Below are 56,347 nucleotides of genomic sequence, written 5' to 3'. Positions count from 1 at the left end.
CATTGTGGTCGATGATCGCCAGGAAGTTGACGCTGCTCCAGTTCTGGACCCAGGCAAGGGCCTGAACTTCCTCGATCGTCTTGCCGATGATGGCCGTCGGCAGCGACGGGTCGAGAAGCTGCAGCTTCGTCAGCGTGGCCAGAGCCGGCGCCGTGAAGTACAGCAGGAAGATGAAAAGCAGCGACCATGCGACCGACTTGCGGGCGGAGCGCACGGAAGGCGTGGTGAAGTAGCGCATCAGGATGTGCGGCAGCGATGCCGTACCTGCCATCATGCAGATCGCCAGCGTGATGAAGCGCCATTCGGCCAACGCACCCGTCGGTTCGACATGCGGTGTGACCAGCGCCTTCATGCCCGCAACGCCCTCAGGCGGTGCCGTCAGCCCATACTGAGCCTCGAGCTCCGTGATGGTCTGGACCGCTTCGCCATAGGAGAAGTGCGGAATGATGCCGAAGCCCTGGACGTTCGACATCCAGATGACCGGCACCAGATAGGCGATGATCAGCACGATGTACTGCGCGACCTGCGTCCATGTGACGGCGCGCATACCGCCGAGCATGGAGCAGACCAGGATGCCGAAGAGGCCGAACCAGACACCCCAGGAGAACGGAATGTGCAGTGCGCGCGCAGCGATCGTGCCGGTTGCGGTGATCTGCGCCGTCACATAGGTGAAGGATGCGGCGACCAGGATGACGACGGCCAAAATGCGCGCGAAGTTGCCGCCGTAGCGCGTGCCGATGTAGTCCGGCACCGTGTAGCAGCCGAACTTGCGCAAGTAGGGCGCCATCAGCGAGTTCACGAGGATGTAGCCGCCGGTCCAGCCGACGACGAAGGCGAGATAGCTGTAGCCGCCGAAATAGATGCCGCCGGCCATCGCCACGAAGGATGCACCGGACATCCAGTCGGCAGCAGTCGCCATGCCGTTGTAGACGGCGGGCACCTGACGACCGGCGACGTAGTAGGCTTCCACTTCCATCGTGCGCGACATCCAGCCGATGGCCGCGTAAATGAAGATGGTGAAGGCGACGAAGAGAATGCCGATCGTATCGGCGCCGACGCCCATCTGTTCAAGGACGGCCATCAGCAGGATGAAGACGAGAAATCCGCCTGTGTAGAGGCCGTAGACCCGGCCGAGATTGTCGAGAAAACTCCCGTTCATTGCGTCATTCCCCCCTTAATCGCCGACGCCGAATTCGTCGTCGATCTGGTCCTGCCGCCAGTTCTGGAAGAACACGAGCAGGACGAACGCAATGAGCGAACCTTGGCAGATCATGTAGAAGCCAAGCGGAAAGCCCATAAACGTGATTTCATTGAGTGGCCGCACCATCAGCGGGACCACGATGGAAAAGATGAACCAGAGAATCAAAATGACGACCGTCAGATTCCTGGTCTTTGCCCAGTAGCGATCTCTCACGTCCTGGGGGATTTCCCTATTGTCAGCGGACATGGTGTCCTCCTCCCTCAAATTGTGTTAGCGACCTCTCCGCCAACAGCCCGATTGCCGCCTCCCGGCGATGGAATCGCAATCGTGACGGCAAAGTGTCGGTCAAGTGTCCGGCGAATGGAATTGAGACATTGGTCGTACCCACAGGGAGGTGAGGACTTGGCAATACTGGAAAAAGCACAAGAGGCCGGCCGCGTTCTGGCGGGCATGTTCGGCTTCAATGCGCGCGCACGGAAGCTGGACGACGTCGACACGTTCGAGCACTTCGTCTCGGCGCGCTCGGCCTTCGTCGCGCAGAAGAAGCTCTACGGCTACCTGAAGACTCGTATGGGAACGCGCTATCCCTCGATGTTCGAGGACGACCAGTTCATCGCCTCGATCAACATCGCAAAGGCACACATCTTCGCGGCCTGTCTCTCCGACATGACGATCTTCGCCGTCGCCGATGTCGGGGCGCAGGGCCGACTGTCGCGCGAACAGAAGAACATGCTCGCACGTCGGTGCTACGAGGCGGGTCTGCGCGGCAATGCCGAACAACTCGCCCACGCCGGCGCCGAGCAGGACTGGCGCACCGCGTTCGGTGCCCGGATCGGTGGCATTCATTGGGACAATGTCGCCGCCGGCGCGGACGTGTTCGACACCAGCCCCGCAACGCTCGTGGAATGGGCGCCGATCGCCCCCCAGCTCAAGGCCTATGACCGCGAAATCGTCGAGAATTCGCTGAAGTTCGCATGGATCGAGATCCGGCGCGACTACCGCAGGATGATCGACCGCGACGCCGTCGCCGCCGATTTCCGCAACCGGACATGAAAAAAGGGCGCCGCGGCGCCCCTTCGTCGTCCTGCATACTGCCGATCAGCGCTTGGCGATCGGCACGTAATCGCGTTCAGCATGACCGGTATAGAGCTGGCGCGGGCGACCGATCTTCTGGTTCGGGTCCTCGATCATCTCCTTCCACTGCGCGACCCAGCCGACCGTGCGCGCGAGCGCGAACAGAACGGTGAACATGGTCGTGGGGAAGCCGAGCGCCTTCAGCGTGATGCCCGAATAGAAGTCGATGTTCGGGTAGAGCTTCTTCTCGATGAAATATTCGTCGGTGAGCGCGATGCGCTCGAGTTCCATCGCAACGTCCAGAAGCGGATCGTCCTTGATGCCGAGTTCGCCGAGAACTTCATGCGTGGTCTTCTGCATGATCTTGGCGCGCGGATCGTAGTTCTTGTAGACCCGATGGCCGAAGCCCATCAGGCGGAACGGGTCGTTCTTGTCCTTGGCGCGGGCGATGAATTCGGGGATCTTGTCGACCGAGCCGATCTCCGAGAGCATGTTGAGCGCTGCCTCATTGGCGCCGCCATGTGCAGGGCCCCATAGGCACGCGATGCCGGCCGCGATGCAGGCGAACGGATTGGCGCCCGACGAGCCGGCGAGGCGCACGGTCGAGGTCGACGCGTTCTGCTCGTGGTCGGCGTGCAGGATGAAGATGCGCTCCATGGCGCGCGCCAGCACCGGGTTGACCTTGTAGTCCTCGCACGGCACGGCGAAGCACATGTGCAGGAAGTTGGCGGCGAAGGAGAGCTCGTTCTTCGGATAAACGAAGGGCTGGCCGATATGGTACTTGAACGCCATCGCGGCGATCGTCGGCATCTTCGCGATCAGCCGGATCGAGGCGACCATGCGGTGATGCGGGTCCGAGATGTCGGTCGAGTCGTGATAGAAGGCCGACAGCGCGCCGACGACGCCGCACATGACGGCCATCGGGTGGGCGTCGCGGCGAAAGCCGGTGAAAAAGCGCGAAAGCTGCTCGTGCACCATCGTGTGGTGCGTGACGCGATAGTCGAAATCCTCCTTCTGCGCCTTGGTCGGCAGTTCGCCGTAGAGCAGGAGGTAGCAGGTTTCGAGAAAATCGCCGTGCTCGGCGAGCTGGTCGATAGGGTAGCCGCGGTGGAGCAGGATGCCCTCGTCGCCGTCGATATAGGTGATCTCCGATTCGCAGCTCGCGGTCGAGGTGAAGCCGGGATCGTAGGTGAAGGCACCGGTGTTCTTGTAGAGCGTCGCGATGTCGATGACGTCCGGACCGACAGAGCCTTTCCGCACCTTGAATTCGTGGGAATCGCCACCGAATTCGAGTTTCGCCGTCCCTTCAGTCATATCAACACCTCATTCATGCGGAAGACTTTCTTTGGCAGTGCATCATTGTCATGAAACATAACCGACGACCCGCCGTGCGCGCTCTAGCTAGCGCATTTGCATTGCCGTGCCAAGTTCACCGACAGTTGCATGCTGCGCTGCGAAAAGCTCTTCACTTTTCGGCCTGATCGCGAAGCCGACCGAGACTTTCCTCGCGGCCCAGAACGGCCAGAACGTCGAAAACGCCGGGCGAAACGGAGCGGCCGGTCAAGGCTGCGCGCAGGGGTTGTGCCGCCTTGCCCAGCTTCAATCCGGTCTCCTCCGCATAATTGCGAACCGCTGCTTCCGTTTCGGATGCGCTCCAGTCGCCGACGGCTTCCAGGCGGGGAAGGAGGTCGCGAACGACGTCGCGGCCGCCATCGGCGAGAATCTGCTCGGCCTTCTCCTCCATCGGCAGGGGCCGCGCGGCGAACAGGAAAGCCGCGCCGTCCTTCAGCTCGACAAGCGTCTTGGCGCGATCCTTGAGGCCGGACATCGCCGCCAGAAGCTGCGCGCGACGCTCCGGCGTCAGCGCCGCAATCATTTCGGCCCCACCGGCAAGATAGGGCAGCGTCGCCTCGAATGCGCCGAGAAGCTCGGCATCGTCGCTCTGGCGCATATGGACGCCGTTGAGGGCCTCCAGCTTAGCGAAGTCGAAGCGGGCCGCGCCCTTGTTGACGTCCTCGATTTCGAACCATTCGATCATCTGGTCGAGCGTCATGATCTCGTCGTCGCCATGGCTCCAGCCGAGGCGGACGAGATAGTTTCGCAGCGCCGCCGGCAAGTAGCCCATCTCGCGATAGGCCTCGACGCCGAGCGCGCCGTGCCGCTTGGACAGCTTGGCGCCATCCGCGCCGTGGATCAGCGGGATGTGGGCCATGACCGGAACGTCCCAGCCCATCGCCTGGTAGATGATGGTCTGGCGCGCAGCGTTGGTCAGGTGATCGTCGCCGCGAATGATGTGGGTGACGCCCATGTCGTGGTCGTCGACCACGACGGCGTGCATGTAGGTTGGGTTGCCGTCCGAGCGCAGGATGATGAAATCGTCGAGGTCCTTGTTGGGGAAGCGAACCTCGCCCTGAACCTTGTCGGCGACGATGGTGAACCCGTCCTGCGGCGCCTTGATGCGCACGACAGGCTTGACGTCCTCGGGCGCCTCGGACGGATCGCGGTCGCGCCAGCGCCCGTCATAGCGCGGCGGCTTGCCCTCGGCACGCGCCTTCTCGCGCATCTCGGTCAATTCCTCGGGCGAGGCATAGCAGTAATACGCCTTGCCGCTCTTCACCAACTCCTCGCCGATCGCGCGATGGCGCGCGGCGCGCTCGAACTGCGAGACCGGCTCGCCGTCCCAGTCGAGGCCGAGCCACTTCAGCCCGTCGAGGATCGCGACCGTCGCCGCGTCCGTCGAGCGCTCGCGGTCGGTGTCCTCGATGCGCAGCAGCATCTCGCCGCCCGTGTGCTTGGAATAGAGCCAGTTGAAAAGCGCGGTGCGCGCGCCGCCGATGTGCAGATAGCCGGTCGGCGAGGGGGCAAAGCGGGTGACGACCTTGGAGGACATGATTGCTCCTGGAGAACTTGGGGAGGCGCACGGCTCGGCCGCGTCGCGGGCGCTGTGGCCATTCGTGGTGGCTCATGTAGCATAGGCGGCTCGAGGCGCAAGCGGGCGGGCAGGGGATATGGCCGGGGATACGCGTCAGGACGAGGAATGGCGCGCCTTCGTTCCGCCCGGCGAGGCGGACGAAGCGGACATTGTGCCCGTTCGGGCCGAAGCCGGCGCGCGCCTCGACACCAGGCCATCACCGCGCCACATGGGTTCGTCCCACACGCTTCCCTCGCGCGACGCGGCCGCCCGCGCCGTGGCCGACGAGCGCGATCGCGGAACAGGCTTCGTCTTCATCCCTGTCGCGATGGCGCTTGGCGTCATCGTCTACGGAGCGCTGCCTTTCGAGCCGCCCCTCGTCCTCCTCGCTGCGATCCTTGGCGCGCTGGTCGTCGTGGGGCATCTTGCGCGGGGCCGGCCCGCATTTTCCTTCGCCGTTTTCGCAACACTGGCCACCATCGTCGGGGCGGGGGTTGCCGGTGTGGAAACTTGGCGAGCCGACACGGCGATGATGGGGTCGGAAATCGGGACACAAATCACGGGACGGGTGGTGCGGATCGAGCATCAGGCAACCGGCCGCACTCGCCTGACCGTCGACGTGATCTCGACCGCCCGGCCGGAACTGCGCTATGCGCCCGAGCGCGTTCGCCTGTCCGCGCGAAACGTGCCACCCGAACTGCAGCTCGGCATGACAATCGTCGGCATCGCACGGCTGATGCCGCCATCCGGGCCGGTGCGCCCTGGCGGCTACGACTTCGCCTACAACAGCTATTACGATGGCATCGGGGCGATCGGCTTTTTCCTGCGCGATCCCGTGCTCGCCTCGTCGTCCTCGCAACCTGACTGGCGCGAGAGGTCGAAAGTGCGCCTCGAATCCGTCCGCCTCGCCATCGCCGCGCGGGTGCGCGCCGTCCTCGAAGGTGCCGAGGCCGAAATCGCAGCAACCTTGATCGCAGGCGTTCGCGCGGGCATACCCGAGACGATCAACGAGGACCTTCGGAAAACAGGTCTCGCGCACATACTGTCCATTTCCGGCCTGCACATGGCGCTCGTCGCGGGCACCGTTCTTGTCACCATTCGCGGTGGCTTCGCGCTCTTTCCGGTCTTCGCCTCGCGTCGGCCGGTGAAGAAGTACGCGGCAACCATCGCGCTGATCGCGGCGACGCTCTATCTCGGCATATCCGGCGGTGAAGTCGCCGCGCAGCGCAGCTACATCATGCTTGCGGTGATGCTCGTCGCGATCCTGTTCGACCGCGCCGCGCTGACGATGCGCAATCTGGCGATCTCGGCCATCATCGTCATCGCGATTTCGCCGCACGAAGTCGTCGGCCCCAGCTTCCAGATGTCCTTCGCCGCGACCGCGGCATTGATCGGCGCCTATGGCTGGTGGAGCGAGCGGCGGCGAACGCCCACCGCCGTTCAGCCCCAACGCGGCGCAATGGGCCGAATCGGGATAGGAGCGCTCAAATTCATGCTCGGCCTCGCGGCGACGTCCGTGGTCGCCGGCCTCGCCACGACACTCTACGGCGCCTATCACTTCCACCGCGTCTCACCGCATGCGCTCTGGGTGAACCTGACTGCGATGCCGATCGTCTCGGCCATCGTCATGCCGTTTGCGGTGCTCTCCGCGATCTTGATGCCGCTGGGCCTCGAGGCCTTGCCGCTCCGGATCATGGGTGCAGGCCTGTCGGCCGTCCTCGAGATCGCCGCCTGGTTTGCGGCGCGCTCGCCGATCGATGCCGTCGGCTCGCTGCCCGTCGCTGCCGTCGCGGTGCTCACGGTCGGTCTCGTCGCCATGACCGCGCTCTCGGGGAAGTTGCGCCTGATCGCCCTGCCATTCCTGATCCTCGGAACCGGCCTCATCGCAAACCGCGACCTGCCGGATGTCCTTGTCTCGGAGGATGGACGGCTCGTCGCCATCGCCGGCCAGGGGCGGACGCTTCACGTCAATCGATCCCGGCCGAACGGCTTCACGATCCAGAACTGGCTGCATGGAATGGATGCGGACCGCTTCCAATCGCCTGCCGATGCGGCGACGCTGGCCGAAGCGATTGACAGGGCCTCGACCGTGCCGGGCTTTTCCTGCGCGGACAAGACATGCGTCGCGCAGGACGAGCAAGGGCGTCTAGTGGCGCATGTACCGGACGCGATCGCCGCCTTCGCATTCTGTACCAGCGCCGCGCTGATCGTGATCGATGATGCGACTGCAGGCCATGTCTGTCGGACGGGTGAGGCGGCGATCGTGACGAAGAAGGACCTGGCACGGCGGGGCAGTGCGGAAATCCGATTGGGCAACGCAGGTGCCCTGCCAAACATCATCCATGCCATTCGCGAGCCCTACCGGCCGTGGCACAGCCACCGCCAATTCTCCCGCGAGGCGCGCGGGATGCCGCCCTATCGCCGCGATTGACCCCGCCGTCGCTCAGTACTTGCGGAGCAGCCCGACCAGCTTGCCCTGAACCTTGACGCGCTCGGAACCGTAGATCTTCGTCTCGTAGGCGGGATTGGCCGCTTCGAGCGCGATCGACGCGCCCTTGCGGCGGAAGCGCTTCAAGGTCGCCTCCTGATCGTCCACCAGCGCGACGACGATCTCGCCCGGCGTCGCGGACTGCCCCGCCCGGATGATCACCGTGTCGCCATCGAGGATACCGGCCTCGATCATCGAATCGCCATGGACGTCGAGCGCGTAATGCTCGCCGCCCGCCAGCATCTCCGGCGGCACGGCGACCGCGCGGGTCGCATGCTGGATCGCGTCGATGGGGACGCCGGCGGCGATCCGGCCCATGACGGGAATCTCGACCGGCGCTCGTGTCACCGGAACCGGCTGCGCCTTCTCCGTCCTTACCGCCGGCTTTTCCGACAGGCTGCCCTGGATGACGCTCGGCTGGAAACGCCGCGGCTGCTGGGAGATCGATTCGGGCAGCTTGATCACCTCGAGCGCGCGTGCCCGGTTTGGCAGGCGACGCAGGAAGCCGCGCTCCTCGAGCGCCGTGATGAGACGATGGATGCCCGACTTGGAAGCCAGACCGAGCGCCTCCTTCATCTCGTCGAAGGAGGGCGGCACGCCGCTCTCCTTCAGCCGCTGATGGATGAAGAGCAGGAGTTCGTGTTGCTTGCGCGTGAGCATGGCAGTCCTTACAAGGAGAATCGCCGAAAAACAAAACCAGAACAAACTTAACCGTTCTTCATGTGTTCTGCAACAGGCGCGTGAAAGTCGAGCAATCTGGACAAAACATGGCCCATACCGACCGAATTCTCTTTTGCCTCGGCGCGCTTTGCGGCGCCTGCGGTGTCGCACTTTCGGCGGTCGCCGCGCACCGAGAGGGCACGCTCGGCACCGCGGCCGACATGCTGTTGTTCCATGCACCGGCGCTGATGGTGCTGGCGGGTCTTCAGTTCGGCCGGCTCCAGCTTGCCGGCACCTGGATTCTCGCGGTCGGGCTCGCGCTCTTCTGCGGGGACATTGCTGCCCGCGCATTTCTCGGCGACCGGCTGTTCCCGATGGCCGCACCTGCCGGCGGCATGCTGTTGATCGGCGGCTGGGCCGTCGTCGCAGCTTCTGCGCTGTTCAGCCGGCGCGGATCAACCTGATCGCGTCGTCGCGCCCGAAGAGATAGAGCAGCGTGCGGATCGCCCGCCCGCGCGGCGTGGCGAGGTCGGGGTCGCGCTGGAGGAAGAGCCGCGCATCGTCACGCGCGACCGACAACAGGTCGGCGTGGTGTTCCAGGCGAGCAAGCTGGAAGCCGGGCGTGCCAGACTGGCGCGTGCCGAGGAGTTCGCCTTCGCCGCGCAGTTTCAGATCTTCCTCGGCGATGCGGAAGCCGTCTTCCGTGTCGCGCATGACGGTCAGCCGCTGCTTGGCGACCTCGCCGAGCGGCGACTGGTAGAGGAGCACGCAGCTCGACGCCGCCTGTCCGCGCCCGACCCGGCCGCGCAACTGGTGAAGCTGGGCGAGGCCGAAACGCTCGGCATGCTCGATGACGATGATCGTCGCGTCGGGCACGTCGACGCCGACTTCGATGACGGTCGTTCCCACGAGGATACGCGTGCGGCCGGCCTTGAAATCGGCCATCGCCTCGTCCTTTGCTACGCCCGACATTCGACCGTGGACGAGCCCGACGTCGGGGCCGAAAATGTCTGCCAACGCCTTGTGCCGGTCAGCGGCGGACATGACGTCCATGCCTTCGGCTTCCTCGACCAGCGGGCAGATCCAGTAGATCTTCTGGCCTTCGTCGACGGCGCGGCGCATCCGGGCGATCAAGTCCGAAAGACGTTCGAGCGGCAGGGTGACGGTCTGGATCGGCTGGCGGCCAGCCGGCTTCTCGTCGAGGCGCGAGACGTCCATGTCACCGAAGGCTGTGAGGACGAGCGTGCGCGGGATCGGCGTCGCGGTCATGACGAGAATGTCGGGCGCCGCGCCCTTGGCGCCGATGGCGAGACGCTGGTGGACGCCGAACCGATGCTGCTCGTCGATGACGGCGAAGGCGAGGCCGTGGAAACTGACGCTCTCCTGGAAGATCGCGTGCGTGCCGATGACGATGTCGATCGTCCCGTCGGCGATGGCGGCAAGTGTTTCCGCGCGCTCGCGGCCCTTCTCGCGGCCGGTGAGGATGGCGGCGCGGAGCCCGGCTTTCTCGGCCAGCGGCGCGATCGTCGCAAAATGCTGGCGCGCAAGGATTTCCGTCGGCGCCATCAGCGCGGACTGGCCGCCGGCCTCGGCAATCCGCGCCATGGAAAGCAACGCGACGACGGTCTTGCCCGAGCCGACATCGCCCTGGAGAAGCCGTAGCATGCGATCCGGCTTGGCGAGGTCGCCTTCGATCTCGGCGATCGAGCGCTGTTGCGCGCCGGTGAGCGCATAGGGCAGGGCGTCGCGGATCGCCGCGCCCTTGGCGCCATCGCCGAGGCGAGCCTGGCCCGCGACACGCTTCATGCGCAGACGCACCAGCGCGAGCGCGATCTGGCCAGCGAGAAGCTCGTCATAGGCGAGCCGCCGCCATGCCGGACTTGCGACATCGCAATCGGCAGGCGCTTCGGGCTGGTGGAGATGGAGAAGCGCTACGCGAAAATCGGGAAAGTCGTGGCGGCCAAGCACGGTCTCGTCCTGCCACTCGGGAAGTATCGGCATCCGCTCCAGCGCCGAGGCAACCGCCTTGCGCACCAGCTTGGCCGAAAGCCCGGCCGTCATTGGATAGACCGGCTCGATCGCGGGCAGGGCTCCGGCGTCCGCCTTGGCGACGATGTGGTCCGGGTGAACCATCGACGGGCGGCCGTTGAACCATTCGACCTTGCCGGAGACGACGATCTCGCCGCCGACCGGCATCAGCTTTTCAAGCCACTGGCCCTTGGCATGGAAGAAGGTGAGCGCGATCTCGCCGGTCTCGTCAAAGGCGAAGACGCGGTAGGGCATCGCGCCACGGCCACGTGGTGGCGCCTGGTGGCGATCGACGGTGAGGTCGAGCGTCACTATCGACCCTTCGCCCGAAAGCGCGACGCCTGGGCGGCGCGTGCGGTCGATCACCGAATGGGGTGGCACGAAGAGAAGGTCGGCCGCGCGCACGTCGCGGCCCGTCGTGTCGGCCGAGAGGATACGGCGCATCAACTCGGCCGTCTTCTCGCCGACGCCGGCGAGCGAGGTGACGGGCGCAAAGAGGGGATCGAGTTCGGTCGGACGCATGGCGCGCGATACTATCGACGCAACTTCGCGGCCGAAAGGCTGACATCGCGTTTCCCAGACGCTATATGCGCGGTCCAACCCGATAGGCCCTTCATGTCCGCAAATTCCGCTGATCTTCTCGATATCCGCAAGCGCAAGGCGCGTTTTCGCGCCTGGCATCGCGGGATGCGCGAGGCCGACCTCGTCATCGGTGGCTTTGCCGATCGCGAACTCGGCAAATTCGACGAAGGGCAGCTCGAACTCTTCGAGTCCCTGCTCGGCGAATCCGATGGCGACATCGTCAAGTGGATCACCGGCGAAATGCCGGTTCCGCCGCATCAGGACAACGAAATCGTCCGCCGCATGATCACCGACGCCCGCAGCCTCGCCACCTGACATGACGCTTCTCAATCCCATTCACATCTCCGCCAGGCGCACCGGTGAACCGACAGTCGTCGACGGCGTCGCCGATGGCTACGAGGCCTTTGCGCTCGCGGCGATCGCGGCTGCGCAGGATGGCCCGGTCGTCTTCGTCGCGCGCGACGGGCAGAAGATCCCGGCGCTCGCCGACATCCTGCAGTTCGTCGCGCCCGGCCTGCCGGTGCTCGAACTGCCGGCCTGGGATTGCCTCCCCTATGACCGCGTTTCGCCCGGCAGCGACGCGGTCGCGCGTCGTCTGGACGCCATGGCGTCGGTCGCCGCGCTTCGCAAAAAACCGCACCGCGCCATCGTCCTCGTCAGCGCCAATGCGGTGCTGCAGAAGATGCCGCCGCTCGATTTCGTCGCCGGCCAGACGCTGAGCGCGAAGCCCGGCAACCAGATCGACATGAACGACCTCGTCGCAAGGCTGGAGACGAGCGGATTCGAACGCGTGGCGACGGTGCGCGACGTCGGCCAATATGCGGTACGCGGCGGCATTCTCGACCTTCTGGCGCCCGGCGCGGAGGAAGCGCTGCGGCTCGACTTCTTCGGCGACACGCTGGAATCGATCCGCGCCTTCGACCCGGCCTCGCAGCGCACGACCGGCCAGCGGCGCGAATTGCGGCTGCAGCCGATGAGTGAGATTGCGCTGACACCCGACACGATCAGCCGCTTTCGCCGCAACTACATCGAACTCTTCGGCGCGCCTTCGCGCGACGATGCGCTCTACGCCTCGATCAGCGAGGGCAGGCGCTTTGCCGGCATGGAGCACTGGCTGCCGCTCTTCTTCGAGACGGTCGAGACCATATTCGACTATCTGCCGGACGCGCCGGTGGTCTTCGACCATCTCTCGCGCGAGGCGATCGGCGAGCGACACACGCTGATCCGCGACTATTACGATGCGCGCAAGCGCCAGTCGTCCGGCAGCGTCGGCGAAGCGGTACCGTACAAGCCGCTGCCGCCGGACGCGCTCTACCTTTCAGCCGATGCCGTCAAGGGGGCAGGCGAGGGCCGCGACGTCCTCGAATTCACGCCCTTCGCCGCACCGGAAGTCGACCGCCGCCGCATCATCCACGCAGGTGCCGAGGCCGGCCGGTCCTTCGCCGAGGAACGCGCGGACCCGTCGATCAACGTCTTCGACCGCGCCGCGCGCTACATCGCGGACCTGCGTGCCAAGAAGCGCAAGGTCGTCGTAGCAGGCTGGTCGGAAGGTTCGTCCGATCGTCTGGCGCAGATCCTCGGCGAGCACGAACTCGAAGGCGTCGCCCGCGTCACCTCGCTGGCCGACCTCGAAAAGCTCGGGACCGACAAGATCGGCCTTGCGATCCTGCCGCTCGAAAGCGGCTTCCAGACCGAGAAGCTGGTCGTCGTCGCCGAGCAGGACATTCTCGGCGATCGGCTCGTGCGCCGTTCGAAGAAGCGCAAGAAGGCGTCTGATTTCATTGCCGAAGTCGCCGCCCTCAATGCCGGCGACATCGTCGTCCATGCCGACCACGGCATCGGCCGCTTCGTCGGCTTGCAGACGATTACGGCCGCCGGCGCGCCGCATGACTGCCTGGAACTGCGCTATGCCGGCGACGATCGGCTGTTCCTGCCGGTCGAGAACATCGAGCTTCTGTCGCGCTATGGTGCCGAGGGCTCCGAGGCCACGCTCGACAAGCTCGGTGGCGGGGCGTGGCAGGCGCGCAAGGCGAAGCTGAAGAAGCGCCTGCTCGAAATGGCGGGGCACCTGATCCGCATCGCGGCGGAGCGCACCTTGCGCCCCGCGCCGGTGATGGCGCCGCCGGACGGCGTCTACGGCGAGTTCGCCGCGCGCTTTCCTTATGACGAGACCGACGACCAGCAGAACGCCATCGACGCGGTGCTGGACGATCTGGCGCGGGGCCGCCCTATGGACCGGCTGATCTGCGGCGATGTCGGCTTCGGCAAGACCGAGGTGGCGCTGCGCGCGGCCTTCATCGCCGCGCTCGAAGGCTTCCAGGTCGCCGTGGTCGTGCCGACGACGCTTCTCGCCCGCCAGCATTTCAAGACGTTCTCGCAGCGCTTTGCCGGGCTTCCGGTCAAGGTCCGGCAGGCCTCGCGACTGGTCGGCTCGAAGGAACTCGCAGAGACCAAAAAGGGCATCTCGGACGGCACGATCGACATCGTCGTCGGCACCCATGCACTGCTGGGCTCCGGCGTGAGCTTCAAGAATCTCGGCCTGCTGATCGTCGACGAAGAGCAGCATTTCGGCGTCAAGCACAAGGAGCGGCTGAAGGAGCTGAAAAGCGACGTGCACGTGCTGACGCTTTCCGCGACGCCGATCCCACGCACGCTGCAACTGGCGCTGACGGGCGTGCGCGAACTCTCGCTCATCACCACGCCGCCGGTCGACCGCATGGCGGTGCGCACGTTCATCGCGCCTTTCGACCCGCTGGTCATCCGCGAGACGCTTTTGCGCGAGCGCTATCGTGGCGGCCAGAGCTTCTACGTCGTGCCGCGTATCTCCGACCTCGGCGAGATCAAGCAGTTTCTCGACGAGCAGGTGCCTGAACTGAAGGTTGCCACCGCGCATGGCCAGATGGCGGCGGGCGAACTCGACGACATCATGAACGCCTTCTACGACGGCCAGTACGACGTGCTCCTGTCGACCACGATCGTCGAATCCGGCCTCGACATCCCCACCGCCAACACGCTCGTCGTCCACCGCGCCGACATGTTCGGCCTCGCGCAGCTCTACCAGATCCGCGGTCGCGTCGGTCGCTCGAAGTCACGCGCGTATGCGCTTTTGACGCTGCCGGCCAACAAGATGCTGACCCAACAGGCCGACCGCCGCCTGAAGGTCTTGCAATCGCTCGACACGCTCGGCGCCGGCTTCCAGCTCGCCAGCCACGATCTCGACATTCGCGGCGCCGGCAACCTTCTCGGCGAGGAGCAGTCCGGCCATATCAAGGAAGTCGGCTTCGAGCTCTACCAGCAGATGCTGGAGGAGGCCGTGGCTGAGACGAAGGGCGACGTTGATGCGGGCTCTGGCGAGTGGTCGCCGCAGATCGCGGTCGGCACGGCCGTCATGATCCCGGAAAGCTACGTGCCGGACCTGCAACTGCGCATGGCGCTCTATCGCCGTCTGGCGGACCTCGACACGCCGCAGGAGATCGACGGCTTCGGCGCCGAACTGATCGACCGCTTCGGCCCGCTGCCGCAGGAAGTCGAGCACCTGATGAAGATCGTCTTCATCAAGGGCCTTTGCAAGCGCGCCAATGTCGAGAAGCTGGACGCAGGGCCGAAGGGCGTCGTCATCCAGTTCCGCAACAAGAGCTTTCCGGAACCGGCTGGACTCGTTCGCTATATCGGCGAGCAGGGGGCGGCGGCGAAGATCCGCCCGGACCATTCGATCGTGCTCGTGCGCGACTGGGCGACACCGGCAAAGCGCCTGCAGGGCTCGGCGGTGATCATGACCCAACTGGCGAAGATCGCGGACAAAGCCGCTTAGGCGGCAGATCCGAGTTCACCGCGCGCCTTGGCAGCCGAAATCTGGCGGATCGCATCGGCAAGGACGGCCGGGTCCTGCGCGCCCATGACCGCGTAGCGGCCTTCGAGGAGGTAGCAGGGAACGCCGGTGACGCCCATCTGCTGGGCGGTCTCGATTTCGCCGCGGGTCTCGGCGATGTCGGAATCGCTCGCAAGCAGCGCCTCGACGACTGCCGCATCCATGCCCGCCTCGCGCGCGATGTCGATGAGGACAGCGCGGTCGCCGACATTGCGGCCTTCCTCGAAATAAGCCTGCATCAGCCGCTTCTTGACCTCGGTCTGCCGGTTACCTTCGGCGGACGCCGCCCAGCGGATGAGCCGGTGCGCGTCGAGCGTGTTCGGCGAAACCTTGATCGCATCGAAGGCGAAGTCGATGCCGGCCGAGCGGCCAGCCTCGGCGACGCGCGCATGAATTTCGCGAAGCTTCTCCTCGCTGCCGAACTTCGCCAGCATGTATTGCCTGCGGTCGCGCCCTTCCGGCGGAATGGTGGCGTCGAGTTGGTAAGGCCGCCAGCGCACGTCGACCGGCACCTCTTGGGCCTGAGCCATCGCCGCATCGAGCCGCTTCAGGCCGATATAGCACCAGGGGCAGACGACGTCGGAAACGACGTCGATCGAGATCGGGACCGTGTGCTGCATGAGCTAGTTCCTATTGCGCGCGCCACCATGCAGGCAGGTGGATGCCGTAGAGCGGAACCTTATCAGGGCGCTCGATCCGCGACCAGCGCGCGACCCAAAGCTCTGGCTGGTGATAGAGCGGGACGACATAGGCGCCGTTGAGAAGAACCCGGTCATAGGCGCGCACCGCGTCAACGAAGCTCTCGCGCGTCGTGGCGGTCAGGAGGTTGCCGATCATCGCATCGACGGCAGGCTCGGCGACGCCGGCATAGTTCATCGTGCCCTGCGGCTCCTTCGCCCGACTTCCCCAACGCCCGACCTGCTCCACGCCGGGAGAGAGCGACGAGGTGTAGGTGTGGAGGATGACGTCGTAGTCGTATGTCAGGAGCCGCTGCTGATACTGCGCATCATCGACCGAGCGCATGGTCAGTTCGATGCCGATGGCGCGCAGCGTGCGCTGCCAGGCGGACGCGATCTCCTCGCCATTGCGCCCGCGCAGCATGATTTCGAAGGCGAGGGGGCGGCCGTTCGGACCGACCATGCGGCCGTCCTGCATCGTGTGACCGGCCGCCTTCAGCGCCTCGAATCCCCTTCGAAGGAAATCACGGTCCCGGCCGCTTCCATTGGTCTTCGCCGGCTGATGCTCCCCGGCAAGAATCTGCGGCTCGATTGTCTCGGCGAATTCGCCGAGCAGTGCGAGTTCGGCCTCGCTCGCGTGACGGTCGAGGGAGGAGAGTTCGGAGCGGGCATAGTAGGAGCCGGTGCGCTCATAGGCATTCGACAGGAGCGTGCGGTTGACCCATTCGAAATCGAAAAGGCCCGCCAGCGCACGTCGCACGGCGACATCCTGGAAGACCGGCCGGCGCGTGTTCATGACGAAGCCCTGCATGCCGGACGGCAGCCCGGTCTCGAATTCGTCCTGCACGACGCCGCCCGAAGCGACCGCGGGGAAGTCGTAGCCCGTCGCCCAGCGCTGCGCATTGGTCTCGAGCTGGATGTCGACGAGACCCTTCTTGAACGCCTCGAACATGGTGTTCGTGTCGCGGTAGTAGGTGATGCGGATCTCGTCGTAATTGTCGAGACCGCGCTTCGAGGGATGATCTTTCGCCCAATAATCCTCGTCGCGCTTCAGGACGATGCGCTCGCCCGGACGAACTTCGGCGATCTCGTAAGGGCCGCTGCCGATCATCGGCGTCAGTGTCGAGCGGTCGAAGGTCTCGCGGTCGATGGCATGTTCGGGCAGCACCGGCATCAGACCGAGGATCAGCGGCAGTTCGCGGTCGGGCTCGACGAATTCGAATCGCACCGTGTCGCCCTCGACGATCGTCTCGGCGATCTTGCGCGCCGTCGTCGCGTAGCGCGGATAGCCTTTTTCGGCGAGAAGCTCGACGGTGAAGGCGACGTCCTGCGCCGTGACCGGCTCCCCGTCGGAAAATCGCGCATCGGGGTCGATGGTGAATTCGACGAAGGAGCGCGCATCGTCCGTCTCGACCGTCTTCGCGATCAGCGGATAGAGCGAGAAAGCCTCGTCATAGGAGCGCTGCATGAGCGTTTCGAAGACATTGTTGCCCAGTTCGAGGTCGAGGATGCCGCGCGCACCCGAGCCTTGCACGATGAACGGATTGAGGCTGTCGAACGACCCCTGCACGGCGTAGTCGATCCGCCCGCCCTTTCGGGCGTCGGGATCGGCATAGGGCAGGTGGGCATAGGCTTCGGCGAGCGCCGGTTCGCCATGCATGGCGATGGCATGTTGCGGCTCGGCCATTGCATGCGCGAGCGGCAGCGCCATGACCGCGGCCGCGGCTGCCAAGCCCAGAAGTCCTCGCATCTTAGCCTCTCCGAAAATCGCGCGATGATTCGCGAAAGCCTAGTCGATACGCGGCCTCGTTTGAACCGACCCAGCGCCTCACGCGACGATCTGCGCTAGCTTCTGGGCAAAAAGGCGGTGGCTCTGGATTTCGGCCGGCATAAGGTGTAGACGCCCCCGGCAGTCATGCTCTCGCCGCATTTGGTCAACACGACGCCAATCGATGGGCCACGGCCGGTGCCGACACTCAGATCTTACGCGAAAGGATCGCTTCGGATGACGACCCTTACCACCGCATCTACGATTTCCACGATTGCCGCTGGCCTGGTGGGGCTGGCACTTTCGACATCGGGCGCCAGCGCCCAGCAGCAGCCTGAATTGCCGCAGGGCTGGTTCAAGGCCTGCAGCCAGCAGGAAGAGACCAACATCTGCAACGTGCAGAACATCATGGTCTCCGAATCCGGCCAGTTGCTGACCGGCGTCAGCCTGATCCAGATCGAAGGCGGCCAAGCCCGCCGCGTCTTCCAGGTCACCGTTCCGCCCGGCCGTCTTCTGCCCCCCGGCATCGGCATGCAGATCGACGGTGGCGAGACCCAGAAGCTCGACTACGTGATCTGTCTGCCCGACCGCTGCATCGCGGAAGGCCAGTTGACAGACAATCTTGTCGCCTCCTTCAAGCGCGGCTCGAACCTGCGCCTGACGTCGGTGAACTTCCAGAACCAGCCGAATCCGATCCAGGTTTCGCTGTCCGGCTTCACCCAGGCCTTCGACGGAGCACCGCTGCAGCAGTCCGACATCGAGGACCGCCAGCGCCAGCTTCAGGACTTCGTCAGCCGCAACACGGAAGATTTCAACCGTCGCCTGCGCGAAGAGCAGGAACGTGCCAAGCAGGGCGGCACCGCCGCTCCGGCCGCCGGTGCGGCAACCGAAACCGACTAGGCGTCGGGTTCAGGCGAACGAATCGAAACGGGCGGCCATCGGGCCGCCCGTTTTTCGTTTCAGTGGCTTGCGCGGGGCTTCGGCTCGTACCGCCCCTCGCTCAGCGCTCCGAAATACTCGCGAAGCTGCGGGTGGCGTACCGGCTCGCCGGTTTCGTCCGGCAGGAGGTTCTGCTCCGAAACATAGGCTACGTATTCCGTCTGCGCGTTTTCGGCGAGCAGGTGATAAAAGGGCTGATCCTTTCGCGGACGCATGTCGGCGGGAATGGCGCGATACCATTCCTCGGTGTTGGCGAACTCGGGATCGACGTCGAATATCACACCGCGGAACGGGAAGATGCGGTGGCGAACGACTTGGCCAATGGCGAACTTTGCGTTTCTTGTCTCGGGCATGTGTCTGACCTCACATGTCTACTTGGCGCAGGCGACGGGCAAATTCAATCCCGCCCGGGTTGACGCCCGGCCGATCGCTGCGTAAGCGCGGCCATCCGCACCGATTGCAGGCCCCATGTCGGAAATCGTCGCACTCGTTCTGCCCTTCTTCGGCATGATCTTCATCGGCGCCTTCGTCGCGCGGCTGACCAGGCAGCCGGTCGAGGCGCTGGGATGGATGAATTTTTTCATCATCTATCTCGCGCTGCCCGCCTTGTTCATCCAGCTTCTATCGCGCACCCCGCTCGAGGATCTGGCAAACTGGCGCTTCATCCTCGGCGCCGTAGCGGCGACCTATTGCGTCTTCTTCCTGATGTTCGCGATCGCCTGGGTCAGGACACGCGATCTTCGCGCGACCACGATCCAGTCGCTAGCGGCCTCCTACGGCAACATCGGCTACATGGGCCCCGGCATCGCGCTTCTGGCGTTCGGGCCGGAAGCCGCGGTCCCTGTGGCGCTGATCTTCTGCTTCGAAAACGCCGTCCACTTCGCAATGACGCCGTTCCTGATGGCGGTGGCGGACCGCAGCCGTCAGTCTTTCGGCAGCGTCGCCGTGGACGTCCTGCGCAAGATCGCGCTGCATCCCTTCATCATCGCCTCCGCAATCGGCGTTGCGCTCGCCTGGCTGCAATACAGCCCGCCGCTTCCGCTCGAAACGCTGATCGACTTCTTCGCCCGCGCCGCGGCGCCCTGCGCGCTATTCGCGATGGGCGTGACGATCGCGCTTCGGCCGCTGAAGCGCGCGCCGGTCGAGCTGTTGCCGATCACGCTCTTCAAGCTCGTCATCCATCCCGCGATCTGCTACGCGATCCTGACCGCGATCGGCGGCTTTCCGCCGATGTGGATCTATACCGCCGTGTTGCTCGCCGCGCTGCCGACGGCCACCAACGTCTTCGTCATCGCACAGCAATATGAGGTGTGGATCGAGCGGGCTTCGGCAAGCGTTCTGGTCACGACGATCGTGTCCATCGCCACGCTGACCCTGATCCTCTACGCCATCAAGTCCGGTCTGCTGCCCGTCGATCCCTGGTCCTGAAAGACAGCATCGAGCGCAGACCGCTGCCAGGGCGCATGCCTTCATGCATGAAGAAGGTCCGCAAAGGCGAAAAAGCGCGAAGCGCCTCGAATACCGTGCTGCGCGCGAGCTGGGCGGGAAGCAGGTCGGAGAGCAGCGACCGGTTGAGCAGATTGACCGCATTGGCGCGCATGGCGACATCGGGACGGCGGTGCACTTCGTACTCGGCCAGCGCTACCGATGCGCCCGGGTCCGCCCGGTGGCGAGTGGCGACCGAGACGAGGCTTTCCACATCGCGGATGCCCAGATTGAGGCCCTGCGCACCGATAGGCGGGAAGACATGGGCCGCTTCTCCGATGAGAGCGATGCGCCTGTCGGCATAGCGGCGCGGCTGCGAGGTGGACAGCGGATAGGCCTGGGGATCGACGTCGACCGTGACGCGCCCGAGCATCGAGCGCATCTGGCGTTCGACTCGGTCGGCGAGTTCGGCCCGGTCCAGCGCGAGAAGCTCGGCGGCATCCTCCGACTTCACCACCCAGACGAGGCTGGACCGGTCGCCGGCAAGCGGAACCTGCGTGAACGGCCCTGATTCGGTGTGGAACTCCGTCGAGATGCCCGAATGCGGGCGCGTGTGCGAGAAGGCGAGAACGATCGCCGTCTGCCCCGTCGGGCGCGCATCGACCTCGATGCCGGCGGCAAGGCGGGCAGGGGAGCTTCGCCCGTCCGCAGCGACCACCAGCCGCGCGGAAAGTTCGGAGCCATCGGACAGAACTGCGCCCACAAGGTGCTCGCCGGTCTCCCAGCGTTCCACCAGCCCCTCGTATCGGACGACACCGGGGCGCGCGACGGCGGCGCTTTCCAGCGCGGCGTTGAGTTCGCGATTGGCGATGTTGAGTCCGAAGGCGGGAAGGTCGATTTCGGCTGCGCGGAACGTCACCGTCGGGCTGCGCACGAGCCGCGACGTCGCATCGACGATGCGCATGGTCTTCAGGGGTTCGCCATGTTGCGCAAGCATCGGCCCCAAAAGCAGCGCGTCGAGATAACGCAGGGCAGGGTCCATGATCGCGGTCGTGCGCCCGTCGCTCGTCGACGCCTTGGGACCGACGAGCGCCGTCCGGAATCCCGCATCGGCAAAGGCCAGCGCCGCGATCAGGCCGACGGGGCCGGTTCCCGCGATCAGGACATCATACTCGATACGTTCCATCGTCTCAGCCTGCTTTCCGTTTGATATGAGCTATATGTTCTCACGCGCGGGATTGATCAACGGGGCGATTTGGCCCATTGCGGAGCCTCGACTTTGATTGGACGGCCGCCCGGCCATCCCTCGCAAGCTGGACTGGCCTCGACGTGAGCAAGGACACCAACCGAAAGCCGCTGTCGCAGCGCATCCCGAAGCCGAAGAAGAAGGTGACGTGGCCCCAGGCCCGCGCCTTCTCGGTCCACCTCCTGACGGCATCGGGATCGTTCCTTGCCTTCCTGTCGCTGGTCGCGGCGGCGGAAAAGCAATGGACGGCGATGTTCCTGTGGCTCGGCCTTGCCCTCTTCGTGGACGGCATCGACGGACCGATCGCCCGCAAGCTCGACGTCAAGGAAGTGCTCCCGACCTGGTCAGGCGAGCTCCTCGACAACATCATCGACTACGTCACCTACGTCCTGATCCCCGCATTCGCGCTCTATCAGAGCGGATTCATGGGCGAGGGGCTGTCCTTCCTTTCGGCGGCGATCATCGTCGTGTCGAGCGCGATCTACTACGCCGACACCGGCATGAAGACGAAGGAGAACTTCTTCAAGGGCTTCCCGGTCGTCTGGAACATGGTGGTCTTCACGCTCTTCGTCATCGAGCCGGGCGAGTGGATTTCGTTCGCGGTCGTCCTGATCGCGGCGCTGTTGACCTTCCTGCCGCTCAACTTTCTCCATCCGGTGCGCGTCCAGCGCCTGCGCCCGCTCAATCTGGGGGTATTCCTGGGCTGGTGCGCGCTGTCGGCCTATGCGCTTCTGATGGACATGAACCCGTCCGAATTCGTGCAGATCGCCATCGCGATCCTCAGCATCTACCTGTTCTGCGTCGGCATCGTCATGCAGATCTTCCCCACGTTGGGCCTCAAGAAGGGTTGAAGGCGACCGCCGATCACGCGGTTGAAACTTGAAGCACTTTCAAATTCAGGCAAGCTTTGCGGGTTTGGACCGCCGGGCATAAGGTCACGTCAGGGAACACAAGAGGCAGGCCGAAAAGGTCGCCGAAATGGGGGTTGAGTGGATCACACCGATCCGAGCCAGACCGAAGCCTTGCTCGCGGTTCGCGGGCTGACCAAGATTTTCGGATCGCTCAAGGCCTGCGACGATGTCGACCTGACCATCGGTCGGGGCGAAATCCACGCGCTTCTCGGCGAGAACGGCGCCGGCAAGTCGACGCTGGTCAAGATGCTGTTCGGCTCGCTGGAGCCGGCCTCCGGCACCATCTTCTGGAAGGGCGAGCCCGTTCGCATTGCCAGCCCCGCGCAGGCGCGCGCGCTCGGCATCGGCATGGTGTTCCAGCATTTCTCGCTGTTCGAGGCGCTGACGGCGGCGGAGAACATTGCGCTGTCCATCGACGACGACACGCCGATCATGAAGATCGCTGAACGCGCGCGGAATCTTTCCAAGGCCTACGGCCTGCCGCTCGACCCGTTCAGCCATGTCGGCGATTTGTCGGTCGGCGAGCGCCAGCGCATCGAGATCATCCGCTGCCTGCTGCAGGAACCCGAACTCATCATCCTCGATGAGCCGACCTCGGTGCTGACCCCGCAGGAAGCCGACAAGCTGTTCGAGACGCTGGAGCGGCTGAAGGGCGAGGGCAAGTCGATCCTCTACATCTCGCACCGCTTGGAAGAGGTGAAGCGCATCTGCGACCGCGCGACCGTCCTGCGGCACGGCAAGGTCGTCGGCCACTGCGACCCGAAGCAGGAAACGGCCGCTTCGCTGGCGCGCATGATGGTCGGGCTCGAGGTCCAGAACGTCACCCGCGACGTGCCGGCACGAGCGAACGATCACCGGCCGCTGCTCGAGATCGAAAAGCTGAGCCGCAAGCCCGCGACGCCGTTTTCGGTCGCACTGCGCGACATCTCCGTCACCGTCCATGCCGGCGAGGTGCTCGGCATCGCCGGGGTCGCCGGCAATGGCCAAGGCGAGTTCTTCGAGGCCGTCTCCGGCGAGGCGCTGCAGGACCGCGCCGATACGGTGCGCGTCGCCGGCCATACGGTTGGGCGGCTTGGCATCACGCAGCGCCGTCTGAAGGGTGCGGCCTTCGTGCCCGAGGAACGCCTCGGCCACGGCGCGGCGCCGGCCATGAAGCTTTCCGAAAACCTGTTCCTCTCGCGCTACCGCACCGACGCGCGCGAATATATGGGCGCCGCCGGCACGATACGCACGAGCCGCATCGCGGCTGCGGCGAGGCGCATCGTCGAGGCGATGGACGTCAGGAAGAGCGCGGAAGACCCGGAAGCTTCCGCACTTTCCGGCGGCAATTTGCAAAAGTTCATCATCGGGCGCGAACTCGATCGCGAGCCGAAGGTCATGGTCGTCAACCAGCCGACCTGGGGCGTCGATGCCGGCGCGGCGGCACGCATCCGCCAGGCGCTGATCGATCTTGCCCGCTCCGGCTCGGCCGTCCTCGTCATCAGCCAGGACCTCGACGAATTGTTCGAGATGTCGGATGCCATCGCGGTGATGCATGACGGACAATTGTCCGCGCCGATCCCGATTGCCGAGGCGACCTATGAAAAGATCGGGTTGCTGATGGGCGGCGCCGACGCGGCCCACCCGCCGCGCCCGTTCGAGGAGGAAGCGGTCTGATGCGGCTCGAACTCGTCAAGCGGCCGCAGCAATCGACGCTGTTCAGCGCGCTGTCGCCCTTCATCGCCTTCGGCCTCACCATCGTCGCCGGCGCGATCCTCTTCGCCGCGCTGGGCAAGGACCCGGTCGAAACGCTCTACTACTATTTCATCGACCCGCTGACCGAGACATGGTCGCTGCACGAACTGGCGATCAAGGCCGCGCCACTGATCCTGATCGCGGTCGGCCTGTCCATCTGCTTCCTGTCGAGCAACTGGAACATCGGCGCCGAAGGCCAGTTCATCATGGGCGCCATTGCCGGCTCGGTCCTGCCGGTGCTCTTTCCCAATTTCCAGTTCTGGTTCGTCCTGCCGCTGATGCTGATCATGGGCATGGCGGGCGGCGCGGCCTACGCCTTCATCCCGGCGCTCCTCAAGGTGCGGTTCAACACCAACGAAATCCTGTCGAGCCTGATGCTGGTCTATGTCGCCCAGCTCTTCCTCGACTGGTTGGTACGCGGCCCATGGCGCAACCCGCAGGGCTTCAACTTCCCCGAAACGCGCAACTTCCACGAATACGCGATCCTGCCGGAAATCTGGTCGGCGTCGGGCCGCGCGCATTGGGGCTTCGTCTTCGCAATCGTCGCGGCGCTCATCCTCTGGTTCATGCTGTCGAAGACGCTGAAGGGCTTCGAGGTCAAGGTCATCGGCCAGAGCCCGCGGGCAGGGCGCTTCGCCGGCTTTTCGGCCGGCCGCATGGTCATTTTCGCCTTCCTCGTCTCCGGCGCGATGGCCGGCCTTGCCGGCATCTCGGAAGTCTCCGGCGCGATCGGGCAGCTTCGCCCGACGATTTCGCCCGGCTATGGCTTCACCGCAATCATCGTCGCCTTCCTCGGCCGCCTGAACCCGCTCGGCATCGTCGCCGCCGGCCTGATCCTCGCCTTGACCTATCTTGGCGGCGAGGCGGCTCAGATTTCCGTCGGCCTTTCGGACAAGGTGGTTCGTGCCTTCCAGGGCTCGATCCTGTTCTTCGTGCTCGCCTGCGACACGCTGATCCACTACCGCGTGCGCCTCGTGCGCCCCGCTCAAAAGGCGGAGGCCGCCCATGTTTGAAGCCATCCTGCTCACCGTCTCGATGGCCGCGACGCCGCTTCTTCTCGCGGCAATCGGTGAACTCGTCGTCGAGCGCTCGGGCGTGCTCAATCTCGGCGTCGAAGGCATGATGATCATGGGCGCGGTGACCGGCTTCGGCGTCGCGCTGATGACCGGCAACCCGTTCCTCGGCGCGCTCGCCGCAATCATCGTCGGCGCGCTCTTCTCGCTCCTCTTCGCATTCCTGACGCTGACCCTCGTGACCAACCAGGTGGCCACCGGCCTCGCGCTGACGCTTCTCGGCCTCGGCCTTTCGGGCATGGTCGGCGAAAGCTTCGTCGGTCAGCCAGGCGTGCGCCTGCCGCGGCTCGATGTGCCGTTCCTGTCCGAACTCCCCATCGTCGGCCGGCTGGTCTTCAGCCAGGACCTGATCTTCTACGTGTCCGTCTTCCTGACCATCGGCGTCGCCTGGTTCCTGTTCTACACCAAGGCGGGACTGACACTGCGTTCGGTCGGCGACAACCACGCATCCGCCCACGCACTCGGCATCAAGGTCGTGCGCATCCGCTATCTGGCGGTTCTGTTCGGCGGCGCCTGCGCGGGGCTGGCCGGAGCGCATCTGTCGCTGGTCTACGTGCCGCAATGGGTTGAGAACATGACGGCCGGCCGCGGCTGGATCGCGCTGGCGCTGGTCGTCTTCGCGTCATGGCGTCCGCTGCGCGTTCTGGCCGGCGCCTATCTCTTCGGCGCGGTGTCGATCGGCCAGCTCCATGCCCAGGCATTGGGCATCGGAATTCCCTCGCAGCTTCTTTCGGCACTTCCCTATATCGCGACGATTGTCGTACTTGTACTGATCTCTCGAAACCGGCGACTGACTATGGTGAACACACCGGCATCTTTGGGGCGGCCGTTTGTTCCAGATCGCTAGAAATCAAAACACGGGATATGCCCCCTTGGTGACCAACAGAGGACGAACTTTGATGAAAAACACACTTCTTGCTCTGGCAGCTTCCGCTGCCGTGCTCATTCCGGCGGTCGCCTCCGCGCAGGACGATCCGACCAAGGCCTGCTTCATCTATGTCGGCCCGATCGGCGATTTCGGCTGGTCGTACCAGCACCATCAGGGCCTTCTCGAAGCCGAAGAGCATTTCGGCGACAAGCTCGAGACCGCCTACCTCGAAAGCGTGCCGGAAGGCGCCGATGCCGAGCGTGCCATCGAGCGCTTCGCCCGTTCGGGCTGCGACATCATCTTCACGACGTCGTTCGGCTACATGGACCCGACCAACAAGATCGCGGCCCGCTTCCCGGACGTGAAGTTCGAGCACGCGACCGGCTACAAGCGCGAAAGCGAAAACGTCGCGACCTACAACTCCAAGTTCCACGAAGGCCGTTACGTCCAGGGCGTGATCGCCGCCAAGATGTCGGAAGCGGGCGTCGCCGGCTACATCGCCTCGTTCCCGATTCCCGAAGTGGTGATGGGCATCAACGCCTTCCTGCTCGGCGCGCAGTCGGTAAACCCCGACTTCCAGGTCAAGGTCGTCTGGGCCAACACCTGGTTCGATCCGGCCAAGGAAGCCGATGCCGCAACAGCTCTGATCGATCAGGGCGTCGACATCATCACCCAGCACACCGACTCGACCGGCCCGATGCAGGTCGCAGCCGATCGCGGGATCAAGGCCTTCGGCCAGGCCTCGGACATGATCGAGTTCGGCAAGGAAACCCAGCTCACCTCGATCATCGACGACTGGGGTCCGTACTACATCGAGCGCATCCAGGCTGTCATCGACGGCACCTGGGAGCAGCACGACGTCTGGGAAGGCATGGCCGAGGGCCACGTCGTGATGGCGCCCTATACCAACATGCCGGATGACGTGAAGGCGCTGGCCGAGGAGACGGAAGCCAAGATCAAGTCCGGCGAGTTCGACCCCTTCACCGGCCCGATCAAGAAGCAGGACGGCTCCGACTGGCTCGCCGAAGGCGAGGTCGCCGAGGAAGGCGTGCTTCTCGGCCTGAATTTCTACGTCCAGGGCGTCGACGACCAGCTTCCGCAGTAAGCGAAACCTTCGCGACGAATGGAACGGGCGCCTTCGGGCGCCCGTTTTCGTTTCCGGAGCATCCTCCTGACAATCCGCTGTCAGGAGCACTGGGGTAGGGTGCGCCATCGATCCAGCGAGGAGACATTCGATGCTGACCTTCTATCACGCGCCCTGGTCCCGCAGTTCAGGCATGCTCTGGCTTCTGGAAGAGCTTGGCGTGCCTTACGAGATGGAACTCGTCGACATCCGCAAGGAAGGTGGCGTCGACGAGGCGTATCGGCAGATCCAGCCGAGCAAGAAGGTGCCCGCGATCGTCCATGACGGCGTCACCATCACCGAGCGCGCGGCGATCACCGCCTATCTGGCGGATCGCTTTCCGGAGGCTGGTCTTGCGCCGGCGATCGACGATCCACGCCGCGGGCCGTACCTCACCATGCTCGTCTACTGCGATTCCGTGTTCGACCCGGCGCTCGCGGCGCGCGCCCACGGGCTCACCTATGCGAGCAACGACTATTCGTTTGGCCTGTTCGAGGACATGGTGCACTATGTCGAGCGGCAACTGACCGAACACGACTACGCCGTCGGCAACAGCTTCACGGCCGCCGATACGCAACTGGCATCGGCCATCGGCTACACGATGAGCCACATGAAGGTGCTGCCTGAAAAGCCGGCCTTCGTCGACTATATGGCGCGCGTGGCAGACCGCCCGGCGAACAAGCGCGCCGCGGCGAAGGATTACGAACTCGCGATGGCGACGCCCTTCTTCCAGAAGCAGATGGCGTCGAACGGGTGATCAGACGGCCGTGCCGGTAAGATCGTAGGCGGCTGCCTGGTCGATCTTGACGGTCACGACATCGCCGACCCGTAGCGGCCGACGCGAGGTCACCGAAACCGATCCGTCGATCTCCGGCGCGTCGTAGCGCGTGCGGCCCTTCGCGGTCAGGCCGGTCGTCTCGTCGATGATGACGGGTAGACGCTTGCCGACTTTCTTGGCCAAAAGCCTGGCGGAAACCTTCTGCTGGCGCTCCATGAAGCGGTTCCAGCGGACCTGCTTCACTTCGGCCGGCACTTCGGGCAGATCCATCGCCTCGGACCGCGCACCACCGACAGGCTCGTATTTGAAGCAGCCGGCGCGATCGATCTTCGCCTCGTCGATCCAGTCGAGCAGCATCTCGAAATCCTCCTCCGTCTCGCCGGGAAAGCCGACGATGAAGGTGGAGCGCAGGGCAAGGTCCGGGCAGACCTCGCGCCATTTGTGGATGCGGTCGAGCGTCTTTTCCTGATGGGCCGGGCGACGCATGTTTTTCAGCACCGCTGGCGAAGCGTGCTGGAACGGAATGTCGAGATAGGGCAGCACCTTGCCCTCAGCCATCAGCGGGATGACCTCGTCGACATACGGGTAGGGGTAGACGTAATGGAGCCGCACCCAGGCACCCATGTCTCCCAGTTCCCGGCAAAGGTCGAGGAAACGTGTGCGGACCGCGCGGTCCTTCCACTGGCTCTCCTGATATTTCAGGTCGACGCCATAGGCGCTCGTGTCCTGCGAGATGACCAGAATTTCCTTCACACCCGCCGCGACCAGCTTTTCGGCCTCGCGCAGCACGTCGCCGGCAGGGCGCGAGGCGAGGTCGCCGCGCAGCGACGGGATGATGCAGAAGGTGCAGCGATTGTTGCAACCCTCGGAAATCTTGAGATACGCGTAGTGGCGTGGTGTCAGCTTAACCCCTTGCGCCGGGATCAGGTCGAGAAACGGCTCATGCGCGGGGGGCACCGCCTCGTGCACCGCGCCCATCACGCTCTCATAGGCCTGCGGGCCGGTGATCGCGAGGACGTTCGGGTGCTTCTGGCGGATCAGCTCCGGCGTCGCGCCCATGCAGCCGGTGACGATGACCTTGCCGTTCTCCTTCATCGCCTGGCCAATCGCCTCGAGCGATTCGTCGCGCGCCGAATCGAGGAAGCCGCAGGTGTTGACCACCACCACGTCCGCGCCGTCATGCTTGCGGGAGATCTCGTAACCCTCGGCGCGCAGCCGCGTGATGATCCGCTCGGAATCCACCAGCGCCTTGGGGCACCCAAGGCTGACGAACGAGACGCGCGGCGCTGACATGATCTGCGGACCTTCCGGATATCTGGCGATTTTTGGAGAAGTGGGCGGCGAATAGCACAGAAGTCGCCGGCTGGCACCCCCGCTTTTACTGCAAGGGCAGGTCGGGCTCCGAGCCGATATCCGGGGGCGCAGGCAGCGTACGCGCAAAGGTCCGCCCGCCGAAAATCACGGTTGAAAGGTCGGGCGCCGACATCTCGTGCTTTGCCCCGTCGGAACAAAGATAGGCCGGCCATCCTGCGGGTTCGCAGGCGACGAAGCTTGTCCAGTTCGTCGTGGCTGACCAGACTTCCATCCGGAACGAACCGCCCGGCATCCGCCTGATGGTCGAACCGTCCTGCGCCTCCCAGAAGAAGGGAATCGTACTCGGTCCGGTCTCGACGGTGTCGAGCGCAATCGACAAGGGCTTGGCGCCGTGGACGAACCAGTGGAGGCGGGCCCGGGTCATCGCGGCCCCAAAGCGTTCGGGAAACGCGACCGGTTGCGACGGCTCGAGAAGCCGGGCGCCGGCGGCCAGAAGTTCGGCCGGCATCAGCACGCTTGCGATCGCCAGAACAATTCTCAGAGAGGCCGCCAACGCGTCTGTCGCTCCCTTCACCCGCATGCAGACCGATACGACATCACGTCGATTTGCGCCAGTTGAAGGGAAACCAAATGGCAGGCGCATGCGTATGGGGATGTCATAGCCACAAAAGCGGGAACTGCCAGATGAATAGCAAAGCCTTGGCCATTGCGCTTGCCGCCTTGATCGTCACGCCCGCAGTCGCCCAGACATTGGGCGGTCCTGAAATCGAAAGCCTGATCGGTGACAAACGTGTCCTGCTCTCGACGCCTTACGGCCTCGAGCTGCCACTCCGCTATGGCGCCGGCGGCGAGGTTTCGGGTGATATTTCCGGCTTCACGATGGCGTCCATGTTCACGCCCAGCGAAACCGGCCGGTGGTGGGTCGAGAGCGACCAGCTTTGCCAGCAATTCCCGACATGGTATAACGGCCAGACTTTCTGCTTCGCGATCGAACAGACGGGCCAAAGCTCCATATCCTGGACCAGGAACGACGGTCTTTCCGGGACGGCAAGGATCGAAGGCTGATCGATCGAGAGTTTTAGTCAAACTTTAACCATGTCGGCAACGACGCCGCACTCGCCACAATCATGCCCGGTTCCAACCACAATCGATTAATACGCAGCTAAACAATTCGTGCGATCCACAGGATTGCTCGATGGTGGACGCAGGCAACACGTCCAAATAGATTTTGGCTGCGCATATTCGACGCGTTGGGGATCGGGGACATACTCATGGCCGAACTGGGGCGCCGCAAGGCAAAGACGCTTGGCTCGATCCTGGCTCTGACCTGTGGTGCGGCACTGCTCGCCGCCTGCTCGTCCGGTCCCTCGCAAGTCGCCAGCGGCAAGCCGAAGCGCTCCAAGGAATATTTCGCCGAATCCGAATATGGCGTGAAAGCTAGCCCGCGCGTCTCGCACCTTGCGACAAACCTGCCGCGCGGCGGCGGTCGCGATCAGGTCGGCCGCCCCTATCAGGTGCGTGGCAAGTGGTACACGCCGAAGGAAGACCCGAACTACCGCAGCGCAGGTCTGGCAAGCTGGTATGGCGATGCCTTCCACGGCCGCCTGACGGCCAATGGCGAAGTCTACGACAAGACGCATCTGACGGCGGCCCATCCGACCATGCCGCTGCCAAGCTATGCGCGCGTGACCAACAAGAAGAACGGCAGTTCTGTCATCGTGCGCGTCAACGACCGCGGGCCGTTCGCCAAGGGCCGCGTGATCGACCTTTCGCAGCGCGCGGCGGAGATGCTGGACTACAAGAACAGCGGCGTTGCCGAAGTCGCCGTGGAATATGTCGGCCGCGCGCCGCTGCACGGCCTCGACGACCAGTACCTGATGGCGTCCTATCGCCCGGGCGGCGCAGCGCCGAGCCCGTCCGATGGTCTGCCGACCGGCGTCATGATCGCCATGAACGGCTCGACGCCGACATCCCCCGTGACAAGCGCCGCGCCGATGCCGCAGGCAGCACCCTTTCCCGGTCAGTTGACGGCGACGCCGGCAGCAGATGGCCACATCGTCCTTCCCGACATCGTCCCGATCGCGCCTGCGCGTCCGTCGCCGACACTCGCATCGGTCGGTGGTGGGTTCGATGGTCTTCTGGCCTATGCCGAGGAACGGGCAGGCGGCGCGGCCGCGCTTCAAAGTTTCGCGGCGCATCGCCTGAACTCCGAAGCCATCGTCGCCTCCTATGCGCGGTCGACCGCCAGCGGGACCGGCGCTCCAGCCTTCGTCGCCGCGGGCACATTCGCCTCGAAGGCCAAGGCACTCGCCGTCGCCGCCCAATTCGCCTCGCTCGCCGATGCCGCGATCGAAGCCGACCCCTTGGACGAATGGTTCGCGGTCAGCGTCGAAGAGAATGGCGGCGCTTCGCTCGACCAGATCCTTCGCCACGCCTGGACGCACGGCGCCCCCGACGCGATGATCGTCCGCGACTGATCTCACCTCGTTGCAGCCTGGAACGCGTCGTGATCGGGCGCGTTACTGTCTAGTTGCTGGCCGAATCCGAACCAATCCGCACAAGGATTGGGCAGGTTACCCAGCGCGACTGCAAAAGGGGGAGCTCCATCATTTCAAGCACTTGCTTTTTCCTGAGCGAAGCTTTCGAATGCGACCACAGGGGAGTTGTCGCGTGGTAGCTTTTGACGAAATGCGCCCGGAAAGCGCCGGGCTCCGCAATCCATATTCCGAATATGACAACTGGCTGAGCGAGCAGGATACGGCGCGCCTCGGACAGAAGATGAAAGACGCCGAAAACGTCTTTCGTCGAACCGGCATCACCTTCGCCGTCTATGGCGAGCAGAACGCGGCCGAGCGTCTCATCCCTTTCGATATCGTCCCGCGCATTCTCGCCGGCGCCGAATGGCGACGACTGACGCAGGGCATCGAACAGCGCGTCCAGGCGCTGAACGCGTTCCTCGAAGACATCTACCACCGCCAGGAAATCCTGCGGGCTGGGCGCATCCCGCGCGAATTGATCGCCGGCAACGTCGCTTTCCTGCCGGAAATGATCGGCGTGCGGCCGCCGGCCGGCGTCTATACGCACATCATCGGCACGGACATCGTGCGGACCGCCGAGAACGAGTTCTTCGTTCTGGAGGACAATGCACGCACGCCCTCCGGCGTCTCCTACATGATCGAGAACCGCGAGACGATGATGCAGCTCTTTCCCGAGCTCTTCAAACGCATCAAGGTTCGCCCCGTCGAGAACTATCCGCAATTGCTGCGCCAGTCGCTGGCGGCGGTCGCCCCGCGCTCGGCCGACGAGCAGCCGACGATCGCGGTTCTGACGCCCGGCAGCTTCAACTCGGCCTATTTCGAGCACGCCTTCCTCGCCGACCACATGGGCGTCGAGCTCGTCGAGGGGCAGGATCTGCGCGTCGTGGATGGCCATGTCGCCATGCGCACGACCGAGGGCTACAAGCGCATCGACGTACTCTACCGGCGCGTCGACGACGATTTCCTCGATCCTCTGACCTTCAATCCGGATTCGGTCCTCGGCGTGCCGGGGATCATGGATGTCTACCGCGCCGGCAACATCACCATTGCCAACGCGCCCGGCACCGGCATCGCCGACGACAAGGCGATCTACTCCTACATGCCCGAGATCGTCGAGTTCTATACCGGCCGCAAGGCGATCCTCGGCAACATCCCGACCTGGCGATGCTCTGAGGCCGACAGCCTCGCATACGTGCTGGAGCACCTTGGCGACCTCGTCGTCAAGGAAGTGCACGGCTCGGGCGGCTACGGCATGCTGGTCGGTCCTGCCGCCTCGAAGAAGGAGCGCGAGGCTTTCGCCGAAAAGCTGCGCGCCCGGCCAAGCAACTATATCGCCCAGCCAACGCTCGCGCTGTCGACATGCCCGATCCTGACGGATGCCGGTCTCGCGCCGCGCCATGTCGATCTGCGGCCCTTCGTTCTGGTGTCGGACCGCATCCGCATCGTTCCCGGCGGTCTGACGCGTGTCGCCCTCAAGCCCGGTTCCCTCGTCGTCAACTCCTCGCAAGGGGGCGGCACGAAGGACACCTGGGTTCTGGACGATTAGAGGGGGCGAGAGCAATGCTGCTGGGACGCACGGCCAATGGCCTCTACTGGATGGCCCGCTACATCGAGCGGGCCGAAAACATGGCGCGTCTCGTCGATGCGGGCCTGCGAATGGCGCTGACGCGCAACGAAGGCGACGTCGAGGAATGGACCTCGGTCATCGTCTCGAGCGGCGTCGAGGCGGGTTACCGGCAAAAGCACTCCGAGTTCAACGCCGCCAATGTCTGCGATTACCTTCTGCGCGACACCGAGAACGGCTCGAGCGTCCTGTCGTCGATCGAGACCGCGCGCACCAATGCGCGCATGGTGCGAACGGCGCTGACCCGCGAGACCTGGGAAAGCATCAACGACGCCTGGATGTCGTTCCGGCGCATGCTGGCGGCCCCGATCGACGAGCGCGAGGTGCCGAAGGTCCTCGACGCGATCAAGCGCGAAACGGCGCAGATTCGCGGCGCGTTCCAGGGCACGATGCTGCGCAACGAGATCTACGACTTCTGCCAACTCGGCCTCTATGTCGAGCGCGCCGACAACACCGCGCGTATTCTCGACGTCAAATACTACGTACTCCTGCCGTCGATCTCCTGGGTCGGCTCGTCGATGGACAACTACCAGTGGGAGTCGATCCTGCGCTCGGTCTCGGCGCACCGGTCGTACCGTTGGGTCTATGATGCCGCCTACAAACCGACCAACATCGCCGAATTCCTAATCCTGTCGCGCCGCATGCCGCGTTCGCTCGCATTCTGCTACCGCATGATCGACGAGAGCCTCGAAGGTCTCGCCAACGACTACGGCAATCGCCACGCCTCGCACGAGATGTGCGAGAACACGCTGGCGCGCATGAAGCGGATGACGATCAAGGACGTGCTGGACGAGGGGCTTCACGAATACCTGACGGATTTCCTCGTCCGCACCAACAATCTGGGCGACCAGGTCGCGCGCGACTACAGGTTCTTCTGAGATGCTGCTCAACATCGTCCACCAGACGACCTATCGTTACGACCAGAGCCTGCCCTATGCGCTGCAGCGCGTGCGGCTGATCCCCCGAACCGATGCGCTGCAGACGGTCGACCGCTGGGAACTGTCATATGAAGGCGCGCGCGAGGAAGTGCGCTTCGTCGACCATTTCGGCAACCAGTGCCGGCTTTTGAGCACCGAACCGGGCGCGACCCAGATCGTCATCACGGCGAAGGGCATGGTGACGACGCGCGACCAGACCGGCGTCGCCGGCCAGCATGCCGGTTTCGCCCCGCTCTGGCTGTTTGAGCGGGAAACCCCGCTGACCCCACCGTCGCCCGCCATTGCGGCGCTGTCCAAGCCGCTTGGCGGCCCTGAGACGCTTGGTCGCCTCCATGAACTGATGGATCTGGTTCTGGAACGTGTCGCCTATGTCTCGGGGTCGACGACGTCGGAAACCACGGCTGACGAGGCGCTGGCGGCCGGGCAGGGCGTCTGCCAGGATCACGCGCACATCTTCATCGCCGCCGTGCGCATGCAAGGCCTCCCGGCGCGCTACGTCAGCGGCTATCTGCTGATGGACGACACGACGCAACAGGTTGCCACCCACGCCTGGGCGGAGGCGCATGTCCCTGGGCTCGGCTGGGTCGGTTTCGACGTTTCCAACGGCATCTGCCCGGACGAGCGCTATGTCCGCGTCGCTTTCGGCCGCGACTACCGCGACGCGATGCCCGTCGCCGGAATCCGTCAGGGACAAGCCCACGAACAGCTTGAAGTGCGTGTGACTGTCGAGCAGTAATCGTCGATACGCACTTTCTCTGGCAGCGATTCGATGACCTATTGCGTTGGCCTCAAGATCGATCGAGGGCTCGTCTTCATGTCCGATACGCGGACGAATGCGGGCATCGACAGCATTTCGACATTTCGCAAGATGACGGTCTGGAAAAAGGAAGGCGAGCGCGTCATCGTTCTTCTCTCGGCCGGAAATCTGGCGACCACGCAATCCGTCGTCAGCCTGCTCGACGAACGCTCCAAGGCGCACGCGGACCGCGCGCCATCCATTCTCGAAACGCCCTCCATGTTCCAGACCGCGCGTCTCGTCGGCGACACGGTCAAGGAGGTCATCTCGAATTCGGCGCCCGTCGGTCAGCGCGCCGACGCGTTCGGGGCTTCCTTTATTCTGGGCGGGCAGATGAAGGGCTCGGAACCGCGCCTCTTCATGATCTATCCCGAAGGCAACTTCATCGAAGCGTCCGACGACACGCCGTTTTTCCAGATCGGCGAAACGAAATACGGCAAGCCGATCCTCGTCCGCGCCTACGACCCACAAATGACCTTTGCCGAGACCGCGAAACTGTTGATGGTGTCGTTCGATTCCACGTTGAAATCCAACCTGTCGGTCGGCCTGCCGCTCGACATGCTGTTCCTCGCCCGCGACACATATAAGATCGAACTGCAGAAGCGGATCGGCGGCGACGATCCGTATTACCGAAAGATTTCCGAAGGTTGGTCCGACGCACTCAGAAACGCGTTCAAGAGCCTTCCCGACTTCCCGGGCTGAATGCAGAAAGGCGGCCGAAGCCGCCTTTCGAAGTCCGAATCGTGCGGCCGATCAATAGTAGGGCGAACGGCACTCGCGACGTGGCCCGTTATAGGGCTGGAACGTGTTGTCCGAGGCGCGGTAGGACCGATAGCGGTTGTAGCACCACTCGACATGCGCGCTGCCATAGTCGCGGACGACGCGGCGCGGCGGGGAAGCGATTGCACCACCGACGATGGCGCCCGTGATGAAGGCAGCGGCCGGATACCAGAACCCATCGTCATAGCGGCGATATCCCGGGCGATAATCGCGATAGCCGCGATGCCCACGGTAGTAGCCGCCCCGGCGGTCACGGTCGCGGTCCCAGCGGCGGTCGGCGCGCCGGTCGCGATCCCAGCGACGGTCGGCTCTGCGCTCGATGCGACGCTCGACATTGCCGGCCCAGGGGCTGAACTGGCGATCCGGGTTTACCGCTCTAAACGAGCCGGGAAACTGGCCCTGATTGGTCTGGACCTGCTGGATCGCAGACGGGGCCGAAGTCTCGACGCGCGGCAACGCCGACGCCGTTCCCGTCATGCCGAGTGGTAGCGCCATGGCAAGCGCAATGAAGCCGGATAGGATCTTTTTCATAACGACCTCCGAATCTAGGTGGAACCAATGTCCCTTTGTGACAGAATGAAATGACGCCACGTAAGTTCCCGAGCCGCTCGCGCTTGACGCGCAAGAAGCGATCAAATGCGGGTGATCACACGATCGGCCGCAACATCAGGATGCGGCAAGGATCGCCGGAGCGCTGTGCAGGAGCGTAGGGCGCGCGCACGATCAGGCAGTTCGCACGCGCCAAGATCCGCAACATCGACGAATCCTGCATTGCGAGCGGCGAAACGATCAGGTCGCCTTGGTCATCCAGACGTGCGATCGCGCGGACATAGTCCTGCCGGCGATCGTTTTCGGCGAGAACGCCGTCGAGAGCCGCCTTCGGCAAATGCTGATCCGTCGGCAATCCTTGCAACGCGGCGAGCAAAGGACGCAGGAAGAGATCGGCGCAAACCATTGCCGAAACTGGATTTCCCGGCAGGCCAAGCACCGATGCCCGCCCCAGCCGACCCGCCATCAGCGGCTTGCCGGGCCGCATCGCGATCTTCCAGAAGGCAAGGTCCACGCCTTTCGCAGCGAACGCCTTCGCCGTCAGGTCGTGATCGCCGACCGACGCGCCGCCGAGCGTGACGATCACATCGCTTGTCTCGGCGACGGCCCGATCCAGCGCCGAGCCGATGCTCTCCAGATCATCGCCCACGATACCGAGGTCGATCGCATCGCCCCCGGAATCACGGACGATCTGCGCGACACCGAAACTGTTCGACGCGATGATCTGGTCGTCCGTTCGCGATGCTCCCGGCTGCACGAGTTCATCGCCCGTGGCGATGATCGCGACTCTCGGCCGGCGGACGACACGAACGCGGTCCGCATCGGCTGCCGCAATCAGCGCCAATGCCTGCGGATCGATCCGCCGACCGGCCTCCAGCAGAACATCGCCCGAATGGAAATCCAGCCCCGCCTTGCGAATATGCCGGCCGGCTGCGACCGACTCGATGGCGGTGACGACATCGCCTTCACGCTCCGCGTTCTCCTGGATCAGGATCGTGTCGGCGCCTTGCGGGACGGGCGCCCCGGTGAAGATACGCACGGCCTCGCCATCGCCCAGACTGCCTGCAAACCGACGGCCGGCAGCGGATTCACCGATCACGGTCAGCCGGGCAGGGACCCTGTCGACATCGACCGCGCGAACCGCGTAGCCGTCCATGGCGGACGCGTCGAAGGGCGGATGCGTCCGGCCGGCGAGGACCGGGGCCGAAAGGACGCGGTTACCTGCCGAATGCAGCTCCACTGCTTCGCTTTCGAGCGGCTCGACGCCGCCGAGCAGCCGTTCGAGCGCCTCGGCGACCGGTATCATGGCTTCTGCTCGTCGCGGCGAAAATCGCCCGACTTGCCACCGCTCTTTTCCACCAGCCGCACGTCGCCGATGATCATCGCCTTGTCGAGCGCCTTCGCCATGTCGTAGATCGTCAGGCAGGCGACCGACACGGCCGTCAACGCCTCCATCTCGACGCCCGTCTGGCCTTTCAGCCGCACCTCTGCGGCAACCCGAAGGCCGGGCAGCGCATGATCTGGCTCGATCTCGACGGTGATCCTGGTCAGGAGCAGCGGATGGCACAGCGGAATGAGTTCGGACGTCTTCTTGGCTGCCATGATGCCTGCGATGCGTGCCGTGCCGAGCACATCGCCCTTCTTGGCATTGCCGGCCAGGATCGCGTCGAGCGTCGCCGGCTCCATGCGCACGTGCCCCTTCGCGAGCGCGACGCGCTGCGTCTCGTCTTTGGTTCCGACATCGACCATGTGGGCTTCGCCGGTTGCGCCGATATGCGTGAGGCCGCTCATTGTGCTCCCAGGAGTTCCCGCGTGGCGCCGGTGACATCGTCCCGGCGCATCAGGCTTTCGCCGACGAGGAACGTGTCGATGCCAGCCACGCGCATCCGGTCGCAATCGGCCCGCGTGAAGATGCCGCTCTCGCCGATGATGATGCGGTCGTCCGGGATCAGCTTCGCGAGACGCTCGGATGTGGCAAGATCGACTTCGAACGTGCGCAGATTGCGGTTGTTGATGCCGATCAGGGGCGACCGAAGATTCAAGGCACGCTCGGTCTCCGCCTCGTCGTGAACCTCGACCAGCGCCGCCATCCCGAGTTCTTCGGCGGCGTCTTCGAGGTCGCGTGCAAGACCGTCGTCGACGCTCGCCATGATGATCAGGATCGCATCCGCGCCCCATGCGCGGGCTTCATGCACCTGGTACGTATCGAAAAGGAAATCCTTGCGCAGCGCGGGGAGGGCACAGGCCTCTCGGGCGGCGGTCAGAAAGTCGGGCGAACCCTGAAACGACGGCGCATCCGTCAGCACCGAAAGACATGCCGCACCGCCGGCTTCATAGGCGCGCGCCAGCGTCGGCGGATCGAAATCCGGTCGGATCAGGCCCTTTGAAGGACTCGCCTTCTTGATTTCGGCGATCAGCGCCGGCTTGCCGTCAATGTGCTTCGCGCGCAGCGCTCCGATGAAATCGCGTGGCGCCGCCATGTCCGCAGCCGCTTTGCGAATGTCGCCGAGAGGGATGGCGGATTTGGCCGCTGCGATCTCGTCGCGCTTGTAGGCTTCGATCTTTCGCAGGATGTCGGCCATCACGCGCTCCTTGCGCGGTTGGAAATTTCGATCAGTTCCGTCAGGCACTGGCGCGCCTTGCCACTGTCGATCGATTTGGCGGCGAGTTCGAGGCCGGCTTCCAGCGTGCGCGCGCGACCGGCAACGACGAGCGCGCCGGCAGCGTTCAGCATCGCGATGTCCCGGTAGGCGCCTTCCGCACCCTCGAGTACACCGCGAAGGGCCATGGCATTCGTCTGCGCATCCCCGCCCTTGAGTTCTTCGGCGCGGGCACGGCGAAGGCCGAACTGCTCGGGTTCGATCTCGAACGTATGGATTTCGCCATCTTCGAGCGCGGCGACCTGCGTGACGCCGGCCGTCGTCATCTCGTCGAGCCCGTCGCCATGAACGACCCAGACACGCGACGAGCCCAGTCTCTTCAGCACCTCGGCGATCGGCTCGAGCCAGACGGGCGAGAACACGCCGACGAGTTGGTTGGAGACGCCCGCGGGATTGGAAAGAGGGCCAAGGATGTTGAAGATCGTGCGCGTTCCGAGCTCGACCCGGCTCGGCCCGACATGGCGCATCGCGGCATGATGGGCAGGCGCGAACATGAAGCCGAGCCCGGCCTCGCGGATGCAAATTGCGATCTCGTATGCGCCAAGCTCGATGTTGACGCCGAGCGCCGCCAGCGCATCGGCTGCGCCCGAGCGTGACGACAGTGCGCGGTTGCCGTGCTTGGCGACGGGCACGCCCGCACCCGCGACGATGAAGGCCGCGCAGGTCGAGACATTGTAGGAACCAGACGCATCGCCGCCGGTGCCGACGATGTCGACGGCGTCCGAAGGCGCGTCGACACGGAGCATCTTGGCGCGCATGGTCGCCACCGCGCCGGAGATTTCAGGCACGGTCTCGCCGCGCACCCGCAGCGCCATCAGGAAACCGCCGATCTGGCTCGGCGTCGCTTCTCCCGACATCATGATGTCGAACGCCTTTTGCGCCTCCTCGAAGGATAGCGTGTCCCCCGAAGCCACCCGCGCGATATGTTCCTTCAGGTCCGCCATCGATCAGAAGCTCAACGCCTGTTGCACCGCGCCCTGGTTCACCGTGACCGAATACTGCGCCTGAAGGCGGGTAACGAGCTGGTCGAGGAGGTCGTCGCCGAACCCTCCTGCGTAATTCTGCGCGACATTTTCGGGGAGCGAACCTCCGGACGCATTGGCAGGCGCGAACACCTCGCTTACCTGCAGCACGATCTGCCGGTCGCCCTCGTTCGACCCGATCGTCTCGACGCCCCGGGCGGGCACCGAGAAAGCGGCAGCAACGCCCTCGCGGCCAAGGTCGACATCGTCGGCGCCGCGACGCAGGCCACGCTTGGTCTGCACTTCCAGTTCGAGTTCGCCCGCGACCTCGCCAAGCGCCGCCCCGTCTTCGAGTTGGGCAGCGATCTCGTTGGCACGTTCGACGAGAAGACGTCGGCCTTCCTGTTCGCGCCATTCAGCCACAACGTCATCGCGAACCTCGTCCAGTTCCCGGTCGCGGGCAGGGGTCACGTCCGTGACCTCGTAGAAGACATAGCCATTGGCACCGAGGGTGATCGGCGCATTTTCGGCATTCGGCTCGGCCTCGAATGCCGCCGCCAACACCTCTTCGGCACCGGGGATGCCGTCGACCGGATCGCCATCCGGATCGAGCCCGTTGGCATCGACGGCCGGAACACTGACGATTTCGAGGTTCTGCTGGCTTGCAGCCTCCCGCAACGTCGCGCCCCCGGCGCGCGCATCCTCGTAGGCGTCATAGACATCGAGCAGGATTCGGTTGGCCTCATCGAGAGCCATTTCTTCGCGAATTTCAGCCGAGACGTCCTCCAGGGGACGAACGGCTTCCGCCAGAATTTCGTCGACGCGAACGATGAGCGATCCGAAGGACCCGGCCACCACGTCGCTCACGCCATCTTCCTCGAGGGCAAATGCGGCCTCGGCGATGGCGGGATCGGGCACGTCTTCACGCGTGAAGGTGCCGAGGGTCAGATCGCCGGCCGAACGGCCAAGCTCGGCAGCGATTTCGTCGAACGTCGCTTCGTCGGACGAGATCCGCCCAGATGCCGCCTCTGCGGCTTCCGCATTGGGGAACACGATCTGGCTGATGGTGCGCTGCTCGGCTTCGGAGAAGGAACTGCGGTGCGTTTCGTAAAACTCGGCCACCTGTTCGTCGCTGATCGCAGCCGGATCGGCAATGTCTTCCGGTTCGAGCTTCGCATAGTCGAGCGCGCGATATTCCGGCGCGGCAAAGCTCGCCGAATTCTCGTCGAACCAGGCCTGGAGAACGTCGTCGGCAGGGTCTTCGATCGGCTCGACGAGCGAACGGTCGAGGATGAGATATTCCGCCGTCCTGTCTTCCCCCTGATAGAGCGCCACTGCATCAAGGAAGGCGTCCGGCACGCCCATGCCATCGGCGACTGCATCGACGATCTGCTGACGGATCGCCAGTTGCTCGCGATTGCGCAGATAATCGTCGGGACGCATGCCCACCTGCTGCAGCACGAAATTGAACTGGTTGCGGTCGAACTGGCCGCTCGCATTGCGGAATGCGGGGTCCTCAGCGGTCAGGGCAGCCAGACGATCGCGCGACAGGCCGAGATCCATCTCGCGCGCCTGCTCGTCGAGCACGGCGCCGGCGACGAGTTGCGCCAGCACCTGTTGCTCGAGCCCGAAGGCGCGTGCCTGCTCACGCGATATGCGCGTGCCGAACTGCTGCGACAGAAGCTGAAGCTGGCGATCATAGGCCAGCCGGTACTCGTTCACCTGTACGCGGGTGTCCCCGACGGCAAGGACATGGTTGCCGACGCCGGTCAGGATCTGGCCGGAAATGCCCCACACGGCAAAACTGACGACGAGGAGGCCAAGCAGCAGCTTCACCATCAAGGAACCGGATTTGCCGCGCAGCCAAGTCAGCATTTTCGACCTTCCCGTATTGGTCCATCATGAAATCTGGTTGAGGGAATACCGTCACTGGCGGGCCCTGTCGATTGCTTTGTCGACGCATTTTGCTACCAAGCAGCGATCGATACCCGGAACAAACGAAGGAAATTCGATGAGCGCGCGCATACGACCCGTATTGGCCGGCAACTGGAAGATGAACGGAGTGGCGGCATCGCTTCCCGAGCTCCAGGCGATCGTCGCCGGTTCTCATGGCTTTACCGGCCTCGACCTCGTCGTGTGCCTGCCGGCGACGCTGATCGCGCGGGCGCAGCCGATCGTTGCGGGCTCTCCGGTCCGGCTCGGCGGGCAGGATTGTCACGCCAGCGCATCCGGCGCCCACACCGGCGACGTGTCTGCCGATATGCTCAAGGACGCCGGCGCGGACTACGTGATCGTGGGCCATTCCGAACGCCGGTCCGACCATGGCGAGACGAGCGACGCCGTTGCGGCCAAGGCCAAGGCCGCCTGGGCCGCCGGGCTTACACCCATCATCTGCATCGGCGAAACTCGCGCCGAACGCGAGTCAGGCGCCACGCTCGACGTGCTGTCGGCACAGATCGATGGTTCGGTCCCGGAAGGCGCCACGGCCGAGAACACGATCGTCGCCTATGAACCGGTCTGGGCGATCGGCACCGGATTGACCCCGACGGCAGAAGACGTGGGCGTCGCCCATGCGCACATCCGCGCCCGGCTGGAGGCGAAGATCGGCGCGGCGGCGCTATCCGTGCCGCTTCTTTACGGCGGATCGGTCAAATCCTCGAACGCTGCCGAGCTCATGGCCGTGGAAAACGTCGACGGCGCGCTTGTCGGTGGCGCCAGCCTCAAGGCCGCGGATTACCTCGCTATCGCTGGTGCATTCTAGACAATTTGCTTTAATGTGCACTGGCGTCGTTCGCCATCGCTTCACCACCTGACAAGCCGATACATCTGGTGACCTGACGCAGACATGGTCGCGCACTAGCATAGTCATATGGCGAATCGCTCAAGGCATGACACTTGGCGGCGTGTTGCCATTTGTATTGATGCGGCGGGAGTATGCGTATGAGCGACGAAGACATGATCAGCGCCGGCGGTGCGGTCGAACCAGAGCGGTTGTTGGAACTGACGACGCAGATCGTCTGCGCCTATGTCAGTCACAACCCCGTTCCGGCGTCGGAAGTATCGGGGTTGATTGGCTCGGTTCACCGGTCGATTTCCGCCCAGGGCAAAGTAACGGCTCCGGAACAGCAACTGGAGCCGGCGGTGCCGATCCGCAAATCGGTTACGCCTGACTACATTATTTCGCTCGAGGACGGACGCAAGTTCCGCACCCTGTCGCGCCATCTGATGGCCCGGTACGGCATGACGCCTGAGCAGTATCGACGCAAATGGGGCCTGCCGGACGACTACCCGATGGTCGCTCCCAACTACGCGGTCGAGCGGTCGAAGATCGCCAAGTCCATGGGACTTGGCCGACCCGAATCCGGCGGCCCGGACGAATAGGCGTCGATCAGCCGATCAGCGGACAGTTCGGCGCCCGGCCGAACACGACCCAGACACGTTCGCCGCGCGATCGCCCGATGATCTCGATCGAGCGTCGGCCGACGCCGACGATTTCGGCCCGCCGGATGCCCATCCGGTCGGCCTTGCGCAACGCGTCGCGCGGCGAGCACCCACCACCCCGGCCGCGCCACTCGTCGCGGTCGCGGTAGCCGCCGCGGTCCCAGCGTCCCGGTCCGCGGTCCCAGCGTCCGGCTCCGCGGTCGGGCGCGAAGAACTCCGCACCCGGGCGCTGCCCGCCACCCAGACCGTAATATCCACGATCCTGCGCCACGGCAGGCAGGGCGGCCAAAAGGCTGGCGGCGACCAGACCCAGGACGGCGAACTTCTTCATTTCCAGAACCCCTCGACCATGTCGCACGATTGCGACGATAGAGAACTATGCAAGTGCGAAGCTGAATGCCGGGCTACCGCGCCGTTCATCGACCGTTCATGCGCGACTTCGGGCGTCGCCGCACATAATCAGAAACTGAGTAACTGACTGAAAACGATCTGTTTTCCCTCGCAGACTGCCCATGCTTCCGAATGAATGCACGATCCGCAGACCGAAAAACCACAGCGCAGGGGTTGATTTGAGAACAAAACAAGAACATGATCAATCATCAACTGAGGAAAGCAACATGTCCGATCTGGTCCACGATCTCGTCTCGTTCATTTCGATAGGCGCCTTCATCACGACGCTCGCCCTTTGGTTGGTGGCAGTCTGATCAGTCGCCGAGCGCCGTGCCCTCCCGCCGTGGATCGGCGGCGCCTTCGAGCCCCGATTGCGTGAATTCGATGCCGTGCAGGCCCGAATTGAGCTCGCGCATCTCGGTCTCGTAGCCCAGAGCCTGGAGGGCAGGGGCAAAGTTCTCCGCGCTCGATCCGGCCTCCAGCCAGTAAGGGCCGGCAATGTTGGCCAGATGAGGCAATGCGACCGCTTCGTTCATCGGCATCTGCCAGTCGATCAGGGCGACCAGCGTCTTTGCGACATAGGGGATGATGGTCGCGCCGCCGGGCGACCCGATCGCGTAGATCGGCTTGCCATCCTGCAGCACGATCGTCGGCGACATCGAGGACCGCGGACGTTTGGATGCTTCGACGCGGTTTGCGACGGGTCCTGAATCCCCATTCGGCAGAAAGGAGAAATCGGTGAGCTGGTTGTTGAGCAGATAGCCGTTCGCCATCAGCCGCGCCCCGAATGCGTTCTCGATCGACGACGTCACGGAAATGACATTGCCCTCCGCATCGGCGATGACGAAGTGGGATGTTGCCGGCGCCTCGTAGGACAAGCCGTCCTGGATAATGTCCGTTCGCCTGGTGAGCGGCTCGCCGGCCACAACTTTGTCCTGGGGCAGTGCTTCGTCGATCTGCAATAGCTTGGCACGTTCGGTGAGATAGGTCGCGTCGACAAGTCCGGAGGGAACGTCGACGAAATCGGGATCGGCCAGGTAGCGGTTCCGGTCGGCGAAGGCGAGGCGGGTCGCGTCGCCGATCAGCCGCCAGGCATCGACGTCGTCCGCTCCCAGCGCACGAAGGTCATGAGGCTCGACGAGACCAAGGATCTGGCCGACGGCCATTCCACCGGAAGAGGGCGGGCCCATGCCGCAAACCTCGAAGTCACGGTAGGGAACACAGACCGGTTCGCGCTCGACGACCTCATAACCGGCGAAATCGTCGAGAGTCAGCGCGCCGGGATTGCTTGGATGGTTCGCAACCGCATCGACGATCGCGGCGGCTGGATCGCCACGATAAAAGGGCGCTGCTCCCTCGTCGGCGAAAGATCGCAGAACGTTCGCGTAGTTCCCATTGCGTAACTCGTCCCCCGCTGCCAGCGCCGCTCCGTCAGGGAAGAAATATGAGGAGGCGGCCGGATCGGAATCGAGCCGTCCGGCCTCGGCTTCGAGCAGGCCGGCAAGCCTCGGCGAAACCGTGAACCCGCGTTCCGCAAGGTCGATCGCGTCGGCAAGACTATCGGAAAGGTCGAGCTTGCCGTGCCGTTCCGCCAGAAGTTCCAGCAGGAGCGGCACGCCGGGCACGCCCACGGATCGTCCGCCGACGACCGCCTCGAAAAAGGGCAAGGGTTCGCCATTGTCGTCGAGGAAAAGATCGGGCGTCGCACTTGCCGGCGCCGTTTCGCGCGCATCGTATGAGGTCAGGTCGCCCATGGCGCCATCGTACCACAATGCGAAGGCGCCACCGCCAAGACCGGACGATTGCGGCTCGACCAGGCCAAGCACGACCTGGACCGCTATTGCGGCGTCGGCTGCGGAGCCACCCCGGCGCAAGATCGCCATGCCGGCTTCCGTGGCGAGCGGATTGGCCGAGACCACCATCGATTCCCGGGCGCGCACGAGAGGAGCAGACTGAAGGCCGGTCGCCGCCTCGGGAGCGACGAGATCGCTCGCCTGTTGTGCCGGAGCGGACGTCGTCACCGATAATGACAACAAGGCGGCAAGGACGGGCAGGGCGACATGGACAGATTTCGACATGGCCGATCTCCTCTTGAGGGGATCACTCTACGTCGCCGAACACCTCTTCGAAAGCAGCCTTCATCGCCATGTCGACATCCGTCATGGTCACCGGAAGGCCGAGATCGACGAGGCTCGTGACGCCATGCCCACGAATCCCGCAAGGGACGATGCCATCGAAATGGGCGAGATCGGGCTCGACATTGAGCGCGATGCCGTGAAACGACACCCAGCGCCGCAACCTTATGCCGATCGCAGCGATCTTGTCTTCGGCCGCCATCCCGTTTGGCAAGGCCGGCCGCTTGGGCCGTACGACCCAGACGCCGACCCGATCATCGCGCCGCTCGCCCTTTACGTTGAACCGATCCAGAGTGCGGATGATCCATTCCTCCAGCGCCGCCACGAAGGCGCGGACATCCTCGCGCCGGCGCTTCAGATCGAGCATGACATAGGCGACCCTCTGACCGGGGCCGTGATAGGTGTACTCCCCACCGCGTCCCGCGGCGAAGACGGGAAACCGCTCGGCCGCGAGGAGATCGGCAGGATTTGCGCTCGTCCCGGCCGTATAGAGCGGCGGATGCTCGACCAGCCAGACGAGTTCTCCGGCCGCGCCGTCGCGTATCGCCCCCGCGCGCTCTTCCATGAAGGCAAGCGCGGCCGGGTATTCGACCAGGTCCGGCTCGATCCGCCATTCGACGGCCGGTGATCCGGGGATCGCCAGAAACTGGGCGGGCAGGGCGTCGCGCGTGGTCATGATCAGGCGGATGTATGGGATCGCGCGGCGCGCGTCCACTCGTTGACGCTGCGTCTTGCGGCAATCGGCAAAATAATCGGCAATTCCACGCCCGCGCACTTGTGCGGGGTGGGGCGATTTGCTAATTGCGCCGGGCCGGTCAAGACCGGCTGGTCATGGCGTGCGGTCGTGGCGGAATTGGTAGACGCGCAGCGTTGAGGTCGCTGTGGGGCAACCCGTGGAAGTTCGAGTCTTCTCGACCGCACCAATGCCATCTCGCTCCTATTTGGATGCGACGCGCTTCGTCCTTCGCGATTGACAGTCGGTCCCAACTATCTCACCCAATGAGTATGGTAGAAGGCCTCAGCCACATCACGTTCATCGTGCGCGATCTCGATCGCATGGAAACGATCCTCACCACGGTGCTCGACGCTCGGAAGGTCTACGACAGCGGAGCTGACACATTCTCCCTGTCGCGTGAGCGATTTTTCCTTGTGGGTCAACGCACCAATGCCGTCTGGATCGCGATCATGGAGGGCGAGCCGTTACCGGGACGAACCTACAACCACGTCGCCTTCAAGATCCCCGACACGAAGTACGATGACTATCTTGCCCGCGTCCGCGCCTTGAACCTCGACCTTCGCGAGGGACGCCGTCGTGTGCACGGCGAAGGCCGTTCGATCTATTTCCACGATCACGACAACCATCTGTTCGAGTTGCATACCGGCACGCTTGCCGAGCGCCTCGAACGCTACGCCGATGGTCGGTAGGGACATGCGATCCGCTGTCCGATAAGACATCCGCCAGTCGCATAAGATGGATTATGGAACTGCTGCATGCCTGCCGATCGCAGGCAAACGCCTCAGCCGCCAAACTCGATGACCATTCCGTCATAAGCCGGCTCGACATGATCCGGTGTCTCGGCCGTGACCGTGTCGTAGTCGAGCGGTATGTGCATATGCGTCAGCACCGCCCGCTTCGGCTTCAACCGCTCGATCACTTCCAGCGCTTCCTCGAGCGAGAAATGGCTCGGATGCCGCTTGTATTGAAGCGCGTCGACGATCAGCACGTCGAGGCCCTGCAACCGCGCCAGTGTTTCGGCCGGAAACGCGCTGACGTCCGAGCAATACGCCAGACCGCCGATCCGGAAGCCGAGCGATATGATGTCGCCGTGGATTTGCGGCAGCGGCAGGAATTCGATGACGCCGCCAGGACCGTCGATCGTGAAGGCGTCGTCATGCGTGATGACGTGCGGGTTCAGGATCGGCGGATAGGAACTGCCGGGCGGCGTCTCGAAGCAATAGCCGAAGGAGTCGCGCAGCCGGTCGAGCGTCGGCCGGTCGGCCTGGATGTCGATGCGTCTGCGTTGCACCAGAGCGAATCCCCGCAGATCGTCGATGCCGTGGATATGGTCGGCATGTGGATGCGTGTAGACGGCGGCGTCGACCGCTTCCACGCCCGCCGAGATCATCTGGTCGCGAAAGTCCGGCCCGGTGTCGATCACGACGCGCGTGACGCCCCCCGGCCCGATGCGCTCGACCATAGCGGCCGCGCGCCGGCGCCGGTTGCGCGGATTGGCAGGATCGCAGTTGCCCCAGTCGCCGGTGATCCGCGGCACGCCTGGCGACGAGCCGCATCCAAGGATCGTGAAGCGATAGAAGGCGCTCATCAGGGCCGCGGCATCTTCGAAAACAGGCGGAAGAAATTGTCGGTCGTCAGCCGCCGGATTTCGGTCTCGTCGGCGCCGATCGTTTCCGCCAGCACTTTGGCGGTATCGGCGACATAGGCAGGCTCGTTACGCCGTCCGCGATGCGGCACCGGCGCGAGGAACGGCGCGTCGGTCTCGACCAGCAGCCGGTCGTGCGGAACGTTGCGCGCGATGTCGCGAATGTCCTGCGAATTGCGGAACGTCAGGATACCCGAAAACGAAACATAACCGCCGAGCTCGACACCGACTTCGGCAAGCCACGCACCGGACGAAAAACAATGCAGAACAAAGGGAAACGAACCGATCCTCGATTCGTCTTGCAGGATCGCAATCATGTCCTCGTCGGCCGCGCGCGCGTGGATCACCAGCGGCAACCCGGTGGTCCGCGCCGCGTCGATATGCACGCGCAATCCATGCGCCTGCGCGTCGCGCGGCGCCTTGTCATAGTGATAGTCCAGCCCCGCCTCGCCGATCGCCACCACCTTCGGATGACTGCTCAATTCGGTGAGTTCGGCCGCGGTGACGTCCCGCTCCTCGCCGGCATTGTGCGGATGCGTGCCGACCGAGCAATAGACCTCGTCATAGGCCTCGGCGATCGCGCGGATCTGGTCGAACCGGCGAACGCGGGTCGAGATCGTGACCATGCGACGTACGCCCGCCGCGAGCGCCCGCGCGACGACGGCGTCCCGCTCCTCCTCGAAGTCTGGAAAGTCGAGATGGCAATGGCTGTCGACCAGCATCGTCACGCGCCCTGCACTTCCTGCTCCACATAGCGCGGGAAGATGCCTTGCGGCGCCGGCAGTTCGGCGCCCGGCTGAAGCCAGCCCTCGGCCAGATTGGCGAAAGTGCGGTCGCCGGACGGAACGTCCAGCAGATCGAGCAGCTTGTCGGCGGCCTGCGGAATGAAGGCAAGGCAGAGGATGCCGACGCGGCGCAGCACTTCCGCCGTCGTGTAGAGCACGGTCTCCATGCGCGCCGGATCGGACTTGCGCAGCGCCCATGGCTCCTGTCCGGCGAAATAGCGATTGGCCTCGGCAACGACGCCGAAGATCGCGGCGAGCGCGGTGTGCAGCGCCTGGTGCCCCATGGCCGTGCGCGCGGTTGCAAGCGCTTCCAGCGCCTGGTCGAGGATCGCCCGGTCGACGTCTGCAAGCTCGCCGCGCTGAGGCACCCTGCCCGCGCAGTTTTTGGCGATCATCGACAGCGAGCGCTGCGCCAGATTGCCGAGATCGTTGGCAAGGTCCGCATTGGTGCGGTTGACGATCGCCTCGTGGCTGTAGTTGCCGTCCTGGCCGAACGGCACTTCGCGCAGCAGGAAATAGCGCAACTGATCGAGCCCGTAATGTTCGACGAGCGCGGCCGGGTCGATGACGTTGCCGACCGACTTCGACATCTTCTCCCCGCGGTTGAAGACGAAGCCATGGCTGAACACGCGCTTTGGCAACGGGATGCCGGCCGACATCAGGAAGGCCGGCCAGTAGACGGCATGGAAGCGCGTGATGTCCTTGCCGATGACGTGCAGATCGGCCGGCCAATAGCGCCAAAGCTCTGCGTTTTCGTCGGGATAGCCGGCGGCGGTGATGTAGTTCGTCAGCGCGTCGACCCAGACATACATGACGTGCTTTTCGTCGCCGGGCACCGGAATGCCCCAATCGAACGTCGTCCGCGAGATCGAAAGGTCCTTGAGGCCGGAGCGCACGAAGCTCGCAACCTCGTTGCGGCGTTCGACAGGCCCGACGAAGTCCGGCTGACGTTCGTAAAGATCGAGCAGCCGGGCCTGATAGGCCGACAGACGAAAGAAATAGCTCTCCTCCTCCACCCATTCGACCGGCGTTCCCTGCGGTCCATAGCGTACGTCGTCCGCACGAACCTCCGTCTCGTCCTCGCCGTAATAGGCTTCGTCGCGCACGGAGTACCAGCCGGCATATCCACCCTTGTAGATATCGCCGCTTGCTTCCATCGCCTTCCAGATCGCCTGCGAGGCGCGTTTGTGGCGCTCTTCGCTGGTGCGGATAAAATCATCGTTCGACGCATTGAGAAGCGTCGCCATCTTCTTGAATTCAGAAGAATTCCGGTCGGCGAGCTCCTTCGGCGAAATACCCTCCTTGCGCGCGGTCTGCAGCATCTTGATGCCGTGCTCGTCGGTGCCGGTCAGGAAGTGCACGTCCTTGCCGTCGAGGCGCTGGAAGCGCGCCAGCGCGTCCGTCGCGATCAGCTCGTAGGCATGGCCGATATGCGGCTTGCCGTTCGGATAGGAAATCGCGGTGGTGATGTAGAACTTCTCGGCTGCCATGCGCTCGCTCGGTCATTGGAGCATCGGCCGATGCTCTCGGATCTGGTCGCGGTCACATAGACCACACACCGCCATTTGGCCAGTCGCGCAATCAGCGCGCGGCGCAAAGCTGGCCGAGCAGCCCGACGACGTGCTGGCGCTTGTCGAGATTGTAGGTGTCGGTATCGACGATGCGCTGGCGCACGCCCGACCATTGATCGGCGAGCCGCGCCGCCAACTCCGCGTCGCCGGCCTGGCCGGCCGCCTGCGCCCTCGCCTCGGCGATGCCAGCGACATGCTCGTTGAACAGCCGGAACTGGACCGTGGAATCGCGTCCGCCGACGGCGTCGGCAATCCGGTAGGCCGCAGCGACATCGAACCTGCCGCCGGAGACCACGGCGTCGACCGCATTGGCGATATCGAGCCCGCCGAACTGCGTCATCAAAAGCGCCTCGCGCACGCTGCCCGAGGCCTTTGCCGCGAGATCGTCCGGCACCTCTTCGGACCCCGGCGAAACCGCCCGCAATGCGGCGAGGAGATCATCGCCCGCCAGCGGCTTCAGCTTCAGGAGTTGGCAGCGCGAGCGGATCGTCGGCAGCATTCGGCCGATGGAATGAACGACGAGCAGGAAGAGCGTACGCGGCGGCGGTTCCTCCAGGCTCTTCAAAAGCGCATTGGCGGCGTTGCGGTTCATGTCGTCGGCGGCGTCGACGATCACGACCCGGTAGCCACCATCATGCGAGGTCATCGACAGAAACCGTCCGACGCGGCGGATTTCATCGACCGTGACGGCCGACTTGAACCCGGCTCCGCGATCGGCGGCAGGCCGCGTCAGGTGCAGAAGCGACGGATGCGCCCCCTGCGCCATCAGCCTGAACAGCGTGGACGCCGGGTCCGGCCGCACAAGCGTCGAAGGCGCTTCGGCCGGGCGCGGATTGGCGAGCAGATGATGGGCCAGCCGAAAGGCGAACGTCGCCTTTCCGATCCCGCGCGGTCCCGAAAGGATCAGCGCGTGATGGAATTTGCCCGTCCGGTAGGCGCGCGCCAGTTCGTCTGCTTCCCCGACATGCCCGAACAACTCGGCATGCTCCACCGGTTCGGGCACTTCGGGAATGCTGTCATACTGCTCAGGCGCGATGCGTTCAAAGCTCATCGGCGACCTGCAGCAAGCTTCCCGCAGGCGCGATCACCTTCTCGACCCGGCTCCACACGGCATCTGCGACCGCATCCCGCTCCTTCGACGCGTCGATGATGACGCAGCGTGCGGGCTCGGCACGGGCGATGTCGATATAGGCCTCGCGACGCTCCTCGTGCAGCGACAGGTCTTCCTTCTCGTAGCGGTCGGCATCGTCGGTGCCGCGCCGGCTTGCCGCGCGCCGCATGCCTTCCACCGGGTCAAGGTCGAGGATGATCGTCAGATCGGGCATCATGCCGTTGATCGCGACGCTCTCCAGTGCCGCCATGAACGCCTTGTCGAGCCTCCCCGAGACGCCCTGGTAGACGCGTGAGGAATCGAGAAAGCGATCGCAAAGCACGATCTTGCCGGCCTCAATTGCCGGCCGGATGATCTGCTCGACATGGTCGGATCGCGCTGCCGCGAACAGCATCGCCTCCATCGCCGGCCCGAAGGGCTCGGCCGCGCCCGAAAGCAGCACGTGCCGTACCGCCTCCCCGCCCGCCGAACCGCCGGGCTCGCGCGAGACGACGACCTCGTGGCCTTCCGCCTCCAGACGGTCGGCAAGAAGCCGGATCTGGGTCGACTTTCCGGCCCCCTCGCCGCCTTCGAAGGTGATGAAATGTCCTCGTGGCAATGCGCATCCTTTCGCCGGCCGCTGAACTCGCCCCAGCGCCTAGCAGATAATGCGGGCGCGCGCCAAATGCGACCGGTGGATCAGCGCATCCAGCCGACGGCGAGTTCCTCGATCGCATCGAGCGCGCGCTGATGGAGCTTGCCGGTATCGACCGATTCGGCGGCATAAAGCGGCGTTTCCTGGCTCATCGCATCGCCGATCCAGACCCTGAGCGTGCCGACCCGCGCGCCCTCCTCCACCGGCGCGATGACCGGTCCGTCATAGACGATGCGCGCGACGAGGCGGTCGCGGTTTGTCAAAGGCACGAAGAGCGAGATCGGCCCGTTGGATCGCAGACCGACGCCGCCCTTCTCTCCGCCATAGACTTTGGCCTCGCCGACGACCTCGTTCTCCGCGAATATCTGATACTTGTCGAAGGCGCGCATGCCCCAGTCGAGGATCTTACGCGCTTCCTCGGCGCGCACCGCGTCGCTCTCCATGCCGCTCAGCGCGACGAAGAGGCGCCGGTCGTCGCGCGCGACTGATCCGACGATGCCGTAGCCCGATTCCTGTGTGAAGCCCGTCTTCATCCCGTCAGCGCCGATATTCATGCGCAGGAGCGGATTGCGATTGCGCTGGGTGATGTTGTTCCAGGTGAATTCGGCCTGCGCGTAATAGGCATATTGGTCCGGATATTCGGTCCAGATGTGATGCGCGAGCATGGCGAGTTCGCGCACCGTCACCACCTGCCCTTCGGCGGGCAGTCCGGTGGAATTCTTGAACACCGATCGCGTCATGCCGATCGCGCGGGCGCGCTCGGTCATCAATTGCGCGAAATTTTCTTCCGAGCCCGCCATGCCCTCGGCGATGATGATGCACCCGTCATTTGCAGACTGCACGATCACGCCTTGGATCAGGTTTTCGAGGCTGATCGACGAGCGGACCTCGGCAAACATGGTCGACCCGCCCGACATCGCGCCGCCGGTGCGCCATGCGTTCTCGCTGACGAAGAACTCCTCCTGAAGCGTCAGCCGACCGGTCTTGAGCGCATTGAAGACGACTTCCATCGTCATCAGCTTGGCGAGCGAGGCCGGCGGGATCAGCGCATCGGGGTCTTTGGCGAAGAGGACCGTGCCAGTATCGGCATCGATCATGAAGGCCTGCTGCGCGCGCGTCTCGAAAAGCTGGGCGGCCGCGTTTGACACAAGCCCCATGACGCACAGGAACGCGGCCACCGCCACGCCCGGAATTCGCCGATCATACATTGCCCTACCTACCCCAAATGTGCCCTTCGACGAAGGCTAGCACCGGGGTCGGCAATCTCGCAACACAACCTCGCGCGATCAGTCGATCTGGCCGAGCCATTGCAGGATTGCAACGGTGCCGCCCGCAACGACCGCGCCCATGAACGTGCCCCAGCCGGTGTCGACCATCGCGACGATGCCGTCATAGCCGCGCAGGACCGAGAGATTGGTGAAATTGTAGGTGAGATAGGCGAAGAAGCCGAACAGCGCGCCGTTGAGCGCGGCCGCCTGCCATGCCCCCGCCGCCATGCCGGCCGCAACGCCGAAATAGACGAGCCCGACGATATAAACCGCGTAGAACACCGCTGCGACGCCCCATCGCGGCTGGTCGAGCAGAAGGTCGCCCATCCGGCTTGCATAGAAATTGCGGGCGATGACGCCGAGCCAGAGCGCATCGAGGATCAGGAAGAGGACGAGGGCGATCCCGTAGGCGGAAAGATACTTTGTCATCTGACGATCCCGATTGCTGCGACTGAACCGTCTACGCCGTCAAAGCGCCGGCAGATCGCCCCGCGCCCAGCTTTCGGTGATCTCGCCCGCCCTGTCCGTGAACCGACCCGCTTCGATAGCACTTCTGATATCATCCATAAGCGATTGATAATAAGACAGATTGTTCCAGGTCAGCAGCATGCCGGCAAGCGATTCGCCGGACTTGACGAGGTGATGCAGATAAGCGCGGCTGTAGTCCCGCGCGGCCGGGCAATCGCTTTCCTCGTCGAGCGGGCGATGGTCCTCGGCGTGCCGTGCGTTCTTGAGGTTGATCTTGCCGCGCCGCGTATAGGCCAGCCCATGGCGACCGGCGCGCGTCGGCATCACGCAGTCGAACATGTCGATGCCGCGCGCGACGGATTTCAGGATATCGTCCGGCGTTCCGACGCCCATCAGGTAGCGAGGCTTTGTCTCGGGCAGAAGCGGATTGGTCACCTCCAGCATGTCGAGCATCACCTGCTGGGGTTCGCCGACCGCCAGCCCGCCGACGGCATAGCCCTTCAGATCGAGATCGCGCAGCGCCAACGCCGAGCGTTCGCGAAGCGCCGGCACGTCGCCGCCCTGCACGATGCCGAACATCGCCTTGCCGGGCTGCGTGCCGAACGCGGTCTTGCACCGCTCGGCCCAGCGCAGCGAAAGCTCCATCGCCTTCTCGATCGCCTTGTGCTCGGCCGGCAGCGCCGTGCATTCGTCGAGCTGCATCTGGATGTCGCTGTCGAGCAGACCCTGAATCTCGATCGAGCGCTCCGGCGACATCTCGTAGACCGTGCCGTCGATATGCGAGCGGAATTTCACGCCCTGTTCGGTGATCTTGCGCAACTGCGCCAGCGACATGACCTGGAACCCGCCCGAATCCGTCAGGATCGGATGCGGCCAGCGTGCGAATTCATGCAAGCCGCCCAGCCTTGCGACACGCTCTGCGCCCGGCCGGAGCATCAGGTGGTATGTGTTGCCCAGGATGATATCCGAGCCGAGATCGCGCACCTGGTCGAGATACATCGCCTTGACCGTCCCGCCCGTCCCGACCGGCATGAAGGCCGGCGTGCGGATCGTACCGCGCGGCATGGTGATCTCGCCGCGCCGCGCCGCGCCGTCGGTGGCCAGCACGCGGAATTCGAAATTCTCGGTCATCAATCGTCCGATCTGAAGAGCAGGCTCGAATCGCCGTAGGAGTAGAACCGGTAGCGGTTCGCGATCGCGTGGGCATAGGTCCAACGCATCCGCTCTGTCCCGGCGAATGCCGAGACGAGCATGAAGAGTGTCGAGCGCGGCAGGTGGAAATTGGTCATCAGCACGTCCACCGCCTTGAAGCGGTAGCCGGGCGTGATGAAGATGTCGGTCGGACCGGACCACGGCGCGATCGTACCGTCCTCGCGTGCCGCGCTTTCGAGGAGCCGCAGCGACGTCGTGCCGACCGCGACGATGCGCCCGCCCGCGGCACGAACGGCGTTCAATCTGTCGGCCGTCGCGGCGTCGATCGTCCCGATCTCGGCATGCATCTTGTGGTCGTCGGTATCGTCGGCCTTGACGGGTAGGAACGTCCCCGCGCCGACATGGAGCGTGACGAAGGCGGTCTGCGCACCGGCATCGTCCACCGCGGCCAGCAGGTCCGGCGTGAAGTGCAGCCCCGCCGTCGGCGCGGCGACAGCCCCCTCCTCGCGCGCATAGACGGTCTGGTAGTCCGCGCGGTCGCGCGCGTCTTCCGGGCGCTTCGACGCAATGTAGGGCGGCAACGGAATATGACCGACGGCGTGCAGCGCTTCGTCGAGAAACGCGCCCGACAGGTCGAAGGCCAGCGTCACCTCGCCGGCGTCGCCCTTTTCGCGGACCTCGGCAGTCAGGCGCCCGGCAAGGCACATCGACCCGCCATGGCCGAATTCGATCACATCGCCGACCTTAAGCCGCTTGGCCGGGCGCGCGAACGCCTTCCAGCTATCGGGCGCAACGCGCATGTGCAGCGTCAGGTCGATCTCGCTGACGGCCTCGCCGCGACGGCGCAGGCCCGTCAGTTGCGCCGGTATGACCTTGGTGTCGTTGAAGACGAGCATGTCCCCCGGCCGCAGGAACGACGGCAGGTCGCGCACCGAGCGGTCGGCAAGACCGTCCGACGCGACCACCAGCATCTTCGCCGCATCACGCGGCTCGGCCGGCCGCAGCGCGATCCGATCTTCCGGAAGGTCAAAGTCGAAGAGGTCGACGCGCATCGAAATCAGGGCCCCACGCAGGTCAGCGCATAGGCTCCCTGCCCGACGATCCGCAGTGTCCCGGCCGTCACATGATCGCGTTCTTCGGTTGCCGACAGTAGACGCAACTCGGCGACGATCCGCTCGATGTTCGGATCGGTGACGTCGACGACGACGAGATCGCCGTATCGCGCCGCCTGCCCCACGACGACGGGTTGCCCATCTCCGTCCTCGAGCGTCGTCCAGCGTTGTTCTCCGGCCGCGATCCCGACCCCCACGACGGAAAGCACCGGCAGGCTGCCGAGCGTCAGTTCGACCGAAGCACCACCATCGGAGGCGCAAGAAATCGTGCCGGAAGCGTGGGCGCTCCCGGCACTAAGGGCCATCATCAATGTCATGGCCGCGCGTCGCATCACGCGTCGGCGACGACCTTCATCGACACGATCGTATCGGGGTCCTGCACCGG

54 protein-coding genes and 1 tRNA gene (2 of these 55 cut by a window edge) are annotated in these 56,347 nt (G+C 64.5%); 23 read left to right on the top strand and 32 right to left on the bottom strand.

Annotated elements, in window-relative coordinates; genetic code table 11:
* Window positions 1-1,159 carry the 5' portion of a sodium:solute symporter family protein gene (locus ALII_RS0101700; RefSeq protein ID WP_024585608.1) on the bottom strand. The gene continues 641 nt to the left of window position 1, outside the view, so 1,159 of the gene's 1,800 nt are visible here — the first part of the coding sequence; it begins with the start codon at window positions 1,157-1,159; its stop codon lies beyond the left edge, outside the window.
* Between the two features lie 15 nt (window positions 1,160-1,174).
* Window positions 1,175-1,447 (bottom strand): DUF4212 domain-containing protein, encoded by a 273-nt coding sequence (locus ALII_RS0101695; RefSeq protein WP_024585607.1) that lies wholly within the window; start codon window positions 1,445-1,447, stop codon window positions 1,175-1,177.
* A 156-nt stretch (window positions 1,448-1,603) separates the two neighbouring features.
* On the opposite strand from ALII_RS0101695, the gene ALII_RS0101690 reads away from it, so the two are divergent.
* A complete protein-coding gene (locus ALII_RS0101690) occupies window positions 1,604-2,254 on the top strand; it encodes a hypothetical protein (protein ID WP_024585606.1) in 651 nt (216 codons plus the stop codon).
* A 45-nt stretch (window positions 2,255-2,299) separates the two neighbouring features.
* Here ALII_RS0101690 and gltA read toward each other — a convergent pair whose 3' ends face one another.
* Both gltA and gltX read right to left on the bottom strand, forming a co-directional pair.
* A complete protein-coding gene (gene gltA, locus ALII_RS0101685; RefSeq protein WP_024585605.1) occupies window positions 2,300-3,589 on the bottom strand; it encodes a citrate synthase in 1,290 nt (429 codons plus the stop codon).
* Window positions 3,590-3,740: 151 nt separating this feature from the next.
* On the bottom strand, window positions 3,741-5,165 hold the full coding sequence (gltX, locus tag ALII_RS0101680) for a glutamate--tRNA ligase (RefSeq protein ID WP_024585604.1): 1,425 nt from the start codon (window positions 5,163-5,165) through the stop codon (window positions 3,741-3,743).
* A 118-nt stretch (window positions 5,166-5,283) separates the two neighbouring features.
* On the opposite strand from gltX, the gene ALII_RS0101675 reads away from it, so the two are divergent.
* Window positions 5,284-7,617: a ComEC/Rec2 family competence protein gene (locus ALII_RS0101675; RefSeq protein ID WP_081718859.1), complete on the top strand. Its 2,334-nt coding sequence runs from the start codon at window positions 5,284-5,286 to the stop codon at window positions 7,615-7,617.
* Between the two features lie 12 nt (window positions 7,618-7,629).
* Here ALII_RS0101675 and lexA read toward each other — a convergent pair whose 3' ends face one another.
* On the bottom strand, window positions 7,630-8,334 hold the full coding sequence (lexA, locus tag ALII_RS0101670; RefSeq protein ID WP_029660080.1) for a transcriptional repressor LexA: 705 nt from the start codon (window positions 8,332-8,334) through the stop codon (window positions 7,630-7,632).
* A gap of 107 nt (window positions 8,335-8,441) precedes the next feature.
* Between lexA and ALII_RS0101665 the strand changes: the two genes are divergently transcribed.
* Window positions 8,442-8,798: a DUF423 domain-containing protein gene (locus tag ALII_RS0101665; RefSeq protein ID WP_024585603.1), complete on the top strand. Its 357-nt coding sequence runs from the start codon at window positions 8,442-8,444 to the stop codon at window positions 8,796-8,798.
* Here the strand turns inward: ALII_RS0101665 and recG are convergent.
* On the bottom strand, window positions 8,776-10,884 hold the full coding sequence (gene recG / locus ALII_RS0101660) for an ATP-dependent DNA helicase RecG (protein WP_024585602.1): 2,109 nt from the start codon (window positions 10,882-10,884) through the stop codon (window positions 8,776-8,778). The genes ALII_RS0101665 and recG overlap by 23 nt on opposite strands.
* Window positions 10,885-10,977: 93 nt before the next feature.
* On the opposite strand from recG, the gene ALII_RS0101655 reads away from it, so the two are divergent.
* Window positions 10,978-11,259, top strand: coding sequence for a succinate dehydrogenase assembly factor 2 (locus ALII_RS0101655; protein WP_024585601.1), 282 nt, complete (start codon window positions 10,978-10,980; stop codon window positions 11,257-11,259).
* Window position 11,260: 1 nt separating this feature from the next.
* Window positions 11,261-14,755 (top strand): transcription-repair coupling factor, encoded by a 3,495-nt coding sequence (gene mfd, locus ALII_RS0101650; protein WP_024585600.1) that lies wholly within the window; start codon window positions 11,261-11,263, stop codon window positions 14,753-14,755.
* On the opposite strand, the gene ALII_RS0101645 is transcribed toward mfd, so the two are convergent.
* Window positions 14,752-15,432, bottom strand: coding sequence for a DsbA family oxidoreductase (locus tag ALII_RS0101645; protein ID WP_024585599.1), 681 nt, complete (start codon window positions 15,430-15,432; stop codon window positions 14,752-14,754). The genes mfd and ALII_RS0101645 overlap by 4 nt on opposite strands.
* Window positions 15,433-15,442: 10 nt before the next feature.
* Window positions 15,443-17,200 (bottom strand): extracellular solute-binding protein, encoded by a 1,758-nt coding sequence (locus ALII_RS0101640; RefSeq protein ID WP_035449209.1) that lies wholly within the window; start codon window positions 17,198-17,200, stop codon window positions 15,443-15,445.
* Window positions 17,201-17,494: 294 nt separating this feature from the next.
* On the opposite strand from ALII_RS0101640, the gene ALII_RS0101630 reads away from it, so the two are divergent.
* Window positions 17,495-18,157 (top strand): invasion associated locus B family protein, encoded by a 663-nt coding sequence (locus ALII_RS0101630; RefSeq protein ID WP_024585597.1) that lies wholly within the window; start codon window positions 17,495-17,497, stop codon window positions 18,155-18,157.
* A 59-nt stretch (window positions 18,158-18,216) separates the two neighbouring features.
* On the opposite strand, the gene hspQ is transcribed toward ALII_RS0101630, so the two are convergent.
* Window positions 18,217-18,549 carry a heat shock protein HspQ gene (hspQ, locus tag ALII_RS0101625; RefSeq protein ID WP_024585596.1) on the bottom strand — a complete coding sequence of 111 codons (333 nt, stop codon included), beginning with the start codon at window positions 18,547-18,549 and terminating at the stop codon, window positions 18,217-18,219.
* A gap of 115 nt (window positions 18,550-18,664) precedes the next feature.
* Here hspQ and ALII_RS0101620 point away from each other — a divergent pair, with 115 nt between their 5' ends.
* Window positions 18,665-19,624: an AEC family transporter gene (locus tag ALII_RS0101620; protein WP_024585595.1), complete on the top strand. Its 960-nt coding sequence runs from the start codon at window positions 18,665-18,667 to the stop codon at window positions 19,622-19,624.
* Here ALII_RS0101620 and ALII_RS0101615 read toward each other — a convergent pair.
* Window positions 19,587-20,807, bottom strand: a complete 1,221-nt coding sequence (locus tag ALII_RS0101615; protein WP_024585594.1) for a UbiH/UbiF family hydroxylase — start codon at window positions 20,805-20,807, stop codon at window positions 19,587-19,589. The genes ALII_RS0101620 and ALII_RS0101615 overlap by 38 nt on opposite strands.
* Before the next feature lie 143 nt (window positions 20,808-20,950).
* On the opposite strand from ALII_RS0101615, the gene pcsA reads away from it, so the two are divergent.
* The 6 genes from pcsA to ALII_RS0101585 all read left to right on the top strand — a co-directional run bounded on the left by pcsA (window position 20,951) and on the right by ALII_RS0101585 (window position 27,333).
* Window positions 20,951-21,718, top strand: a complete 768-nt coding sequence (gene pcsA, locus ALII_RS0101610; RefSeq protein WP_024585593.1) for a phosphatidylcholine synthase — start codon at window positions 20,951-20,953, stop codon at window positions 21,716-21,718.
* A 138-nt stretch (window positions 21,719-21,856) separates the two neighbouring features.
* Window positions 21,857-23,434, top strand: coding sequence for an ABC transporter ATP-binding protein (locus tag ALII_RS0101605; protein ID WP_029660076.1), 1,578 nt, complete (start codon window positions 21,857-21,859; stop codon window positions 23,432-23,434).
* A complete protein-coding gene (locus ALII_RS0101600; RefSeq protein ID WP_024585592.1) occupies window positions 23,434-24,525 on the top strand; it encodes an ABC transporter permease in 1,092 nt (363 codons plus the stop codon). The genes ALII_RS0101605 and ALII_RS0101600 overlap by 1 nt, the downstream gene beginning before the upstream one ends.
* Window positions 24,518-25,432 carry an ABC transporter permease gene (locus ALII_RS0101595; RefSeq protein WP_024585591.1) on the top strand — a complete coding sequence of 305 codons (915 nt, stop codon included), beginning with the start codon at window positions 24,518-24,520 and terminating at the stop codon, window positions 25,430-25,432. The genes ALII_RS0101600 and ALII_RS0101595 overlap by 8 nt, the downstream gene beginning before the upstream one ends.
* 52 nt (window positions 25,433-25,484) lie before the next feature.
* Window positions 25,485-26,558 carry a BMP family ABC transporter substrate-binding protein gene (locus tag ALII_RS0101590; protein ID WP_024585590.1) on the top strand — a complete coding sequence of 358 codons (1,074 nt, stop codon included), beginning with the start codon at window positions 25,485-25,487 and terminating at the stop codon, window positions 26,556-26,558.
* 130 nt (window positions 26,559-26,688) lie between these two features.
* Window positions 26,689-27,333: a glutathione S-transferase family protein gene (locus ALII_RS0101585; protein ID WP_024585589.1), complete on the top strand. Its 645-nt coding sequence runs from the start codon at window positions 26,689-26,691 to the stop codon at window positions 27,331-27,333.
* Here ALII_RS0101585 and rimO read toward each other — a convergent pair whose 3' ends face one another.
* Window positions 27,334-28,647, bottom strand: a complete 1,314-nt coding sequence (gene rimO, locus ALII_RS0101580) for a 30S ribosomal protein S12 methylthiotransferase RimO (RefSeq protein WP_024585588.1) — start codon at window positions 28,645-28,647, stop codon at window positions 27,334-27,336.
* A gap of 85 nt (window positions 28,648-28,732) precedes the next feature.
* Window positions 28,733-29,311, bottom strand: coding sequence for a hypothetical protein (locus tag ALII_RS21455; RefSeq protein ID WP_210163443.1), 579 nt, complete (start codon window positions 29,309-29,311; stop codon window positions 28,733-28,735).
* A 41-nt stretch (window positions 29,312-29,352) separates the two neighbouring features.
* Here ALII_RS21455 and ALII_RS0101570 point away from each other — a divergent pair, with 41 nt between their 5' ends.
* The 6 genes from ALII_RS0101570 to ALII_RS0101545 all read left to right on the top strand — a co-directional run bounded on the left by ALII_RS0101570 (window position 29,353) and on the right by ALII_RS0101545 (window position 35,265).
* The gene (locus ALII_RS0101570; RefSeq protein ID WP_024585586.1) at window positions 29,353-29,733 is read left to right on the top strand and encodes a hypothetical protein; all 381 of its coding nucleotides are present in this window, start codon (window positions 29,353-29,355) and stop codon (window positions 29,731-29,733) included.
* Window positions 29,734-29,939: 206 nt separating this feature from the next.
* Window positions 29,940-31,145: a septal ring lytic transglycosylase RlpA family protein gene (locus ALII_RS0101565; protein WP_024585585.1), complete on the top strand. Its 1,206-nt coding sequence runs from the start codon at window positions 29,940-29,942 to the stop codon at window positions 31,143-31,145.
* 211 nt (window positions 31,146-31,356) lie between these two features.
* A complete protein-coding gene (locus ALII_RS0101560; protein ID WP_244437263.1) occupies window positions 31,357-32,751 on the top strand; it encodes a circularly permuted type 2 ATP-grasp protein in 1,395 nt (464 codons plus the stop codon).
* A 14-nt stretch (window positions 32,752-32,765) separates the two neighbouring features.
* The gene (locus ALII_RS0101555) at window positions 32,766-33,707 is read left to right on the top strand and encodes an alpha-E domain-containing protein (RefSeq protein ID WP_024585583.1); all 942 of its coding nucleotides are present in this window, start codon (window positions 32,766-32,768) and stop codon (window positions 33,705-33,707) included.
* A 1-nt stretch (window position 33,708) separates the two neighbouring features.
* Window positions 33,709-34,503, top strand: coding sequence for a transglutaminase family protein (locus ALII_RS0101550; protein WP_024585582.1), 795 nt, complete (start codon window positions 33,709-33,711; stop codon window positions 34,501-34,503).
* A 33-nt stretch (window positions 34,504-34,536) separates the two neighbouring features.
* Window positions 34,537-35,265, top strand: a complete 729-nt coding sequence (locus ALII_RS0101545) for a proteasome-type protease (RefSeq protein ID WP_024585581.1) — start codon at window positions 34,537-34,539, stop codon at window positions 35,263-35,265.
* Between the two features lie 51 nt (window positions 35,266-35,316).
* Here the strand turns inward: ALII_RS0101545 and ALII_RS23025 are convergent, their stop codons facing one another.
* From ALII_RS23025 to ALII_RS0101515, 6 genes are all read right to left on the bottom strand, one after another.
* Window positions 35,317-35,664, bottom strand: coding sequence for a BA14K family protein (locus ALII_RS23025; RefSeq protein ID WP_244437261.1), 348 nt, complete (start codon window positions 35,662-35,664; stop codon window positions 35,317-35,319).
* 325 nt (window positions 35,665-35,989) lie between these two features.
* Complete coding sequence (gene glp / locus ALII_RS0101535) at window positions 35,990-37,198, bottom strand: gephyrin-like molybdotransferase Glp (protein WP_024585579.1); 1,209 nt, start codon at window positions 37,196-37,198, stop codon at window positions 35,990-35,992.
* Window positions 37,195-37,683, bottom strand: coding sequence for a cyclic pyranopterin monophosphate synthase MoaC (moaC, locus tag ALII_RS0101530; protein ID WP_024585578.1), 489 nt, complete (start codon window positions 37,681-37,683; stop codon window positions 37,195-37,197). The genes glp and moaC overlap by 4 nt, the downstream gene beginning before the upstream one ends.
* Window positions 37,680-38,474, bottom strand: coding sequence for an indole-3-glycerol phosphate synthase TrpC (trpC, locus tag ALII_RS0101525; protein WP_024585577.1), 795 nt, complete (start codon window positions 38,472-38,474; stop codon window positions 37,680-37,682). Before trpC ends, moaC begins: the two co-directional genes overlap by 4 nt.
* On the bottom strand, window positions 38,474-39,496 hold the full coding sequence (gene trpD / locus ALII_RS0101520; protein WP_024585576.1) for an anthranilate phosphoribosyltransferase: 1,023 nt from the start codon (window positions 39,494-39,496) through the stop codon (window positions 38,474-38,476). The genes trpC and trpD overlap by 1 nt, the downstream gene beginning before the upstream one ends.
* 3 nt (window positions 39,497-39,499) lie before the next feature.
* Window positions 39,500-41,389 carry a SurA N-terminal domain-containing protein gene (locus ALII_RS0101515; RefSeq protein ID WP_024585575.1) on the bottom strand — a complete coding sequence of 630 codons (1,890 nt, stop codon included), beginning with the start codon at window positions 41,387-41,389 and terminating at the stop codon, window positions 39,500-39,502.
* Window positions 41,390-41,525: 136 nt separating this feature from the next.
* Here ALII_RS0101515 and tpiA point away from each other — a divergent pair, with 136 nt between their 5' ends.
* On the top strand, window positions 41,526-42,275 hold the full coding sequence (tpiA, locus tag ALII_RS0101510; RefSeq protein WP_024585574.1) for a triose-phosphate isomerase: 750 nt from the start codon (window positions 41,526-41,528) through the stop codon (window positions 42,273-42,275).
* A gap of 179 nt (window positions 42,276-42,454) precedes the next feature.
* The gene (locus ALII_RS0101505; protein ID WP_024585573.1) at window positions 42,455-42,895 is read left to right on the top strand and encodes a MucR family transcriptional regulator; all 441 of its coding nucleotides are present in this window, start codon (window positions 42,455-42,457) and stop codon (window positions 42,893-42,895) included.
* 7 nt (window positions 42,896-42,902) lie between these two features.
* Here ALII_RS0101505 and ALII_RS0101500 read toward each other — a convergent pair whose 3' ends face one another.
* From ALII_RS0101500 to lipB, 3 genes are all read right to left on the bottom strand, one after another.
* Window positions 42,903-43,286: a hypothetical protein gene (locus ALII_RS0101500; protein ID WP_024585572.1), complete on the bottom strand. Its 384-nt coding sequence runs from the start codon at window positions 43,284-43,286 to the stop codon at window positions 42,903-42,905.
* A 373-nt stretch (window positions 43,287-43,659) separates the two neighbouring features.
* Complete coding sequence (gene ggt / locus ALII_RS0101490; RefSeq protein ID WP_051375733.1) at window positions 43,660-45,423, bottom strand: gamma-glutamyltransferase; 1,764 nt, start codon at window positions 45,421-45,423, stop codon at window positions 43,660-43,662.
* 22 nt (window positions 45,424-45,445) lie between these two features.
* Window positions 45,446-46,156 (bottom strand): lipoyl(octanoyl) transferase LipB, encoded by a 711-nt coding sequence (gene lipB / locus ALII_RS0101485; RefSeq protein WP_024585570.1) that lies wholly within the window; start codon window positions 46,154-46,156, stop codon window positions 45,446-45,448.
* 162 nt (window positions 46,157-46,318) lie between these two features.
* On the opposite strand from lipB, the gene ALII_RS0101480 reads away from it, so the two are divergent.
* Window positions 46,319-46,403 (top strand) — tRNA-Leu (locus ALII_RS0101480).
* An 82-nt stretch (window positions 46,404-46,485) separates the two neighbouring features.
* Window positions 46,486-46,905: a FosX/FosE/FosI family fosfomycin resistance hydrolase gene (fosX, locus tag ALII_RS0101475; RefSeq protein ID WP_024585569.1), complete on the top strand. Its 420-nt coding sequence runs from the start codon at window positions 46,486-46,488 to the stop codon at window positions 46,903-46,905.
* Between the two features lie 92 nt (window positions 46,906-46,997).
* Here fosX and ALII_RS0101470 read toward each other — a convergent pair whose 3' ends face one another.
* The 11 genes from ALII_RS0101470 to ALII_RS0101420 all read right to left on the bottom strand — a co-directional run.
* Entirely contained in the window at window positions 46,998-47,804 is an 807-nt protein-coding gene (locus tag ALII_RS0101470; protein ID WP_024585568.1) for an MBL fold metallo-hydrolase, read from the bottom strand.
* On the bottom strand, window positions 47,804-48,583 hold the full coding sequence (locus ALII_RS0101465; RefSeq protein ID WP_024585567.1) for a TatD family hydrolase: 780 nt from the start codon (window positions 48,581-48,583) through the stop codon (window positions 47,804-47,806). Before ALII_RS0101465 ends, ALII_RS0101470 begins: the two co-directional genes overlap by 1 nt.
* 2 nt (window positions 48,584-48,585) lie before the next feature.
* On the bottom strand, window positions 48,586-50,136 hold the full coding sequence (gene metG / locus ALII_RS0101460) for a methionine--tRNA ligase (RefSeq protein WP_024585566.1): 1,551 nt from the start codon (window positions 50,134-50,136) through the stop codon (window positions 48,586-48,588).
* Between the two features lie 91 nt (window positions 50,137-50,227).
* Window positions 50,228-51,268 carry a DNA polymerase III subunit delta' gene (locus tag ALII_RS0101455; protein ID WP_024585565.1) on the bottom strand — a complete coding sequence of 347 codons (1,041 nt, stop codon included), beginning with the start codon at window positions 51,266-51,268 and terminating at the stop codon, window positions 50,228-50,230.
* Window positions 51,258-51,926, bottom strand: a complete 669-nt coding sequence (gene tmk, locus ALII_RS0101450; protein WP_024585564.1) for a dTMP kinase — start codon at window positions 51,924-51,926, stop codon at window positions 51,258-51,260. Before tmk ends, ALII_RS0101455 begins: the two co-directional genes overlap by 11 nt.
* Window positions 51,927-52,006: 80 nt before the next feature.
* On the bottom strand, window positions 52,007-53,170 hold the full coding sequence (locus ALII_RS0101445) for a D-alanyl-D-alanine carboxypeptidase family protein (protein WP_024585563.1): 1,164 nt from the start codon (window positions 53,168-53,170) through the stop codon (window positions 52,007-52,009).
* 78 nt (window positions 53,171-53,248) lie between these two features.
* Entirely contained in the window at window positions 53,249-53,659 is a 411-nt protein-coding gene (locus tag ALII_RS0101440; RefSeq protein WP_024585562.1) for a DUF2177 family protein, read from the bottom strand.
* 39 nt (window positions 53,660-53,698) lie between these two features.
* Window positions 53,699-54,829: a tRNA guanosine(34) transglycosylase Tgt gene (gene tgt / locus ALII_RS0101435; RefSeq protein ID WP_024585561.1), complete on the bottom strand. Its 1,131-nt coding sequence runs from the start codon at window positions 54,827-54,829 to the stop codon at window positions 53,699-53,701.
* Window positions 54,829-55,902, bottom strand: a complete 1,074-nt coding sequence (gene queA, locus ALII_RS0101430) for a tRNA preQ1(34) S-adenosylmethionine ribosyltransferase-isomerase QueA (RefSeq protein WP_024585560.1) — start codon at window positions 55,900-55,902, stop codon at window positions 54,829-54,831. The genes tgt and queA overlap by 1 nt, the downstream gene beginning before the upstream one ends.
* 5 nt (window positions 55,903-55,907) lie before the next feature.
* Window positions 55,908-56,279, bottom strand: coding sequence for a hypothetical protein (locus tag ALII_RS0101425; RefSeq protein ID WP_152529497.1), 372 nt, complete (start codon window positions 56,277-56,279; stop codon window positions 55,908-55,910).
* Between the two features lie 14 nt (window positions 56,280-56,293).
* Window positions 56,294-56,347: the 3' portion of a peptidylprolyl isomerase gene (locus ALII_RS0101420; RefSeq protein ID WP_024585558.1), read on the bottom strand. Its footprint extends 456 nt past the window's final position; only the last 54 of its 510 coding nucleotides appear in the window; its start codon lies beyond the right edge, outside the window; the stop codon is at window positions 56,294-56,296.

The sequence above is a fragment of the Aliihoeflea sp. 2WW genome, from assembly GCF_000497755.1.
Classification (GTDB): Bacteria; Pseudomonadota; Alphaproteobacteria; order Rhizobiales; family Rhizobiaceae; genus Aliihoeflea.
This window is presented reverse-complemented; position numbering and strand designations above follow the sequence as displayed.

Bases quoted from the DNA above. Each gene is read 5' to 3' on its own strand.
- ALII_RS0101695 (WP_024585607.1), bottom strand. From the start codon at position 1,447: ATGTCCGCTGACAATAGGGAAATCCCCCAGGACGTGAGAGATCGCTAC.
- gltA (WP_024585605.1), bottom strand. From the start codon at position 3,589: ATGACTGAAGGGACGGCGAAACTCGAATTCGGTGGCGATTCCCACGAA.
- gltX (WP_024585604.1), bottom strand. From the start codon at position 5,165: ATGTCCTCCAAGGTCGTCACCCGCTTTGCCCCCTCGCCGACCGGCTAT.
- ALII_RS0101675 (WP_081718859.1), top strand. From the start codon at position 5,284: ATGGCCGGGGATACGCGTCAGGACGAGGAATGGCGCGCCTTCGTTCCG.
- lexA (WP_029660080.1), bottom strand. From the start codon at position 8,334: ATGCTCACGCGCAAGCAACACGAACTCCTGCTCTTCATCCATCAGCGG.
- ALII_RS0101665 (WP_024585603.1), top strand. From the start codon at position 8,442: ATGGCCCATACCGACCGAATTCTCTTTTGCCTCGGCGCGCTTTGCGGC.
- recG (WP_024585602.1), bottom strand. From the start codon at position 10,884: ATGCGTCCGACCGAACTCGATCCCCTCTTTGCGCCCGTCACCTCGCTC.
- ALII_RS0101655 (WP_024585601.1), top strand. From the start codon at position 10,978: ATGTCCGCAAATTCCGCTGATCTTCTCGATATCCGCAAGCGCAAGGCG.
- mfd (WP_024585600.1), top strand. From the start codon at position 11,261: ATGACGCTTCTCAATCCCATTCACATCTCCGCCAGGCGCACCGGTGAA.
- ALII_RS0101645 (WP_024585599.1), bottom strand. From the start codon at position 15,432: ATGCAGCACACGGTCCCGATCTCGATCGACGTCGTTTCCGACGTCGTC.
- ALII_RS0101640 (WP_035449209.1), bottom strand. From the start codon at position 17,200: ATGGCGCTGCCGCTCGCGCATGCAATGGCCGAGCCGCAACATGCCATC.
- ALII_RS0101630 (WP_024585597.1), top strand. From the start codon at position 17,495: ATGACGACCCTTACCACCGCATCTACGATTTCCACGATTGCCGCTGGC.
- hspQ (WP_024585596.1), bottom strand. From the start codon at position 18,549: ATGCCCGAGACAAGAAACGCAAAGTTCGCCATTGGCCAAGTCGTTCGC.
- ALII_RS0101620 (WP_024585595.1), top strand. From the start codon at position 18,665: ATGTCGGAAATCGTCGCACTCGTTCTGCCCTTCTTCGGCATGATCTTC.
- ALII_RS0101615 (WP_024585594.1), bottom strand. From the start codon at position 20,807: ATGGAACGTATCGAGTATGATGTCCTGATCGCGGGAACCGGCCCCGTC.
- ALII_RS0101600 (WP_024585592.1), top strand. From the start codon at position 23,434: ATGCGGCTCGAACTCGTCAAGCGGCCGCAGCAATCGACGCTGTTCAGC.
- ALII_RS0101595 (WP_024585591.1), top strand. From the start codon at position 24,518: ATGTTTGAAGCCATCCTGCTCACCGTCTCGATGGCCGCGACGCCGCTT.
- ALII_RS0101590 (WP_024585590.1), top strand. From the start codon at position 25,485: ATGAAAAACACACTTCTTGCTCTGGCAGCTTCCGCTGCCGTGCTCATT.
- ALII_RS0101585 (WP_024585589.1), top strand. From the start codon at position 26,689: ATGCTGACCTTCTATCACGCGCCCTGGTCCCGCAGTTCAGGCATGCTC.
- rimO (WP_024585588.1), bottom strand. From the start codon at position 28,647: ATGTCAGCGCCGCGCGTCTCGTTCGTCAGCCTTGGGTGCCCCAAGGCG.
- ALII_RS21455 (WP_210163443.1), bottom strand. From the start codon at position 29,311: ATGCGCCTGCCATTTGGTTTCCCTTCAACTGGCGCAAATCGACGTGAT.
- ALII_RS0101570 (WP_024585586.1), top strand. From the start codon at position 29,353: ATGAATAGCAAAGCCTTGGCCATTGCGCTTGCCGCCTTGATCGTCACG.
- ALII_RS0101565 (WP_024585585.1), top strand. From the start codon at position 29,940: ATGGCCGAACTGGGGCGCCGCAAGGCAAAGACGCTTGGCTCGATCCTG.
- ALII_RS0101560 (WP_244437263.1), top strand. From the start codon at position 31,357: ATGCGCCCGGAAAGCGCCGGGCTCCGCAATCCATATTCCGAATATGAC.
- ALII_RS0101555 (WP_024585583.1), top strand. From the start codon at position 32,766: ATGCTGCTGGGACGCACGGCCAATGGCCTCTACTGGATGGCCCGCTAC.
- ALII_RS0101550 (WP_024585582.1), top strand. From the start codon at position 33,709: ATGCTGCTCAACATCGTCCACCAGACGACCTATCGTTACGACCAGAGC.
- ALII_RS0101545 (WP_024585581.1), top strand. From the start codon at position 34,537: ATGACCTATTGCGTTGGCCTCAAGATCGATCGAGGGCTCGTCTTCATG.
- glp (WP_024585579.1), bottom strand. From the start codon at position 37,198: ATGATACCGGTCGCCGAGGCGCTCGAACGGCTGCTCGGCGGCGTCGAG.
- moaC (WP_024585578.1), bottom strand. From the start codon at position 37,683: ATGAGCGGCCTCACGCATATCGGCGCAACCGGCGAAGCCCACATGGTC.
- trpC (WP_024585577.1), bottom strand. From the start codon at position 38,474: ATGGCCGACATCCTGCGAAAGATCGAAGCCTACAAGCGCGACGAGATC.
- trpD (WP_024585576.1), bottom strand. From the start codon at position 39,496: ATGGCGGACCTGAAGGAACATATCGCGCGGGTGGCTTCGGGGGACACG.
- ALII_RS0101515 (WP_024585575.1), bottom strand. From the start codon at position 41,389: ATGCTGACTTGGCTGCGCGGCAAATCCGGTTCCTTGATGGTGAAGCTG.
- tpiA (WP_024585574.1), top strand. From the start codon at position 41,526: ATGAGCGCGCGCATACGACCCGTATTGGCCGGCAACTGGAAGATGAAC.
- ALII_RS0101505 (WP_024585573.1), top strand. From the start codon at position 42,455: ATGAGCGACGAAGACATGATCAGCGCCGGCGGTGCGGTCGAACCAGAG.
- ALII_RS0101500 (WP_024585572.1), bottom strand. From the start codon at position 43,286: ATGAAGAAGTTCGCCGTCCTGGGTCTGGTCGCCGCCAGCCTTTTGGCC.
- ggt (WP_051375733.1), bottom strand. From the start codon at position 45,423: ATGTCGAAATCTGTCCATGTCGCCCTGCCCGTCCTTGCCGCCTTGTTG.
- lipB (WP_024585570.1), bottom strand. From the start codon at position 46,156: ATGACCACGCGCGACGCCCTGCCCGCCCAGTTTCTGGCGATCCCCGGA.
- fosX (WP_024585569.1), top strand. From the start codon at position 46,486: ATGGTAGAAGGCCTCAGCCACATCACGTTCATCGTGCGCGATCTCGAT.
- ALII_RS0101470 (WP_024585568.1), bottom strand. From the start codon at position 47,804: ATGAGCGCCTTCTATCGCTTCACGATCCTTGGATGCGGCTCGTCGCCA.
- ALII_RS0101465 (WP_024585567.1), bottom strand. From the start codon at position 48,583: ATGCTGGTCGACAGCCATTGCCATCTCGACTTTCCAGACTTCGAGGAG.
- metG (WP_024585566.1), bottom strand. From the start codon at position 50,136: ATGGCAGCCGAGAAGTTCTACATCACCACCGCGATTTCCTATCCGAAC.
- ALII_RS0101455 (WP_024585565.1), bottom strand. From the start codon at position 51,268: ATGAGCTTTGAACGCATCGCGCCTGAGCAGTATGACAGCATTCCCGAA.
- ALII_RS0101445 (WP_024585563.1), bottom strand. From the start codon at position 53,170: ATGTATGATCGGCGAATTCCGGGCGTGGCGGTGGCCGCGTTCCTGTGC.
- ALII_RS0101440 (WP_024585562.1), bottom strand. From the start codon at position 53,659: ATGACAAAGTATCTTTCCGCCTACGGGATCGCCCTCGTCCTCTTCCTG.
- tgt (WP_024585561.1), bottom strand. From the start codon at position 54,829: ATGACCGAGAATTTCGAATTCCGCGTGCTGGCCACCGACGGCGCGGCG.
- queA (WP_024585560.1), bottom strand. From the start codon at position 55,902: ATGCGCGTCGACCTCTTCGACTTTGACCTTCCGGAAGATCGGATCGCG.
- ALII_RS0101425 (WP_152529497.1), bottom strand. From the start codon at position 56,279: ATGACATTGATGATGGCCCTTAGTGCCGGGAGCGCCCACGCTTCCGGC.